The 43,432-nt window shown below is 63.6% G+C and carries 34 protein-coding genes, 1 tRNA gene and 1 pseudogene; 10 read left to right on the top strand and 26 right to left on the bottom strand.

What is annotated here, in order from left to right:
- The first annotated feature begins 144 nt into the window (after positions 1-144).
- The 4 genes from Q0629_RS04995 to Q0629_RS04980 all read left to right on the top strand — a co-directional run bounded on the left by Q0629_RS04995 (position 145) and on the right by Q0629_RS04980 (position 4,242).
- The gene (locus Q0629_RS04995; RefSeq protein WP_276724194.1) at positions 145-633 is read left to right on the top strand and encodes a flagellar protein FlgN; all 489 of its coding nucleotides are present in this window, start codon (positions 145-147) and stop codon (positions 631-633) included.
- A 6-nt stretch (positions 634-639) separates the two neighbouring features.
- Complete coding sequence (locus tag Q0629_RS04990; RefSeq protein ID WP_298779709.1) at positions 640-2,778, top strand: hypothetical protein; 2,139 nt, start codon at positions 640-642, stop codon at positions 2,776-2,778.
- Between the two features lie 36 nt (positions 2,779-2,814).
- Entirely contained in the window at positions 2,815-3,870 is a 1,056-nt protein-coding gene (locus Q0629_RS04985; RefSeq protein WP_298779707.1) for a hypothetical protein, read from the top strand.
- A 171-nt stretch (positions 3,871-4,041) separates the two neighbouring features.
- Entirely contained in the window at positions 4,042-4,242 is a 201-nt protein-coding gene (locus Q0629_RS04980) for a cold-shock protein (RefSeq protein ID WP_015557159.1), read from the top strand.
- Positions 4,243-4,392: 150 nt separating this feature from the next.
- On the opposite strand, the gene rpoC is transcribed toward Q0629_RS04980, so the two are convergent.
- From rpoC to Q0629_RS04935, 9 genes are all read right to left on the bottom strand, one after another.
- Positions 4,393-9,519 (bottom strand): DNA-directed RNA polymerase subunit beta', encoded by a 5,127-nt coding sequence (gene rpoC / locus Q0629_RS04975; RefSeq protein WP_298779699.1) that lies wholly within the window; start codon positions 9,517-9,519, stop codon positions 4,393-4,395.
- A 4-nt stretch (positions 9,520-9,523) separates the two neighbouring features.
- Positions 9,524-13,189: a DNA-directed RNA polymerase subunit beta gene (locus Q0629_RS04970; RefSeq protein ID WP_298779697.1), complete on the bottom strand. Its 3,666-nt coding sequence runs from the start codon at positions 13,187-13,189 to the stop codon at positions 9,524-9,526.
- Between the two features lie 106 nt (positions 13,190-13,295).
- A tRNA-Leu gene (locus Q0629_RS04965) sits at positions 13,296-13,383 on the bottom strand.
- An 89-nt stretch (positions 13,384-13,472) separates the two neighbouring features.
- Positions 13,473-14,480, bottom strand: a complete 1,008-nt coding sequence (gap, locus tag Q0629_RS04960; RefSeq protein WP_298779694.1) for a type I glyceraldehyde-3-phosphate dehydrogenase — start codon at positions 14,478-14,480, stop codon at positions 13,473-13,475.
- 174 nt (positions 14,481-14,654) lie between these two features.
- The gene (locus tag Q0629_RS04955; protein WP_298779691.1) at positions 14,655-16,799 is read right to left on the bottom strand and encodes a glutamine synthetase III; all 2,145 of its coding nucleotides are present in this window, start codon (positions 16,797-16,799) and stop codon (positions 14,655-14,657) included.
- Between the two features lie 98 nt (positions 16,800-16,897).
- A complete protein-coding gene (locus Q0629_RS04950) occupies positions 16,898-18,679 on the bottom strand; it encodes a hypothetical protein (RefSeq protein ID WP_298779688.1) in 1,782 nt (593 codons plus the stop codon).
- 126 nt (positions 18,680-18,805) lie between these two features.
- Complete coding sequence (locus Q0629_RS04945) at positions 18,806-19,381, bottom strand: biotin transporter BioY (RefSeq protein WP_298779685.1); 576 nt, start codon at positions 19,379-19,381, stop codon at positions 18,806-18,808.
- A gap of 15 nt (positions 19,382-19,396) precedes the next feature.
- Positions 19,397-20,395, bottom strand: coding sequence for a biotin--[acetyl-CoA-carboxylase] ligase (locus Q0629_RS04940; protein WP_298779682.1), 999 nt, complete (start codon positions 20,393-20,395; stop codon positions 19,397-19,399).
- A gap of 148 nt (positions 20,396-20,543) precedes the next feature.
- Positions 20,544-20,885, bottom strand: a complete 342-nt coding sequence (locus tag Q0629_RS04935) for a helix-turn-helix domain-containing protein (RefSeq protein ID WP_298779680.1) — start codon at positions 20,883-20,885, stop codon at positions 20,544-20,546.
- A 173-nt stretch (positions 20,886-21,058) separates the two neighbouring features.
- On the opposite strand from Q0629_RS04935, the gene Q0629_RS04930 reads away from it, so the two are divergent.
- Positions 21,059-21,631, top strand: a complete 573-nt coding sequence (locus tag Q0629_RS04930) for a flavin reductase family protein (RefSeq protein WP_298779720.1) — start codon at positions 21,059-21,061, stop codon at positions 21,629-21,631.
- A gap of 600 nt (positions 21,632-22,231) precedes the next feature.
- On the opposite strand, the gene Q0629_RS04925 is transcribed toward Q0629_RS04930, so the two are convergent.
- Positions 22,232-22,564 carry a helix-turn-helix domain-containing protein gene (locus Q0629_RS04925; protein ID WP_298779677.1) on the bottom strand — a complete coding sequence of 111 codons (333 nt, stop codon included), beginning with the start codon at positions 22,562-22,564 and terminating at the stop codon, positions 22,232-22,234.
- 145 nt (positions 22,565-22,709) lie between these two features.
- On the opposite strand from Q0629_RS04925, the gene Q0629_RS04920 reads away from it, so the two are divergent.
- Positions 22,710-23,255: a flavodoxin family protein gene (locus Q0629_RS04920; protein ID WP_298779674.1), complete on the top strand. Its 546-nt coding sequence runs from the start codon at positions 22,710-22,712 to the stop codon at positions 23,253-23,255.
- A 395-nt stretch (positions 23,256-23,650) separates the two neighbouring features.
- Here Q0629_RS04920 and Q0629_RS04915 read toward each other — a convergent pair whose 3' ends face one another.
- Together Q0629_RS04915 and Q0629_RS04910 are read right to left on the bottom strand one after the other, a co-directional pair.
- Entirely contained in the window at positions 23,651-25,147 is a 1,497-nt protein-coding gene (locus tag Q0629_RS04915; protein ID WP_298779671.1) for an ATP-binding protein, read from the bottom strand.
- Positions 25,144-25,848, bottom strand: a complete 705-nt coding sequence (locus Q0629_RS04910) for a response regulator transcription factor (protein WP_298779668.1) — start codon at positions 25,846-25,848, stop codon at positions 25,144-25,146. Before Q0629_RS04910 ends, Q0629_RS04915 begins: the two co-directional genes overlap by 4 nt.
- Positions 25,849-26,246: 398 nt before the next feature.
- Here Q0629_RS04910 and Q0629_RS04905 point away from each other — a divergent pair, with 398 nt between their 5' ends.
- On the top strand, positions 26,247-26,438 hold the full coding sequence (locus tag Q0629_RS04905; protein WP_298779666.1) for a hypothetical protein: 192 nt from the start codon (positions 26,247-26,249) through the stop codon (positions 26,436-26,438).
- Between the two features lie 99 nt (positions 26,439-26,537).
- Here the strand turns inward: Q0629_RS04905 and Q0629_RS04900 are convergent, their stop codons facing one another.
- Positions 26,538-26,951, bottom strand: coding sequence for an EamA family transporter (locus Q0629_RS04900; protein WP_298779664.1), 414 nt, complete (start codon positions 26,949-26,951; stop codon positions 26,538-26,540).
- A gap of 221 nt (positions 26,952-27,172) precedes the next feature.
- On the opposite strand from Q0629_RS04900, the gene Q0629_RS04895 reads away from it, so the two are divergent.
- On the top strand, positions 27,173-27,754 hold the full coding sequence (locus Q0629_RS04895) for a hypothetical protein (protein ID WP_298779661.1): 582 nt from the start codon (positions 27,173-27,175) through the stop codon (positions 27,752-27,754).
- Positions 27,755-27,822: 68 nt separating this feature from the next.
- Here Q0629_RS04895 and Q0629_RS04890 read toward each other — a convergent pair whose 3' ends face one another.
- The 3 genes from Q0629_RS04890 to Q0629_RS04880 form a co-directional block, all read right to left on the bottom strand.
- Positions 27,823-29,040, bottom strand: a complete 1,218-nt coding sequence (locus Q0629_RS04890) for a 6-phosphofructokinase (protein WP_298779659.1) — start codon at positions 29,038-29,040, stop codon at positions 27,823-27,825.
- 90 nt (positions 29,041-29,130) lie between these two features.
- Positions 29,131-29,673, bottom strand: coding sequence for a hypothetical protein (locus Q0629_RS04885; RefSeq protein ID WP_298779656.1), 543 nt, complete (start codon positions 29,671-29,673; stop codon positions 29,131-29,133).
- A gap of 9 nt (positions 29,674-29,682) precedes the next feature.
- Positions 29,683-30,066: a hypothetical protein gene (locus Q0629_RS04880; protein WP_298779653.1), complete on the bottom strand. Its 384-nt coding sequence runs from the start codon at positions 30,064-30,066 to the stop codon at positions 29,683-29,685.
- A 219-nt stretch (positions 30,067-30,285) separates the two neighbouring features.
- On the opposite strand from Q0629_RS04880, the gene speE reads away from it, so the two are divergent.
- Positions 30,286-31,161, top strand: coding sequence for a polyamine aminopropyltransferase (gene speE, locus Q0629_RS04875; protein ID WP_298779651.1), 876 nt, complete (start codon positions 30,286-30,288; stop codon positions 31,159-31,161).
- Positions 31,158-31,667 (top strand): hypothetical protein, encoded by a 510-nt coding sequence (locus Q0629_RS04870; protein ID WP_298779649.1) that lies wholly within the window; start codon positions 31,158-31,160, stop codon positions 31,665-31,667. The genes speE and Q0629_RS04870 overlap by 4 nt, the downstream gene beginning before the upstream one ends.
- Here Q0629_RS04870 and Q0629_RS04865 read toward each other — a convergent pair.
- From Q0629_RS04865 to nhaC, 10 genes and pseudogenes are all read right to left on the bottom strand, one after another.
- A pseudogene (locus Q0629_RS04865) lies at positions 31,660-31,878 on the bottom strand (cell filamentation protein Fic); the annotation flags it as partial. The gene Q0629_RS04870 and the pseudogene Q0629_RS04865 sit on opposite strands and share 8 nt — an antisense overlap.
- Before the next feature lie 91 nt (positions 31,879-31,969).
- On the bottom strand, positions 31,970-32,503 hold the full coding sequence (locus Q0629_RS04860; protein ID WP_298779646.1) for a GNAT family protein: 534 nt from the start codon (positions 32,501-32,503) through the stop codon (positions 31,970-31,972).
- The gene (locus Q0629_RS04855; RefSeq protein WP_298779644.1) at positions 32,500-33,423 is read right to left on the bottom strand and encodes a DMT family transporter; all 924 of its coding nucleotides are present in this window, start codon (positions 33,421-33,423) and stop codon (positions 32,500-32,502) included. The genes Q0629_RS04860 and Q0629_RS04855 overlap by 4 nt, the downstream gene beginning before the upstream one ends.
- 10 nt (positions 33,424-33,433) lie before the next feature.
- The gene (locus tag Q0629_RS04850) at positions 33,434-34,549 is read right to left on the bottom strand and encodes an alanine/ornithine racemase family PLP-dependent enzyme (protein ID WP_298779641.1); all 1,116 of its coding nucleotides are present in this window, start codon (positions 34,547-34,549) and stop codon (positions 33,434-33,436) included.
- Positions 34,550-34,592: 43 nt separating this feature from the next.
- Complete coding sequence (locus Q0629_RS04845; RefSeq protein WP_298779640.1) at positions 34,593-36,008, bottom strand: GlmL-related ornithine degradation protein; 1,416 nt, start codon at positions 36,006-36,008, stop codon at positions 34,593-34,595.
- Positions 35,989-38,259 (bottom strand): D-ornithine 4,5-aminomutase subunit OraE, encoded by a 2,271-nt coding sequence (gene oraE / locus Q0629_RS04840; protein ID WP_298779637.1) that lies wholly within the window; start codon positions 38,257-38,259, stop codon positions 35,989-35,991. The genes Q0629_RS04845 and oraE overlap by 20 nt, the downstream gene beginning before the upstream one ends.
- A 1-nt stretch (position 38,260) precedes the next feature.
- On the bottom strand, positions 38,261-38,623 hold the full coding sequence (locus Q0629_RS04835) for an ornithine aminomutase subunit alpha (RefSeq protein WP_298779635.1): 363 nt from the start codon (positions 38,621-38,623) through the stop codon (positions 38,261-38,263).
- 93 nt (positions 38,624-38,716) lie between these two features.
- Complete coding sequence (ortB, locus tag Q0629_RS04830) at positions 38,717-40,126, bottom strand: 2-amino-4-oxopentanoate thiolase subunit OrtB (RefSeq protein WP_298779634.1); 1,410 nt, start codon at positions 40,124-40,126, stop codon at positions 38,717-38,719.
- A 1-nt stretch (position 40,127) separates the two neighbouring features.
- Complete coding sequence (ord, locus tag Q0629_RS04825) at positions 40,128-41,495, bottom strand: 2,4-diaminopentanoate dehydrogenase (protein WP_298779631.1); 1,368 nt, start codon at positions 41,493-41,495, stop codon at positions 40,128-40,130.
- 180 nt (positions 41,496-41,675) lie between these two features.
- Positions 41,676-43,190, bottom strand: a complete 1,515-nt coding sequence (gene nhaC / locus Q0629_RS04820) for a Na+/H+ antiporter NhaC (protein ID WP_298779629.1) — start codon at positions 43,188-43,190, stop codon at positions 41,676-41,678.
- Between the last annotated feature and the right edge of the window lie 242 nt (positions 43,191-43,432).

Raw genomic sequence — 43,432 nt, 5'->3', positions numbered from 1 at the left:
GGCGACATCCTGCAAAAGCTGCGCGGCATGGACGATGTGCGTGCTGAGCGCGTGGAAGCGCTTTCCGCACGTACGCATGAACCCGCGTCGGCGGACATCGCGGCCAAGATGCTCGCGATGCGCTACTGATACAGGGGCTCTTTTATGTGGAGTACGTTCACGGAAACACTTGCTCAGCTGTATGCGCAGTACGAGAAGATTCGCGCGGTGCAGGAGAGAAAGCGCGGGCTTCTTGTTGCGCTTGACATGGAGGGGCTCGAAAAGCTCGTCGCCGAGGAGGACTTCCTTGCGCGCGCGGTCGAGCAGCTCGAGAAGCAGAGGCTCTCACAGCTGGCGCACATTGCGCAGGCGACGCCGGGCGTAACGGCCGAGACGAATATGGAGGAGCTGGCGCTGCTCGCGCCGACGGACGCCGAACATCGCACGGTGCTTGACGCCAGCCGTCGGCTGAGCCGCATCGTCAAGGAGACGAAGGAGCTCAGCGAGGCGAACGCCCTCCTGATCGAGGGGGCGCTGCTCGCCGTGAACCGACAGCTCGGCAGAATCGGCGGCGCCGTAGTCGATCCCGTGTACGGGAGCGGCGGCGGCGAGCAGGTGCGGCATCTCAAGAAGAATCTGGACTATAAGGCGTGAAGGGCGATGACGAATGAGACTCGCGAGGCGCTCGTGCTCCTAAAGGCGCAGCTTGCGGCCTGTGAGGAGGCAGCGCTTCGCTTTGCTGCGCTGAAAGATACGCTTTGCCGCAGCGCCTCCGGCGGGGGACTTGCGGAAGTCATACCTGATGCGGAGCGAAGCCTCTCGGAGGTGCGTACATTGGGGCGCAAACAGGCAGCGTTCCTTGAGACGGCGCAGAGCGGAGCCCTATCAGAGGTCATTGCGCGTGAACCGAATCTAACGGAACGACTTGCTGTAGAGCGCGTCCTGCGCTCTGTCACGGCACGCCAACAGGAGCTGCGGGAGGACCTGCAGGAAGCCCGCGCCGCCTCCTGCCCCATCATCCCCATCTCCTCAAGGCTTGCGCTCGACGGCTTTTTCCGCCGCACGTCCCCGGAATGGGAGGGCTCGAACTTCGACCCGCTCCTTCGGCAGCTCACCCAGCTCCGCCGCCACCTCATCCGGTGCGGAACGGCCCTGCGCGGCCAGCGCGCCCTCGCCATGCTGGAGCGGACCGCGGACCGCCTCGCTCAGGGGATGGCGAGGAGGTTAGAGAAAGGGCGGCAGGACGCGCGCGGCCGGGAGCTGCGGGACGCTCAGCGCTGGCTCAACGCGGAGCTGTCCACGGTCCGCAACGAGTGGAGCCGGTCGATATCCCATGAGCTGGACGTCGCCCGTTTTGCGTCCGACGTCCGGAACGCCGCCTCCATCGGGGCGCTGCGCGACGCCTGTCTGCGCTGGGAATCGAGGTGGAGCGACGTCGTCCGTCGAATGACGGAGCGCATGGATCGGGCCAGGGAGGCGTGCCGCAAGACGCTCCTGCAGCACGGCGTGTTCTCCGAGACCCTTTCCGGAAGCCCCTCCCCCACCGCGCTCCCCGGCATGGACCGGCACCTGCGCCGCCAGGAGGCGGAGCTTCGCTCTCAAGTCCCCGTGGAGCGCCTCATCGCCACCGCTCCGGGGGAGGACAGGCCCCTGGAGGAGGCCAGGGCTGCCCTGATCCAGGACGGGCTCCCCACCCTCGTCAAGCGGCTGGACCTGTTGCGAGACCACCTGAACTGGTGGGAGAACCACATGCGGGAGGCCTGCTGCGACCCCGTCTACCTGGAACTGGCGCAGGAGGAGAGGGCCGAGGCCGAGGCGGGTGCCCTCTCAGGGGAAACTACCGCCTCAAGGGCTGAGATGGCCGCCCTCCGCCTGCGACTGACGGAGGCGTGCTCCGGAATCCGCGAGCTCCTGAAGGCGGTCCCTTCCGTCCCCAATCTATCCGACCTGCCCCTGCCGGGGAGGGAGGAGCCCACCCAGGACGCGCGGAGGTCGGGACTCTTCGCGTCCCTGCTACAGGCCATGGGGGAACGGAGGCTTCAGGCGAAGTTCTTCGCGCTTCCCGCCCTGGCTGGCGGGCGGCAGCTCGCCCTGCTGGGGCTTCGGCGGCAGGACGGACTCCGTCTGGCGTCCCGCTTGATGCACGACGCCCGCTTCATGGAGGCGCGCTCGCAGGAACTGGACCTGGAGGGACGAAGCTGGCTCCTTCTCGGCGAGGGCGCCCCGCCCTTCCCCTGCCAGTGCGTGCCGGACGCCCCCCTGCCCGGCGGCCTACGGCTCCTGTCCGCGCCCGCCGACGCACTGGCCGCCCTGCCCGACGGCCTCCAATGGGAGGGGCTCCTGGCGGACTGGACGCCCATCGTCCACCTGGACCTGGCGCGCGTGGACTCAGGGCTCTCCGACCTGGCCAGGGCCCCCTATGCGGCGGCCCTGGCATCCGCGCCACGCTGGGTTCTCGCCTTCGCCCACGGCGGGCTCTTCGACCGAAAGCTGGCGGACCTCGTCGCCGACGTGCCGGAGCGCGTGGCGGCCTTCGGGGAGCGCAGGGGCTTTCGGGGCCGGATGGACTGGTTCGTCTACGAGAACTACGACGCCCGGTACACGGACTTCATCGAGTTTGGCGAGCAGCTCTCCACGGCCTCCGACGCGGCGGACTTCGACGCCCTGACCGCGCTGTGGCGCGAGAGCGGACTTGACCTTACCCCACCGTTCGACGAGCCGGGGCTGCGGGCCGCGCTGGCTGCGGGCAGGGACAAGCTGAGGCACGACATCGATCACCCCTCCCCCGCGGGGGCCTGAGGACGACGGCAAGAACAGGATTGGAGGGACTCTTTAATGCAGGTAGTACAGGATCATGACCGGACGACCGGGTTCCCGCAGGCGGACCTTCCGCCGCTGGACCCGACGACCGAGCGGCTCGTTTCCGAGCTTGCGGCCCGGCTCCTTCCCCCGCTGACCCAGGGGCTGGACCGGGAGGACGCGGCGCAGGAGGTCAAGGCGGCGCTGAAGGACGGCCTCGATGGGCTGTCCCGCGCCCTGCAGGAGGGCTTGCGGGGGGAGGCCGAGCGCCGTCAAGCCTTGCTTCAGCCCCTGGCCGCCGCCGTGGACGAGATCGCCTCCCTCAGGGTGTTCTTCGGCGATGCCGCAAGTTCCATCCGCTCCGCCCAGGAGGACGCCCAGACCATCGCCCGGATGCGCGAGGCGCTGACCCGGCTGGAGGGCGCCGTCAAGGACGGGCTGGAAGAGGGACGGTCGTGCCGGCAGGCCCTGATCGCCCCCCTCGGCACGGTCCTCGAAGAGCTGTCCGCGCTCCGCGGGGAGGTCCGTAACGTAGGGGACGCCCTGAGGGGCGTGAGCGCGCAGGGGAAGGGCGTGGAGGAGCTCCATGAAGAGGCCGCCAGGCTCCGGGGCCTCTTGGAACGGAGCGAGGAACGGGACCTTGAGCGACGGGAAGAGCTGAAGGCCGCAGCAGCAGCGGTGGCCCGCGCCGCGGAAGACCTGCGAGGGGGACTTGAGGCTGGGCGAGAGGCCGCACGGGAGTCTACAAGCGAGGTCCCCGGCACAGAGGCCCTGAAACGGCTCATGGACGTCGCCATCCCCAGCTGGGAGGGGATGCTGCGGGCCCACAGGCAGGCCCAGACGCAGGAGCTCGATGCCTTATCGAAAGAGCTCTCCAACCTGGAGAGCCAGACGAGCGCGGCCCTGGGAGAGACGATCCAGGAGGCCCTCCGCCGGGAGCTCGCTGCCCGCGAGGAGGAATGGTCCCGGCGGCTCTCGGCGGAACGCGCCGAAACGGCGGAGAGGACGCGAAGGCTCACCTGGATACTGCTGAGCCTGGCGGGCCTCAGCGGGCTTTCGGTCTTGTGCGCCATCGCGGCGCTGCTCCGCTGAGGCGGGGACGAAGGCGTCCCAGGAGATGCACCCGGCAAACCGTGCCCCAATTCATAAAACAGGCCCGTTTTTCTGCCTCCGCCCCTTGACAGAAGCTGACAAAGACGGTAATCTTAGTACACACCGCCTTTGAGGGTTGGTAATTCTCTTTGTTTTAGGAGGCTCTTTTTAATGGCTCAGGGTACCGTCAAATGGTTTAACGAGAGCAAGGGGTATGGGTTCATCACCGCGGATGAGGGGAAGGATGTGTTCGTCCACTACAGCGCAATTCAGGGCGATGGCTTCAAGACTCTTGCCGAAGGCCAGAAGGTCTCGTTCGAGATCGTGAATGGCGAGAAAGGCCCTCAGGCTGCTAACGTCGAGAAACTGTAGTAAGCCTCCTATATCCTTTCACAAACCGTAAGACCAGAAATGAGGCCCCTTGGAGGCCTCGTTTTTTTGCCTTCTTTATTAAAGGGAGCGCCCCTGCCGGGGCGCTCCCTTGCTTTACAACTCCCTACGGCGTCGCCGATCGCGTTCGGCTCACTCGTCGAACAGGGCGGTGGACACGCCCTCCTCCTGGGGGATCGCCTCCGTCGCCTCCTCCTCCGTCACGGCCTCGATGGGAGCAGGGGTCGATTCCTCCTCCACATCGGCGGCAGAGGCAATGCCGCGGAAGGGCTCCGCCCCTGTCCCTGCGGGGATCAGGTGCCCGATAATGACGTTTTCCTTCAGGCCGTGCAGCGGATCGATCTGACCGCGCACTGCCGCCCCCGCCAGGATCTGGGCCGTCTGCTGGAAGGAGGCGGCGCTCAGGAAGCTGTCCGTGGCCAGCGCAGCCTTCGTGATGCCATGGATAAAGGGCTTGCACTCCGGGCTCTCCCTCAGCTTCCTCACGAAGGTGACCTCGCGGATCAGCGGATACTCGTCCGCCTTGCCCGCCGCCGAACGCACGTAGATATCCGTCGGGCTCGCCGCAGCGAACTCCTTCAATTGGGCCGCGGAAAGCTCCTTTCCAAACTCCGGCGCCTTCGCCCCCTCCTTCGCAAAGGAGGCGTCCAGCAGGACCTTGCCCCTGAGCTTTTCCGCGAGGAACCTCTCGAACAGGGCCTCCCTGGTCTGAACCTCCGAATCGGTCTCAAGCGCCGATATCTCCCCCTGCGCGAGGCCCTGGATCACGCTGGCATCGACGAACTGCGGCACCTTCTCGATCAGCTTGCCGTCAGCATCCGAAGCGCTCAGGAGGTTGCAGCCCCACACCCTGTCGTCCTCCATCAACGAGGTGCGGAACGTATCCGTCACGTTGATGTGGTCCACGTTGTGCCACACCTTGAGTCGATCCACGTTTTTCTCAGCCGCCAGCGCCGCGGCCTCCGGGGTGAGCTGGGTGTCCATCGGAGCCAGGACCTGGCCGTCGCACACCACGTCCTCCGCGAGCCACGCGGAGCCGGCCTTCTGCTCCAGCAGGTCCCTGTTCCGCACCAGGATGACGTGGGGGTCCCGCGCGGTGATCGTGCGGAGCTCAGCCTTGCCGAGCCGGGTTCCCCCCTCCAGCCTCTCCTCGCCGTCCTGAAAGTCCGAGACGAGCTCCAGGCCCTCCATCTGCTTTCGGAAGGCGGCCTCGCCGATGATGACCTCGATGCTGCGCCCCTCGTGGGACAGCGTCAGGGAGGTGAGCATCATGCCCGGCGTCAGGAGCGTGCGGAGCGCGTCCCCGTCCAGGGGCTTGTCCAGGAGCGGCTGCACCTCCTCGCACATCTTCTCGGCGCCGGTCAGCACGTCGCCGGAGAAGATTCGCACGGCCTCCGCGACGTAGCGCTCGTTGTCCTCACGAATCTCCCTCTCCGCCGCCTCGACCTCGTCAAGCCACACCATATCCCCCGCCACGAAGGAGGTGTCCCCCTCCTCGATGACCCGCACCCGGTTGAGGGGCGCCACCTTGCGAAGGATCACCTCAATGTGCTTGTTGTTGATGGAAACGCCCTGAGAGTGGTAGACGTACTGAATCTCATCCACCAGCATACGCTGCACCGCAGAGATGCCGCTGACGTCCAGCAGCTGCTGCGGGTCGATGCTCCCCTCCGTCAGGGGGGTCGTTCGGGTCACCGTCTTTCCCTCCGCGATGTCGTCGCGAAGGTCCTGGGAGGACGGGATCGCGTGCGTGATCTTCTCCGAACCGTCGAGCGTCGAAACGATCACCCGACGCTTGCCGTCGGCGTTTCGTATCTCCTCGACAAAACCATCCAGGCCCGCAAGCAGGGAAACCTTGCGCGGACGGCGCACCTCAAAGAGCTGCTCGATGCGCGGCAGACCCTGGGTGATGTCCTCAGCCTGGCGAACGCCGCCCGTGTGGAACGTGCGCATCGTGAGCTGCGTCCCCGGCTCGCCGATGGACTGGGCCGCCACGACGCCCACCGCCTCCCCGATCGGGATGAGGTAGCGCGAGGAGAGGTCCAGCCCGTAGCACTTCTGGCAGATTCCGCGCTTCAGCCCGCAGGCCAGCGGGCTGCGGACCCAGACCTCCTCAAGGCCCGCGGCGTCGATCGCGCTGGCCTTCTCGTAAGAGATGATCTCCCCCTTGTGGACTAGGACCTCCTGGGTTTCCGGCGCGAGGATGTCGTTCAGCGCGGTCCGCCCGGCGATGCGCTCGCTGATGGGGATCATCACCTTCCCCTCGCTCATCAGGGGCCGGATGCAGATCCCCTTGTCCGTGCCGCAGTCGTGTTCCGTGATGATCAGGTCCTGGGCCACGTCCACAAGGCGCCGCGTGAGGTAGCCGGACTTCGCCGTCCTCAGGGCGGTGTCCGCCAGGCCCTTTCTCGCGCCATGGGTGGAGATGAAGTACTCCAGCATGTTCATCCCCTCGCGGAAGTTGGCCGTGATGGGGTAGTCGATCGTCTTGCCGGTCGGGTCCGACATCAGCCCGCGAATGCCGGCCATCTGCCCCATCTGCCCCAGGCTTCCGCGGGCGCCGCTCTCCACCATCATGAGGACGGAGTTCCCCGGAACCATGTGCTCGGTGATCTTATTGGCGATGTCCTTCGTGGCCCTGGCCCAAAGCTCGCCCTTCTGGTCCAGGTACTCGTCGTGGGTCAGAAGCCCCATCTCGTAATTGTCCTTGGCGGCATCGTCCTCGATCTGGGTCGCCCTCGTGATCTCGGCCTTCTCCGGAGGGATGATGATCGACTTGACGCCGAAGCTGATGCCGCTCTTCGCCGCCCAATGGTAGCCCAGCGACTTGATGGCGTCCAGCATCTCGACGACCCCCGCCCGGTCGATCTTGTCGTAGGCCTCGTCCAGCAGGCTGCCGATCTTCTTCTTGCCCAACTGGTAGTTCACGTAGCACAGGTCGTGGGCGATGATGCTGTTGAACAGCGCCCGCCCCGGCGACGTTTCGAAGAAGACGCTGGCCCCCTCCGGAGCCGCGACGTCCTCGGCCCGGTCCACGACGACCGCCTCCCCGTTCGGGTCGCCGTACTGGTGGCGCCCCATGGGCTGGCGTTTCCACGTCGGGTCCTTCCTCAGCCAGACGCGGGCGTTGATGTGAACCATGCCGTGATCGTGGGCGGACAGCACGTCCTCGATGCTGGCGAAGTGCATCCCCTCGCCCTTCAATCCGGGCTTCATGTCCGTCAGGTAGTAGACGCCGAGGACGATATCCTGCGTCGGCGTCACGACGGGCCGCCCGCTGGCCGGTGAAAGCAGGTTGTTGGCGGAGAGCATCAAGAGCCGTGCCTCCGCCTGAGCCTCCAGGGAGAGGGGGACGTGTACGGCCATCTGGTCGCCGTCGAAGTCCGCGTTGAAAGCCGTGCAGACCATCGGGTGCAGCCGAATGGCCTTTCCCTCCATCAAAACGGGCTCAAAAGCCTGGATGCCCAGGCGGTGAAGGGTCGGCGCGCGGTTCAGCATCACGGGATGGTCCTTGATGATCTCCTCCAGGATGCCCCAGATCTCCTCGCGTCCGCGTTCGATGACGCGCTTTGCGCTTTTCACGTTCGGCGCGATGCCCCGGTCCACCAGCTGACGCACGACGAAGGGCTTGAACAGCTCAAGCGCCATCTGCTTGGGCAGGCCGCACTGATAGATCTTGAGCTGTGGGCCGATGACGATGACGGACCTTCCGGAGTAGTCCACGCGCTTGCCCAGGAGGTTCTGACGGAAGCGTCCCTTCTTGCCCCTCAGGAGGTCCGTCAGGCTCTTCAGGGGACGGTTGCTGGCCCCCGTCACCGCCTTGCCGATACGGCCGTTGTCGATCAGGGCGTCCACGCACTCCTGGAGCATCCGCTTCTCGTTGCGGATGATGATCTCCGGCGCGTGGAGCTCCTGCAGCTTCCGAAGGCGGTTGTTGCGGTTGATGACGCGTCGGTAGAGGTCGTTCAGGTCCGACGTCGCGAAGCGTCCTCCGTCGAGCTGCACCAGCGGACGCAGGTCCGGCGGGATAACGGGCAGGACGTTCAGGATCATGGACTGCGGCTGCGAGGCGCTCTTGCGAAAGTCCTCCGCAACCTGAAGGCGCTTCACCAGCTTGCGCTTCTTCTGCCCGCTACTCTCGGCGATCTCCTCGCGAAGGGAGGCCGTGAGCAGGTCCAGGTCCAGCCGATTGACCAGCGTCTGCACGCCGTCCGCGCCGATCCCCGCCTCGAACTTCTTGTCGTATTCGGCGCAGAGCAGCTCCTGGCGCTCATAGATGACGTCCGCCTGAGTGAAGGGCGAGTTTCCCGCCTCGACGACCAGGTAGCAGGGGTCGTCAACCGTCACGCCAAGGCGCACGGCGTTGAAGCGCCTGGGATACCTCTGCTCGAACATGTCCTTCTCGGACTTCGAGAGGATGCTGCCCCTGGAGAAGGGCAGCTTCAAGGCCGCCGTGACGATGAAGGCGTCGCTCCCGCCGACCTTCGCCCTGACGAAGTGGGACTCGGTCCCCGCCTGCGCGGAGCACTCCTCCACTCTGGAGGCGGGGACGATCTCCCCCACGTTCAGGTCCAGCCCCTCGATCGCCTCGATGAGCTCGAAGGCAGGCTCCACCTTGAAGGTGTCGTCGCCGTAGTCCGCCTTGAAGCGCCCCACCTGCTGCGCGGACAGGACGTCGCCCTCGTCGACGGGGACGTCGTCCACGCTCTCGAGGGAGAACGCCTCCTCGGCACGAAACTTGGGGTCGTAGTGCGCGTGGACCTTCAGCTCGCTCTCCGAGATGACGGAATCCTTGTGCACCAGGTCCGGACGGCTGCCGACGGCCGTAACCTTCCAGGCGTTCTCGGTCTTGCGCGTGGGGGCAAAGTAAACCACCTTCTCCAGGTCCTTTGCGCTGGTCCCCAAAAGCAGGCTGAGGCGGCTCGGAATCCCCCGGAGGTACCAGATGTGCACCACGGGAACGGCCAGCTCGATGTGCCCCATGCGCTCCCGGCGCACGCGGTTGTCGGTCACCTCGACGCCGCACCGGTCACAGATCACGCCACGAAACTTCGGGCCGCTGCGCTTGTACTTCCCGCAGGTGCACTCGTAACTGCGCGTGGGGCCGAAGATCCGCTCGCAGAAGAGCCCGTCCTTTTCAGGACGCAGCGTGCGGTAGTTGATCGTTTCGGGCTTCTTCACCTCTCCGCTCGATATCTCGCGGATGCGCTCCGGCGTCGCCAGCTTGATCCTGACCCCGACAATTTCCTTTCTGGCCATCCCGTCAGTCCCCTTCTTCCTCATCCGAGATCAGAGATATATCCTTGGCGAGCGAATCGTCCGGATCATCCTTTGCCATATCCGCATCCTCCTCGAAGATGTCCGCCTTAAAGAGCTCCCCCTCATCCGGCTCCTCGTCCTCAAGGAACCCGCCCTCCTGCTCCTGTGCCTCCTGTCCGTCGGCTCCCGCCGGGGACTCGTCCTCGAAGGCGTCGGGCAGTATCTCCGGGAGGCCCGGCTCAGGCAGCTTCTCCTCGTCCTCGTCGAGGGGTATGCCGCCGATGGTGCCGTCGTCGTACTCCACCTCCACGTCCAGCCCCAGCCCCTGAAGCTCCTTGACCAGGACGCGGAAGCTCTCTGGCATCCCCGGCTTCACCAGGCTCTGCCCCTTGACGATGCGCTCGTAGGTCTTGTCGCGCCCGCGGATATCGTCGGACTTCACGGTCAGCATCTCCTGAAGGACGTTCGCGGCGCCGTACCCCTCAAGGGCCCAGACCTCCATCTCGCCGAAGCGCTGGCCGCCGAACTGCGCCTTGCCGCCCAGCGGCTGCTGCGTGATCAGGCTGTAGGGGCCGGTGGAACGCGCGTGTATCTTGTCGTCCACCAGGTGGTTGAGCTTCAGCATGTACATGCAGCCGATCGTGACCTTCTTCTCCATCGGCTCCCCCGTGCGCCCGTCGCGCAGGACGATCATGCCGTCCTCCGTGAGGTCCGGGTACTTTTCATCGGCCAGCGTCTTCATGCACTCGAAGATCTCGTTCTCCTGGGCCCCCTCGAAGACCGGCGTGGCGACGTGCCATCCGTTGTTCACCGCCACAAAGCCCATGATGGTTTCAAGCACCTGGCCGAGGTTCATGCGGCTCGGCACGCCCAGAGGGTTCAGCACGACGTCCACCGGGGTCCCGTCGGGGAGGTAGGGCATGTCCTCGACCGGCAGGATGCGGCTGACCACTCCCTTGTTGCCGTGCCGGCCGGCCATCTTGTCCCCCACGGTGATCTTTCGCCACTGCGCCACGTACACCTTTACGGTGCGTATGACGCCGGCGCCCATGCCCTCCGGGTTGTCCTTGCGCTCCATGTGTTTTATGGCGACCACCTTGCCGCGGGAGCCGTGGGGAAGCTTCAGGGAGTTGTCGCGCACCTCGCGGGCCTTCTCGCCGAAGATGGCCCGCAGGAGCTTCTCCTCCGGCGTCTGGTCGGACTCCCCCTTGGGCGTCACCTTCCCCACCAGGATGTCCCCCGCATTGACCTCCGCGCCGATGCGGATGATCCCCGAGTCGTCCAGGTTGCGGAGCATGTCCTCGCCCACGTTGGGGATGTCCCGAGTGATCTCCTCCGGCCCCAGCTTCGTTTCGCGGGCGTCGATCTCGTACTCCTCGATGTGAATGGAAGAGAACTTGTCCTCCTTCACCAGGTTCTCGCTCAGCAGGATCGCGTCCTCGAAGTTGTAGCCCTCCCAGGGGACGAAGGCAACGAGGACGTTCTGCCCCAGAGCCAACTCCCCGTTCTCGATGGACTGCCCGTCGGCGATGATCTCCCCCTTGTTCACCCGGTCGCCCTTGGCGACGGTCGGGCGCTGGTGGATCACCGTGCCCTGGTTGGAACGGCGAAACTTGATCAGGGGATACTTTCTCTCGCCCCTCTTGGATCGGACGCGTATCTCGCGCGAATCGACGTACACCACCTCGCCCGAGTCGGCAGCGACCACGCAGGAGCCGGAGTCCCTGGCGACGCGATGCTCGATCCCCGTCCCCACCATGGGGGCCTCGGGCATGATCAGAGGCACGGCCTGTCGCTGCATGTTGGACCCCATCAGCGCCCGGTTGGCGTCGTCGTGCTCCAGGAAGGGGATCAGGGCCGTCGAGGGGGAAACGATCTGCTTCGGGGAGACGTCCATGTAGTTCACCTTCTCCACCGGGATCGTGTCGATGTCGTCCTGGTGCCTCGTCGGGCAGGAGTCCCCCGCAATGGTCACCCCATCCTCATTCAGGGGGGTGTTCGCCATCGCCACGTAGTACTGGTCCTCCTCGTCGGCGGAGAGGAATTCGATCTTGTCGGTCAGCTTGCCGTTCGTCACCTTGCGCCGCGGGGTGATGAGGAACCCGTGCTCGTTGAGCCGCGCATAGGTCGTCAGAGAGGAAACCAGGCCGATGTTGGGGCCCTCCGGCGTTTCGATGGGACACACGCGCCCGTAGTGCGTGTAGTGCACGTCGCGCGCCTCGAAGCCGGCCCGCTCGCGGCTCAGGCCGCCCGGTCCCAGCGCGGAGAGGCGGCGGCGATGCGTCACCTCCGCCAGGGGGTTCGTCTGGTCCATGAACTGGGAGAGCTGACCCGATCCGTAGAACTCGCGCAGGGCGGCCGCGATGGGACGGACGTTGATCAGGTCGGGCGGCGTCACCTTGTTGAGGTCGGCGGTCGTCGTCATTCGCTCGCGCACGATGCGCTCCATGCGGAGGAGGCCGATGCGGATCTGGTTCTGCAGCAACTCCCCGATGGAGCGGATGCGCCGATTGCCGAGGTGGTCGATATCGTCGCTCTTCTTTCCCTCGGCCCTCATGGCGAACATCTCGCGGATGATCGCCACGATATCGTCCAGCGTGAGGAGCCGAACCTCCTCCGAGGTGTTCATTCCAAGGCGGCGGTTCAGTTTGTAGCGTCCGACCCGGCCCAGGGTGTAGCGCCTCGAGTCGAAGAAGAGGCTTCGGATGTAGTCGCGGGCGTTCTCAACGCGCGCCGGCTCGTTGGGACGCAGGCGGCGAAAGATCTCCTGCATCGCCTCATCGGGGCTGCGCGTGCCGTCCCTCTCAAGCGTCAGGGCCAGGGACGAGTCCAGACCGATGACCTCGATCCCGCCGCGTCCGCCCGGATTCTTGCGATAGAGCTCGTCCAGCAGCTCGCGGGTGATGGGACGGCCACGGTGGACGATGACGGCGCCGTCCGGTCCCGTCACGTCCTCCGCCGCCAGCTTGCCGCGCATCTCATCGCTGTATTCCATGAAGTAGGGGTCGGCGGCGAACATCGAGAGGATCTCATCGTTGTTGGCGACGCCGAAGGCCTTCAGCAGGAGCGTCACGGGGAGCTTCCGGCGGTTGTCGATGTTGACGGAAACGATATCCCCCGAGGCCATGGAGAAATCCAGCCACGCGCCGCGGTCCGGAATCAGTTTTGCGGAGCAGCTGTCGCTGCCCGGGGCGCCGCTGTAGGTGAAGTAGACCCCGGCGGAACGTGCCAGCTGATTGATGACGACGCGCTCCGTCCCGTTGACGATGAACGTGCCCCGATCCGTCATCACGGGGAACTCGCCAAGATAGATATCTCCCTGCTTGCTCTCCCGCGTCTTCGTGTTGGTCAGGCCGATCGTGGCTCGAATGGAACGCGACCAGGTCATGTCCTTCTGCCGGGCTTCCTCCTCGCTGAGGGTGGGGGGATCGATAGAATAGCACACGAACTCCAGCGAGAACTGCCCATCGTAGCTCTCAATGGGGAATATCTCCTGAAGAAGCTCCTGCAAGCCCTGCGCCCTGCGCGCATCCGGTTCCACGTCGTCCTGATAGAACCACTGATAAGAATCCCTCTGCACCTCTATCATGTCGGGCATATCGATCAGGTCGTGCGCCCGGCCAAAAGTGTAGCGCTGCCGCGTCCTGCTTACCGGAACAAATTCAGGCATCTATTGAAAGACCTCCCTTGACAGGCTGAAAAACACGCCGAATCTCAATGATAACAAAAGGATATAGTCCTGTCAATAGACAAGACCATATCCTTTTAATTTTCTATGGTGCCCGAGAGAGGACTCGAACCTCCACAGCCTTAGCGACTACTAGAACCTGAATCTAGCGCGTCTACCAATTCCGCCACCCGGGCTTGACAACGGAAAGTATTCTAGCAGGGGTTTCCGCGTTTTGCAAGAGGGAAATTCGCCCTCCCCGCCCGCGTCCCCGACCCGAAACGGGTTACTTCAGCTCGGAGAAGTACTTGATGGTGCGCACCATCTGGCTCGTGTAGGAGTTCTCGTTGTCGTACCAGGAGACGACCTGCACCAGCGTGTTGCCGTCCTCCATCGCGATGACCCTCGTCTGGGTGGCGTCGAAGATGGAGCCCGCCGTGCTGTCGATGATGTCGGAGGAAACGATCTCGTCCGTGTTGTACTCGAAGGACTCCGAGGCTTCCTTCTTCATCTGGGCGTTGACCTGGTCGGCCGTGAAGGACCCCTTGATGACCGCGTCCAGGATCGTGGTGGAACCCGTGGCGACGGGAACGCGCTGGGCGGCGCCGTTCAGCTTGCCGCTCAGCTCAGGGATCACCAGGCCGATGGCCTTTGCGGCGCCGGAGGACGCGGGGACGATGTTCTCTGCTGCGGCCCGGGAGCGGCGCAGGTCGTCCTTGCGGTGCGGGCCGTCCAGGACCATCTGATCTCCGGTGTAGGCGTGGACGGTGGTCATGAAGCCGGAAACGATGGGCGAAAGGTCGTTCAGCGCCTTGGCCATGGGGGCCAGGCAGTTCGTGGTGCAGGAGGCTGCGGAGATGATCGTGTCCGACGGCTTGAGCGTCTTGTGGTTGACGTTGAAGACGATCGTAGGCAGGTCGTTGCCCGCGGGGGCAGAGATGACCACCTTGCGCGCGCCGGCCTTGACGTGAGCGCTCGCCTTGTCCTTCGAGGTGTAGAAGCCCGTGCACTCGAGGACCACGTCGATCTTCAGGTCCTTCCAGGGCAGGTTCGCGGCGTCCTTCTCCGCATAGATCGTGATCTTCTTGCCGTTGACGGTGATCGAGTTCTCGTCCGCCTCGACGACCCCATGATAGCGGCCGTGCGTCGTGTCGTACTTCAGAAGGTGCGCCAGCATCTTGGGGCTCGTCAGGTCGTTGATCGCGACCACCTCATACCCCTCGGCCTGAAACATCTGACGGAACGCAAGACGCCCGATACGGCCAAAACCATTGATTGCAACTCTCACTGCCATTTTTATTCCTCCCTCGGCTCTCGGCCCAATAAATTTCAAGCCACAACGCATCGTGACCGACGCAATTTTGCTTGCGCAATCGCGCAATTTTGAAAAAAGGGAACCGCTCGCGCATCCATTATATAACAAAGGACGGCGAAAAGGGCATCAAACTGGACGCCCCTGCGGCTCCTCCTACGCCGACAGGGAGAGCAGGTTGCGGTAGATCGGATAGGGCCAGATGTCCGCGGCGATGGTCAGCTCCGCCGCGTCGCTCTGCGCGCGGATGGACTCCATCAGCGGCACGACGGTGCCCGCTAGGAAGTCCGCCCGGTCGCGCAGCGCCATGCCCGCGAGGCGCCCCTTCAGCTCGTGCAGGCGCGTTGCATCCGATATCAGGGCGGCCTTCGCGCGCCCCAAATCGCCAATGTACGCCAGCCACGGAGCGCCCTCCTCGAAGTCCATACCGTCCAGGGCCGCGAGGGAACTCCGTTCCAGTACCAGCTGCTTCGAGATCGCCGGCAGGACTCCCTCCCACAACATGTCGTACAGCACCGCCGCCTCGATCTCCAGCCCCTTGGCAAACTCCTCCATACGTATGTCGTGCAGGACCTCCAGCTCGCGCGCGCGGTAGACGCCAAGGTCCTCCAGCATCCGCTTGTTCTCCGGGAGCAACAGGAGGTCGATCTTCTCCGGCATGGTTTCCGCCTGGAGGAGGCCCCGACGCTTCGCCTCCGCGCGCCACTCCGGCGAGTAGGCATCCCCCTCGAAGAGGACGTTCTGCCCCTCTCGGACAGCCTCCTTGACCGCATCCAGGGCCACGTCCATCGGGTCCTTCCCATCGACGCTCCTGGCCTCGATCATCCCCGTCAGCTGCTCGACGCCCCAGGCCCAGATGGAGGCGAACATCGTGATGGGCAACGCGATGGACTGCGACGCTCCCGGAGAGCGGAACTCGAACTTGTTCCCCGTAAAGGCCACGGGAGAGGTCCTGTTCCTGTCGTTGTCGAAGGGGATGATGGAGGGCAGCTTCATCAGCCCAAGGTCCATCAAGCCCCTCTCCGGCAGCGAGATGTCCGCCTGGTTCAGGCGCTTCAGGAGGTCCGTCAAGGCGGAGCCGAGGTAGACGCTCGTGATGGACGGAGGTGCCTCGTGCCCCCCAAGGCGGAAGAGGTTACCCGCCGTGGCCGCGGTCGCCTGAAGCAGGCTGTGAAACTTCGAGATGCCCAGCACGGCCGCGGCCAGGAACGAGAGGAAGACGACGTTGCGGCGGTGTCCGCTCGACGGCGTCAGGAGGTTGCGCCCCTCGCTGTCCATCAGGGAGAGGTTGACGTGTTTTCCGCTTCCGTTCATCCCGTGGAAGGGCTTCTCGTGAAAGATCAGCCTCAGCTCGTGCTGGCGCGCCAGCTTCCTCATCGTCTCCATCAGGATCTGGTTCTGGTCGCAGGCCGTGTTCGCATCGGAGAAGAGGTGGGCAAACTCGAACTGACACCGGGCCGCCTCGTTGTGCCGCGTTATGATGGAAACGCCGATGCGCGCCAGATCGCGCTCCACGTCCTCCATGTAGCTCAGGACGCGCGGGGGGATCGCCCCCATGTAGTGATGGTCCAGCTTCTGATCCTTGGCCGGCTGGGCACCGAGCAGGGTACGCCCGCAGAAGCGGATGTCCGGCCGCATCTGGGCGCGCGGACGGTCCAGGAGGAAGAACTCCTGCTCCGCGCCCGCCGTCACCCTCACGCTGCGCACCCCCCGCTGCCCAAAGAGCTTGAGCAGCTTCAGCGACCGCGTTTCCAGGGCGTCCAGCGCGCGAAGGAGGGGGGTCTTGAAGTCCAGGGGCGTCCCGTCGAAGGAGAGGAAGACGCAGGGGATGCAGAGCGTCCCCCCCTTGGGGGACTTCACGATAAAGGCGGGGCTGCTGATGTCCCACGCGCTGTATCCGCGCGCCTCGAACGTCGAGCGCGTCCCCGCCGAAGGAAAGGAGGAGGCGTCCGGCTCCCCTTGAATCAGGTCGTGCCCGCAAAACACGTCAACGGGCATCCCATCGGCGCCCCCCAGGGTGAAGGCCATGTGCTTCTCCGCCGTCATCTCCGTCTGGGGCTGGAACCAGTGGGTCCAATGAGTTGCCCCCTGCGCGATGGCCCAGTCGCGCATCGCCATCGCCACCACGTCCGCGGCCGCGGCATCCAGTCGCTGCCGCCCCTCCATCGCGGCGACCACCTGCTCATAGACCCCCGGAGTCAACTTCTCCTTCATCACCCTGCGATCGAAGACCATGGACCCATAGATCTCCCGAACCGTCGGATACTCGCGCGCCTTCTCCACCACACGCACCCCCAACATGAATTCTTAATCAGTCAAAAAGCGTTTTTCTACTGCTTAAGATTGAGAGAGTATAGGCCTAAATTTGAAAAAGGTCAACGCTAAGCAATGATCCGGTTTCACCTTCCGACCGAAAAATCGAAGGACGCGCTCTTTCCGAAGCGGTTCACGAGGTACACGGGACCGGAACCCGCCCCCCTCGGAATCGACACCTCAAAAAAATTGGCGGCCCCATTGGAGTTGTCCACCGCCGCGACGTCCCCCGTGAACACGACCTGCAGGGCGTCGTCCAGGTTCTCTCCCAACACGCGCAGTCCATCCGTCCCGACGCGCTCGATGGCGTGCAGGATCGGCACGCGGGAGCGAAGCCCCTGGAGCTCCACACCGTAGAGCCTGCGCCCTCCGATCGCCAGGGAAACGACCCAGGCGCCCTCGGAAACCTCGTTTGGGCACAGGAAGACAGCCCGGTCGCCGTCCAGAAGGTGCGGCCTCACGTTCAGAGGATCGGAGCGCTCCTTCAGCGATTCGCGCAGTACGATCCACGTATCCCCCGCGTTTGCCCCGTTCAGAGCCTTGCACCGCACCTCGATCTCCTCCCCCGGAGCGATGACGTCCGGGACTTCCCGAGCCCGGTTGAAGAACGACATGCGCGACATTCGGCGTTCGTCCCACAGTTCCATCGGCTCCAGGCGGTCGGGGTCGTTCACATCCAGAAGGCCGTCCTGGTCGTCGTCCCTGTCCTTGTAATCAAAAATCCCATCCCCGTCCGTGTCCACGGGCACTCTACCCCTGAAAACCCCCTCCACCCTGTCCGGTATCCCGTTCCCGTCGCTGTCCGTATCCAGGAAGTTGGGGATGCCGTCGCCGTCCGTGTCGTTGCGGGGAAAGAATTGTTCGAAGGGCAGGTTGAACGTTTCGATCCTGTCGAAGGGGTAGTATTCGATGTAATCCGGGATACCGTCGCCGTCTGCATCGGAGTTTCGGTCCAGCCACACGGCGCCCTTTTTAGAGTTGCCGGGGTTGACCGCCTTCTGCCAGACGGAGTCGGAAAAGGTTCCGGCCTCGCGGTACGGCTCAAGGCGGCGCAGGACGGTCAGCAGCTCCAGGAGGTCCGGCAGGCTATCGCAGTCCGTGTCCTCCTCGCCCCTGACCATGCCCAGGACGTCGTGCAGCTCGTCCGGAATGCCGTCGGCGTACTCGTCCTCGAAGATCAGCGCACGGTAATGCCACGCTCGGGGGAACTCCGCCAGAGTCGTTATGCTGAACCAGTAGACCCCAGGGCGGGGGATGCTGCACTGGGCCCAGGTGTAGTCGTCGGCCAGGAGGGTCGGGAGGTTGAACACGGACCGGGGCTCCTCGTTCTTTCCCGTTTCGACGCTCATGATGGGATTCATGAGCGGAGTGTGAGAGAGCAGGATCGAATAGGCTCCGGCCTTGTCGAAGCGAACCGCGAAACAGTCGCTGTCCCAGCCGCTGCGGTTGTCCAGCACCCCTGAGAGCGCAGAGGGCATCACGACGGGGGCGTCCTTGAACTCTGCGGTGTCGATCCCGTTGTTTGACGCACAGCCCGTTTCACGCTCGGCGTACTCCGGGTAGGCCCCCTGCGCCGGGTCGAGCGGAGAGGCGTCCCAGACGTCGGGAACTCCATCGCCGTCCGTGTCGCTCTTCAGGGCTTTCGGCGGGGTCGGGTCGGGAAGCAAAGGGGTTGAAGGGTCAGAACTTGAGCCGTTGTCCTGCAGATCAGGCACCGGCATCGGGGACTGAAGCGCAGGAGCGGGAGAGGGTGCCGGAGGCGTTCGATGCGCGAACTTGTCGAAAGTCCTTCCGCAGCCCCCCAGGGAGAAGCGCAACCAGAAGAAGACTACGCACAAAAAGACCGCGAAGAGAACACGCCTTTTCATCAACCTCGTCCTCCAATCAGTCGGGCGTCCTTCGCCCCCGCTGAAGGGGGCGCTCCGTTGTTACCCCACCTCCCGATTATACCGGACGAGGGGTTGTCGAAGCAGCCCCTCGTCCGTCGTGCCAATCTACCGATCGCAGACAAACCACCCCGGCATCAGAGCCCTAAGCCGCTGTGACAGGAGGGCCGCCGCAAAACAGGAAAGGAGATCGCCCGGCAGGGGCAACACGAGAAAGGACCAGAAGAGCGCAGGGACTGTGAGTTCCCGCCCGATGTAATAGCGGGCGACGAGATAGTACCACGTGGCGCCGACAATATAGATCAGCGCTATCGCCACGGCGCCGGCCAGCGTCTCGCGCCAGAGCCCCCTCCCCCAGAGTCGGACGGCGCGCCCCGCCACCCAGGCCCCGGCAATGAAGCTCAGGATGTAGCCAAACGTCGGGTTCAGGAGGTACCCGATGCCGCCTCCGGCGGCGAAGATGGGGATCCCCATCAGGCCCGCTGCGGCGTATATCCCCGCGGCGACGGCGCCGAGCCTCTCCCCCAGGACCAGCCCGGCCAGGACGACGAACAGCGTTTGAAGCGTCAGCGGCAGGAGCGGCGTCGGTATCTTGACGAACGTTCCCACAGCGATCAGAGCCGCAAAGAGCGCGCAGAACACCAGGTCCCGGACGCTCACCCTTTTCTTTACTTCCTGAGACAAAGGACTTTTCCCCCTTCAGCACGACGGCTGCGCCCCGTCAAACGGGCGCACCTCATAGACCTCCCCGGAGCGCAGGGACCTGCGCGCTCCGTCCTCGTCCTCCACCACCAATCCCCCAAGCTCATCCACGTCCACTGCGTGGCCGAGGCAACACCTTCCATCCTGCATCCACCGCACCCTCCGCCCCAGAAGCAGGGAGCGCTCGCGGTAGGCCCGAAGCAGCGCCGGGTCCTCAAGCCTCGCCGAAAAGTCCATAAGGCGCTCCGCGATCCTCGCGGCGAGCTGGTTGCGACTTACCCCCTCCGGGAAGATGGAGCCCGCTCGATCGTTGAGATCTGGACCAAAGTCCTGAGTGGTCACGTTGAGCCCGATGCCAACCGCCACGTTCTCGACGGTCCCGCTCTCGACGTCGCTCACCGCCTCGCTCAGGATGCCGCAGACCTTGCGCTCCACGCCGTCCCGGCCCCGCAGGTACACGTCGTTCACCCACTTGACCATGGGGCGAAGGGGCGTCAGCTCCTCGACGGCAAGGCAGACCGCCGCCCCCGCCGCGACGGTGATCATCTGAAAGCGCTCCATGGAGCTCGATGGACGCAGGAGGAGCGTCATGTACAACCCCGTCCCCGCCGGAGAGAGGAAGGAACGCCCCCTGCGTCCCCTGCCCGCCGTCTGCTGGTTCGCTGCGATCAACGTCCCGCTCTCCGCACCCGCAAGGGCCAGGCGCTTCGCATGGGTGTTTGTGGAGTCCACCGTGTCGAGGCAGACGACCCGTCGGACCCCACCTACCTCGGAAAGGTGCGAGCGAATCCCCTCCTCCGTCAGCACGTCGCTTTCACACTCAAGCAGGTAGCCCCTGCGGGGGGCGGAGCCCACGAGGTGTCCCTCCGCCCGAAGCGAAGCCACCGCCTTGCAGACCGCAGCGCGGGAGACGCCCAGAGCCTGAGCCATCGCCTCCCCCGATATTGCCGTGCCGCGACGCTCCTCCAGCATCCTCAGCACGTTGCTCTTGATCATCCCGCTCACCTCCCTACGGCTTATAGATATACCACAGGGCCACAAAAATGTAAACTTATACAAATTAAAAGGTTTACATAATAGGCCGCCGCCCTGCGGCTTCAGAAGGCCAAGCCCTTACGCCCGCGCAGCGGGACCGTCGGCCTCCTCAACTTTTTTCAGGTCCGTTTTCACTGGCCCAGCTGCACATCATGTCCAGAATGGGGATCAGCGTCCTGCCCCGTTCCGTGAGGCTGTATTCCACCTTTGGGGGTATTTGAGGGTACTCCTTGCGCCGCACGAGGCCATCGGCCTCCAGCGCCTTCAACGTCAAGCTGAGCGTTTTGTAGGATATCTTCCCGATGTACTTCTTCATTTCGTTGAATCGCACGAGGCCGAAGTTCGCCAGGGTATAGAGGATGATCATCTTGTACCTTCCGTCAATCAGCGACAGGGTATAACAAAAACCGCATCCGTCAAAGGATTCCTGAGAAATGTTCCGTTTTGTCATGGCACTCTCCGTCAATAAAGTATAAGACATAACCGTAAGTATCGCACTTCAATGTAAGTACTTTTTTTCCGTTATTACCTTGAATATAATGATAGGGGCGGGGCAGGAAAGAAAAAGAGACAAATTGCGGAAGGATTCAGTACGTTTGAAAACCATGGGAAAGGGTGATCGTGATGAGAAAGAGTTTGAGCGTTCAGCCGGCGCTGTTCCCGATGCCGGTGTTGATGGTGGCGGCATACGACAGCGAGGGCAAGGTCAACGTCATGAACGCCGCCTGGGGGCAGATCAGCGCGATGGACAAGGTCGCGCTCTTCATTGATGAGGAGCACAAGACGACGAAGAACATCCGGGCGACAAAAGCCTTCACGGTCAGCATCGCCGACCTGGACCACATGACCGAGGCCGATTTCTTCGGCATCGCCACGGGCAACGAGATGGAGGATAAGTTTGAACGCACCGGGTTCCACCAGGTCAAGAGCGCTCACGTCAACGCCCCCATTATTGAGGAATTCCCCGTCGCGATGGAGTGCGAGCTGCTGGAGATCGTGGACACCGAGAACCTTCACTGCGTCATCGGGAAGATCGTCGGCGTCAGCGCGGACGAGAAGGTCCTGGATTCCAAGGGAAAGGTCGATCCGGCGAAGCTGAACGCCTTTGCCTTCGATCAGTTTCAGAACGGCTATTACAAAATTGGAGAAAAGGTCGGGCAGGCCTGGAAGGCCGGCGCGGGGTTGATGAAGAAGTAAAGAGGAAATAAATTATGAAGTACACGGGACCGGTCTATCGCCCGCCGTTCGAGGAAGGGTCCCCGCTGCTGCAGGCCACGGTCGGATGCAGTCATAATCGGTGCGCTTTCTGCTCCATGTACCGGGACGTTTCCTTTCAAGTCGAGGACATGGAGCAGATCGAGCGGGACCTTCGCAAGACACGCGTGGACCTTAGTCAAGCAAGCGGACAGAGGAAGCGAAAGGGAAGTTAACTTAAGGTGGTCCTGATTTTAAAGGTTTCCTTCTTTTGGTCAGGCGACAGGTTATTATTGGCGGCGCAAGGTCACTTGGGATGAAAACCGCCCACGAACCGTGTCGAAAATCATATGTGCCACAAATGAAAGAGAAGCGCGAAGCAAATTTCTTACGTCTATTCCTATAGCGGAAAGAGAAGATGCAAAACCTCTTGAGAACGATTAATATATTCAATATAGATTCTGCACTTTGAAACAACAGATTATAAATTCTCACCAAGGCGGACAACGATTCCCCTCTCTTCGCCTTACTATCCCAAAGTTCTGAGTAAAAACAGTCATCAACTATGCCAGTCGATAGTTTTCCTTGCTGTGCTTTCAGCGATTAAATCCTGTTTTTATCCCCCCACTCACACATCCGATCCAGAATGGGAATGAGAGATTTCCCTCTTTCTGTCAAACTGTACTCTACTTTCGGCGGAATCTGCGGATATTCTTCTCTATGCACAAGCTGATCAGCCTCAAGTTCTTTTAATGTAGAACTCAGTGTTTTGTAGGAAATCTCGCCAATATATTTTTTCATCTCATTGAAACGAACAACACCAAACGACATTAAGGTATAGAGGATAGTCATTTTATATTTTCCGTTAATTAACGACAATGTATAACTGAATCCTGTGGAACTCAGACATTCATTAAAAATACATTTCTCTTGCATTTCATACTCCCCAATAGATAAGTATTTAACGTTATCGTAAGTATCACACCTCAATGTGCGTACTTGTTTCAAACATCGTTCTAAGTATAATTATAATATAAGCATTTAAGAAAAGTCAATTTCAGCTAAACAGGAGGAATTGTTTATGAGCAAAAAAATCGTAGTCATTACCGGAAGTCCCCGAAAAAACGGGAACAGCCTTGCCATGACGAACTCCTTTATCGAAGCGGCGGAGAGGAAAGGGTATGCTGTCACTCGGTTTGACGCCACCTCTTTGAATGTGGGGGGATGCCATGCTTGTGAAACCTGTTTCAAGAGCGGGAAAGCTTGTTCCTTTGACGATGATTTCAATTTCATAGCCCCGGTTATTTTGGAAGCGGATACCATCGTCTATACGATGCCAGTGTATTGGTACTCTATCCCGGCAAAAATCAAAGCGGTTATCGACAAGATGTTCCCCTTCTGTATGGAAGGTGAAAATATAACCGGGAAAGGCTGTGGTCTGATCTGTTGCTGTGCAGAAGATGATACGTCCGTGATGGATGGCGTGCGGATTCCCATCGAGCGTACTGCCACCCTACTGAAATGGCACATGGTAGGCGAAGTACTGATCCCCGGCGTACAAAACGCAGGAGATATTGAGAGGACCGACGGTTGTAAACAAGCCGCCGCCCTTGCGGAAAAAATCTGATTTATCTTCTATAACTCGCCTAACGCTCTATTGTCCTGGGGTTACAATCCAAAGGAGAGCTCAAGGGCTGAGTATCCCTTCAAGATACCCGTAAACACAATCTACCGAGCCAGGCTGCGGATGGCCGGGCCAGCGTCCGGACGCCCGCTGGGGCAGGCAGGACAGGCCTTGCTTCGGCGTTGCGACAGACAGATAGTGCAGGCGTCCTGCTCGTGGGGACAGGAACGGCGGTTGGGGTGCCCGAAGGGGATGGGTACTAGACTTGCCCCAGGAGCTTCAGGAGAAGTCCAGGACGCTCGAAAAGCTGCGCATCGACGACGAAATCCAGACGACATCGCCAATCGGGACCGTCTTAAGTTCACTATCCCTTCACTATTCTTTGCCATCTTCCTTGATTAAGGTCCAACTTGATCCTCGATTGCCGGCAGCGTCACGGTGAAGCAACTGCCGACGCCGCTCTCGCTCTCAACGCCTATCGTCCCGCCGTGGGCCTCCGTCACCGCCCGCGCGATGGACAGCCCGACGCCCCGTCCCCCCGTCACGCGGGCGCGGGACTCGTCCGTCCGGTAGAAGCGGTCGAAGACGTGGGGAAGGTCCTGAGGGGATATTCCGCTCCCCGAATCCTGCACCTCGATCACGGCCTCGCCCTCCCGACGCAGGAGCCGGACTTCGACCCATCCTCCCTTCGGGGTGTAGCGCAGGGCGTTGGACAACAGGTTGTCCATGACGTGACGGAAGCGGTCCTCGTCCACCTCAGCGCACAGGCTTGGGGCGAGGCACCGGCGAAGCGCCACGCCGGTCCTCTCAAAAAGCGGACGGAAAGCATCCAGCACGGAGGAAAGAAACGTGGACAGGTCGACCGGCTCAGGCTTGATGGTGACGGCGTCCTCCTCCATGCGCGTCACGGATTCCACGTCCCGGATCAGGCCACTCAGGCGCTCCATTTCCGACACACAAAGCGCCAACCGCTCCGGACTGGCCTCCCACACCCCGTCCGCGATGGCCTCGATCTGCGTGCGAACCACCGTCAGGGGCGTCCGAAGCTCGTGGACCACGTCCGTCATCAACCGTTGGCGAAGCCTTTCCTGCTCCGCCAGCGAGCGCCCCAATTCCTCCACGCCGCGGGTGAGGTCATCCATCTCCCGAATGCCGGAAGGCTTTGCGGGCTTGAGGTCGTACTCCCTGCGGCAGATGCGCTTCGTGCGCTCCACCGCCCTGGCAACGGGACGGCTCAATCGCCCCGCCACGATATACCCCAGACCACAGGCCACCAGGATCATCACCAAGGTCCCGGCAAGCGTGTAGGAGGCCAGGTGAGAAACGAACGCCCGTTCAAACCGTCCCTGGGGAACGCGCATATCGGCGTCCAGGACGCCAATCACCCGCTCCTCCGCGGTGAGCTGAAGGACCATCCGTCCCTTCGATCCAGCGCTCTCGCCAAGAGGCGACATCGCCGCAGCGGGCTGACAGCACGCTTGCGCCAGGTCCTCCACCACCTCCCCTGAGCGGCCGGCGTCCCGCGCTCCCCGCCGTGCCCGCCCCTTCGCCCCGTGGCCTTCCCCCTTGACGGGCATGGCGCCCGGCCCCGCAGCGCAGACCACCCGTCCCTCCCCGTCCCGAAGCGCGATGTTGACAGCGCCCCATCGCGCCGGCAGGCGCAGAACGTCCATGACGCGCGCCCGGTCCCAGGCGCCAGCTTCCTGATACAGGTCTTCGAGGGAACGCGCCAGCGAGTCCAGCGCCACCTGACGCCCCTGCCTCTGGTACTCCTGAAAGCTCGCATGGCTGAGGAGCATCCCAAGGAGCGGCACCACGACCCCGCTGAAGATCGCCAGGAGCACGTACAGCCACATCAGGTGAGAGCGGAGGGAACGGCCTCGCGCGGACGTCATGGGCGGTCCGCCTCCGCATCATCCAGGCGGTATCCGAAGCCGTACACCGTGCGAATCCAGCCGTTCTCATGGCCCGGCTCGGCCAGCTTCTTCCTGATGTTCTTGACGTAGGTGTCCACCGTCCGATCAAAGCCGTCGTAGTCGTCGCCCAACGCCACACGGATGATGTCATCCCGGGACCAGGTGCGAACGGGACGCGAGGCCAGCGTCTGGAAGATGAGAAATTCGCTGCGGGTCATGGGGACGGGCACGCCGTCCTTTCGGACCTCCACCCTGTCCGCATCGACCTCGATGCGCTCGCCCACGCAACGGACCGGCGCCGAGGGCCCCGTCGTCCCGACCGCCGCGGGGCGAAGCTGGGCGCGAAGTCGGGCCATCAGGACCCTTGGGCTGAAGGGTTTCGATACGTAATCGTTCGCTCCCCCATCCAGCCCCGCGACGACGTCGGACTCCGAACTCTTCGCCGTCAGCATGATGATGGGGACGGAGGCCGAACGCGCCCGGATGCGCCGGCACACCTCCTCGCCGCTCACTCGCGGCAGCATGAGGTCCAGCACCACCAGGTCGGCCCCCTCGCTGCCCCAGAGCTTCAGCGCGGCTTCTCCGTCGGGGGCGCAGCGCGTCTCATATCCCTCGCGCTCTGCGTAGGCAGCGACCACCTCCGCGATCATCGGTTCATCCTCCACGATCAACAGCCTCAACGCACACACCTCCGTCAATTTCCGCTTAAAATCACTGACGATCAATGGTAAAACATAAAGGCGAAGAAAATATGAACGTTCCAGGAACAGGCAGCAAGCCTGGAGGGGCCGCAGAGGCGCCCTTGCGAAGCGTAGAGAGGAGGTTTTTCAGGTGACGACATGTTGGACGCACTCAGGTTCAGAGGGCAGGACGCACTTACGGAGGGCCGGAAGGATTGCCGTTGCGATCCTGTCCATGGGCGTTATCAGCGTCGGCGGAACGGCGGCGGCCTGGGAGGCGTCGCGTTCATCGGAGGCCGGAGTCCACCAAGTCCGCACCTCCCGATGGTCCGATGAGGAAGCATGGCGCAGGCGACAGGAGGAACTTGACCGGCGCCACAGGGAGGAGCGGGAACGCCTTGAACGCCGCCAAGAGGAGGAGCGCCGGCGCGAAGAGGAACGCAGGCGCGAGGAAGAACGCAGGCGTGACGAAGAACGCAGGCGTGAGGAAGAACGCAGACGCGAGGAAGACCGTAGGCGTGAGGAAGACCGCAGACGCGACCGGGAGCGCCGACGCACTCCCTGGGGCAATGACAAGCTCCCCTTCCTGAGGAGGATGCCCGAGAGCGAGCGCGATACGAAGTAGTCGCAGGGCGTCCCGATCGCTTCGTCCAGCCGATCGGGACGCTGATCTCTTGGCCGCTGCACCGCTACAGGATCATCACGAAGGTCCCCGCTGCGATCAGGGCCGCTCCGACGAGCGTCTTGACCGCGACCTCCTCGTGCAGCAGGAAGAAGGCCATCGCGATCGTGATCACGATGCTGAATTTGTCCACCGGTGCAACCTGCGATACCCTGCCCAACTGCAGGGCGCGGTAGTAGAACAGCCAGGACGCCCCCGTGGCCAGGCCGGACAGGATCAGGAAGACCCAACCCCGACGGTTGATCCCAGTCAGGCCGCTCTGCGCGCCGGTGAGCCAGACGATCCCCCAGGACATCGCCAGCACGACGGTCGTCCGGATCGCCGTCGCCAGGTTGGAGTTCACCCCCCTGATTCCGACCTTGGCCAGGATGGACGTCGCCGCGGCGAACGCGGCGGAGAGCATTGCGTACATGAACCACATCGCAAAGATTCCTCCAAATTTCACAGGCTGTGCTCACCGAGGCCGGCCCCTTGCAGCTCCTACCGGCCCTCGGCTCAAATTTCACATTTTCTTCGCAAACTGCTCATATTCTTTCCATATTGTAGCCGTATCCTTAAACCGTTCAAGCCCCTGCAGTCCGCACGGGTACCGCGAAGGCTCAAGGGACGCAAAAGCAAACCATCTTTAAGGAGGACGTTGTCATGAAGGCAAAGAAAGCGATCGTCACTCTGTTGCTCCTGGGGTCCGTCGGCCTGGCCGGCGCGGCGCTCGCCAGAGGACACTGCGGGCAGGGGCGGGCTACCGCGCCCTATTGCCCACCGGCACAGGAAGGCTGTTGGGGACAGAACCTCGCTGCCGGGCCGGGCTGCGAGTGGCAGGGCCAGCGTCCGGACGCCTGCTGGGGCAGGCAGGACAGGCCATGCTTCGGCGCGGCGACAGACGGATGGTGCGGACGTCCTGCCCGTGGGGACAGGAACGGCGGCTGGGGTGCCCGAAGGGGATGGATCCTAGACTTGCCCCAGGAGCTTCAGGAGAAGGCCAAGACGCTCGAAAAGCTGCGCATCGACCTCGATTACGCCCTTGCGTCAACCCCCATCGACCGGCCGAAGGCCCTTGAGCTCTACGGCCAGATTCAGAAGCTGAGAGACGAAATCCAGACGGCAGCCTTCACCAGGCGGTTGGACTGGATCGAAGAAGCCGCAGCTCAGCGCAGGCTGAACGGCACGGTCAAGCCCGGAGCCCCTAACCAGGGGACGAGCGGCGAGGCCGCGCCCGCAAAGTAATTCGGGAAAGCACAGAAAGCGAACGACAGGCCCCAGTTTGGGGCCTGTCGTCGTCCGTTCCGGAGGCGCTACAAAAAGCGTTCCACCTCGCCCTGTTGCTCCTCGATCATCGGCTCGTAGTGCTGCGGGGTCCGGCCGAAGCAGATGTCCATCTGCTCGTAGAAGGTGACGTCCTCGAGGCTGACGGGGCGCGGCACGATGGCGTCAGCGGTCGGCATGTAGCGGATGCGCCCCTTGTAGACCTCCACCACCGTCACGCCGCTGATCCCCTCGTCCAGCAGGATGACCGCCGACGCGCCGATCTGCTTGCCGAAGTTGACGTCGTAGGACGACGTGGAGCCGCTGCGCACGATGTGGCCGGGGATGACCTCGCGAATCTCCGGTATCTCGAAGACTCCGGGGACGTACATTCCGGAAACCTTCATGAACTGGCGGATCTGGGGGTCCTCCCGCATCATCGCCTCGAGGCGCGTGCGGATGTAGCGCCCCGCACCGGCCAGACGCACGTGGCCGAAGGAGTCCGTGCTGTCCCCGCTGTCGGAGAAGTACTTCCCGTCCTCGCCCTTGACCCCCTCGGCGACCACCATGACGTAGGTGCCCGAATGGACGTCGGAGTTCAGGATGCGTCGGATGTAGTAGTGCTTCAGGTGCTTGTAGATCGCGTCGAAGTCCGCCACAATCTCAGGGATCAGGATGCAGTCCGCATCGGCCGCGATGCCGCCGCGAAACGCCGTGTGTCCGGCGTAGCGCCCGAAGACCTCCACGATCATGATGCGGTTGTGGGTCTTGCCCGTCGTCTTCAGGTCCTCCACGATGCGCGCGATCTTGTTGATGGCGGAGTCGCCGCCCACGGAGTAGGTCTGCAGGTCCAGGTCCATGGTCTTCGGCGCGTGAACGCAGGGAATCCCGTGCTCCGCCAGGTCCACCACGACGCTACCCGTGTCGTCGCCGCCCGATATCAGCAGGCCGTCCAGGTTGAACTTGCGCAGTCCCAGCAGGATGCGGTTGTACTTGTCCGGGTCCGGTATCTTCGATATCTTCACCCGGCTGTGCCCGGCGTCGCTGCCAGCAAAGGAGGAGTTGACGTGGTCCGTGCGCTCCTCGTCCAGGAACACCAGCCGGTCGAAGTCCACCAGGTTGTAGAGCCCCGCGTAGCCGTTGGGGACAATGTACGCCCCGATGCCCCGCTGCATCGCCGTCTTGGCCGCGCCACGCACGACGGCGTTCAGCCCTCCGCAGTCGCCGCCCGACGTGATGATGCCGATGTTCTTCATTTTCTTTCCCATTGATAAAGCCCCCAAACGCGCCCCTTCAGGGCACAAATTTCAGGTTTTCTCATGCAGGACACTATTTTATCCTATCTTCGGCGGAAAGAATCAATCCCATCGGGAATATCGGTACTCCAGGTGAATGGGGCGGTCCTTGATCGACGGCCCCGGAAAGCGCGCCGCCGTTTCCGGGTTGTAGGTCAGCGCAACGGAGGTCCAACGGTCTGGCGTCCAGATGCAGCGCAGCATGATCTTCCCCTCCGCCCAAGCGTTGGGCAGGGGCCGCTCCTCCGTCCTGCCGAACCGGCTGTTGTACGCCTGCATCAGCGCCGTGTAGAGCCGCTCATCCTCCTCCCCGCCCGCAGTCTGCAGGTACACGGCCTTGGACTTCAGCCCCTTCTTGCCGTGGAAGGAAAAGACGAACAGGGCCGGACGCCCCTCAAACAGCCCCTCCATGGAGAGGTAGTCCCCGTCCTGGGTCTTCGCGGCCGCCCCGCTCCGCTCCATGCGCAGCTTCGTCCGATTGAAGGGGTGGCCGAAGGGCAGGGACATGAAGGCGTCCGCGCTGTTCGAGAGCGCCTCGGCAGCCACCGTGGCCAGCACCGCAAGGCACGCCGCGGCAAAGAGCACCAGGGTCCTCGTCCTTTTCATGTCTGCCTCCTACCGAGTCCTCTGCCGGAACTCCCACACCAGAAGCCACGCCGCGGAGGCGTCTTCTCCGCTGCCCTCCGTGAAGACGGCTCGGAGGCGCCGCGTGGAACGTCGCTTGATCCGTTCCGGCAGGATCTCCGCCCGCGCCACGACGCGCTTCCTGCGGTCCAGGAAGAGCATCGTGCCACCGAAGAGCACGTTCTCCTTCGTCCCGTTGGTGATGTTCACGTCCAGGTGGCCCCAGAAGTAGGCCATCCCGTGAAAGGAGAGCCCCGGCCGGCCGGCAACGCCGCCCTCGCGGATGAAGGCCCGCGCGGTCCCGCAGGACAGGGCCAGCAAGAGCAGCACAGCGAACAACGCGGCCCCGCGCCAACCGAGCGTTTGTCGTCTCAAGAGCAAAACCTCCCCTCCAAGTGAGGAACCCCACGCCCGCCAGAGCGGGCTCGAACCGATCGAACGCCTCTATTGTAACTCAAATTTCGTGTGCAAAGTGAACTCGATCGGGAAGGCGGCTCCGGTCGGCGGCGCTTGCGCGGCGCAGGCGGTTCATGGTACGCTATGTTCAAACGCTCAAGAAGGGGGCTGCGCCCCCGAACGATTCTACTATTAAGGATGGAGGGGATGGACATGGGCGACGCGCCCGTGACGAGGGCCAAGCGGACGAACGATCTGTGGCTGACGGAGGAGAGCAGCGAGGGCCTGCGCCTATCGCTGAAGGTGACGGACGTCCTACACCGCGAGAGGACGAAGTGGCAGGACATCCTGGTGGTGGACACGCCGGAGTACGGTCGCACCCTAATGCTGGACGGGGCGTTTCAGTTGACGGAGCGGGACGAGTTCACCTACTCGGAGATGATGGCCCACGTGCCCCTTTGCTCCCACCCGGATCCGAAGCGCGTCCTGATCGTCGGCGGCGGCGATGGGGCCATCCTGAAGGAGGTGCTGAAGCACCCCGGCGTCGAGCGGTGTACGCTCATCGACATCGACGAGCGCGTCATCGCTGCGTCGAAGGAGTGGCTGCCCACCGTCGGCTGTGCGCTCTCGGACCCCAGGGCGGACGTGCGCTGCATGGACGCGATGGAGTACCTCCGCACGACCTCCGACCGGTTCGACGTCGCCATCGTAGACGGCACGGACCCCGTGGACTTCGCCGCGGGACTCTTTCAGTCGCCCTTCTACCGGGACCTGAAGGCCGTCCTGAACGAGCGGGGCATGATGACGGAGCTGACGGAGTCCCCCTTCACGGACACGGCGCTGATGTGCCAGTCCATCCGCGAGATGCGCGCCGTCTTCCCCGTCGTTCGGATGTACTGGGGCGTCGTGCCCACCTACCCGTCCGGCATGTGGACCTACGGCGCAGCCTCCCTCTCCGCCGACCCGGCCACGCCCCTGCGGGAGGTGGCCGGCACGCGCTGGTACACGAACGCCATCCATCGCGCCGCCTTCATCCTGCCGCCGTTCCTCGAGGAGTTGATCCGCGAAAATTGAAAGAGCCGTTGAAAAAACTCGCCCTGTTCCTCGCGCTGGCTGCGGCGCTCACCGCCTGCCGGGGCGTGGCAGCGGCGCAGGATGGGGAGCGATACCTGCCGGCGTTCCAGGACGACCGAATGGGCCTCTACTTCCTGGACACGGAAACGATCCAGCGCCAGGAGGGCGGGGACGTCTTCCTGTTTCGCTACAAGAGCGTCATCAGTTGGCGCTATCGGGACAAGCTGCTGCAGAGGACGCGGGACAAGAGGGAGCGCGAAAAGATCAAGCGATGGGCCTACAGCATCGTGAGCCTGTTCTACCGGCCGGAGGACCGCACGGCCCGCTTTGCCATCACTGCGACCTTCACCAGGACGGACAAGCTCCTGACCCGAACGCCCTACGACCAGCCCTTTACGCCCGTTTCCCGCTCTCCCGCCGTGGAGGCCCTGTGCGACGCGCTGATGCGGTTCGTCACCGCCCATCCCGAAGCCGTGCAGGTCCTGCCCCGGTCGGACGGGAGGTAATCGCCGCCCGCGCTTCGACGTCCCTGACGGGACTGTGTTCCATTACGGCGAGGTAGTCCTCCTTGTCGACGAGGTTCCAGTCCACGACTACTCCGAATCCCTTCCTGAACATGGCGTCCAGCCAGATGCGCATACTCCTTCCGTTGCCCTCGCGGAACGGGTGTGCGACGTTCATCTCGACGATCTCATTGAAGATGCTCTGCGGCATCCGCCGATCGCCAAGAGCACTACATCGTATAGGACCGCCTTAAAGTGACTAACCCGTCACTTCCTCTGTCCTCCTGCTTGACTAATATCCAGTTTCACCGCCTCTCTTCCGGCGAAGTCCTCTCGGAAACGGAATGAAAGTACTCCTCCTTCAGCATCGAATAGATGATCTGGTCCAGGTAGCCCCGTTCGGATTTGAAGTTCTGTCGCAGCACTCCGTCTCTGTGAAGCCCCAGGCTTTCATAAAGTTTTATGCCCACCGCGTTGTCGGGATAGACGTCCAGCCAGAACCGGTTGAACTTCAGCGTTTCGAAGGCATACTTCATCAGAGCCTCCATGGACTCCCTCCCGTATCTCCTGCCCTTTTGAGCGATGACGATCCTCCGAAGCTCGAAGCGTTCGGACTTGAAGTCAAGATGGACCAGGGCGTAACCGACCCTCTCAACGCCGTCTTTCCTCCGGATGACCAGCAACCGGTGTCCGGGGTCGGCGATCTCCGCCAGGTGCTCTTCGTAGGTACCGACCCAGACAAACTTCCTGTTCTCCTCGTCGTTCTCCTGCGCAATAATCCAGCCGATATCCGACTCCGCGGCCTCGACGATCGCAAGGCGCTCCGTTTCCAGCATCATGCCGATCTCCTCCTCACGTCCGTGGGGCGCGTTCCCCCGCGCAGGCCATGCCACTGTGCGAGGATCATCCCCGAAAACATCAGGGCACAACCCGTGTAGCCTCGCAGGCCAAGGTTCTCGCCCAGGACGACCGCCCCTCCCAGGGTCGCGAAGACCGTTTCCATGCTCAGGATCAAGGCCGTATGGGAGGGAATGACGTCCTTCTGAGCCACCACCTGGAGCGTGTAGGCGAGCCCCACGGAAACCACTCCGCAGTAGAGGATCGGGATCAGGGCGTCCTCAATGCGCATAAAGCCGCCCCGCTCCAGGAACAGAGCCGTCCCAACGCTGAACAGCGCACAGAACGCGAACTGCCAGAACGAGAGCTCCAAGGGGTCCGTTCTCTTTACGTAGGCGTCGATGCACAGGATGTGCAGGGCCCAGAACACCGCGCCCGCGATCTCGAAGGCATCGCCCCGCGAAATGGAAAGGTCCTCCCGAACGCTCAGTAGGTAGAGGCCCACGAGGGCCAACATCCCAGCGCACCAAGTTGTCAACGGAACCCTGTGATGCATGAAGAGCCCCAACAGGGGCACGAAGAGGATGTAGAGCCCTGTCAGAAAGGCGGCCTGCCCCGCCGTCGTTTCCGCAATGCCCGCCTGCTGAAGCCACGCCGCCAGGAACATGACGCCTCCGTTCAAAAGCCCGCCTCGGATCGAGAGCCTGCGGGACGCAGCCCTCGCACGCCTCATCGCCGGATCGTTCCATCCGGAGAGGACGATCAGGGGGAGCAGCGACGTGCTCCCCAGGGCAAAACGACAGGCGTTGAAGGAAAGGGGAGGCAGGGCCTGGGCACCGAACTGCTGTGCGATGAACCCAAAGCCCCAAATGGCCGCGGTGACGAGGAGCTGGAGGTTGCCCCTCAGCGTCCTGGAATCCATGGCTCGTCCCTCACGACGGCTTCCTCATTCGCACCGCCGTCATAAAGTCCTGTCCTGACCATACCGGCACCTTATCGACGTACTTTGACATGAAGATCATCAGGAGCGCCTTGTAGTCCACGTCGAAGTCCAGAGTGCCGCCGACGTACACGTCGCCCTTCGCGTGGGTCACGTCGAAGATCGTGTGGTCGGAGGAGTAGTGCCCCAGATAGCGCAGGCCCTCCATGCGGGGCGTTAGACTGAAGGGGAACGTGTCCTGTCCACCGACGGCGATGATCGCGCGTTGGATCATCCCGCGATCCTCCATCTCCGCCGGCGGCTCCCCGAAGGCGTTGAGTCCCCGCTCTCCGGACGGCACGGAGTGCTTCAGCTTCTTCTCGATGACCTCGCACCGCAGCGTGAACACGTCGTGCAGCATCCCCGGGATGGAGCTGCCATAGGACGTTTCGTGTCCCAGGAGGAACGCCTCTCCGATACGAAGGTGGTTGATGCCGTCCGGCATCCGGTCGTCAAGCACCAGCGGCAGGCTGCCGGAGTTGCCGCCCGACACGTACTCGAACTCGTAGCCGCAGCGGTTCTGCGCCTCCTTCGCCAGGTCCGCCAGCTCCTTCAGCTTCTCAGGCGTAGGGATGACGCCGCCGTAGCAGTTGAAGTTCACGCCCAGTCCGTTGAGCTTCACGCCGCGCATCGTCAGGACCTGCTCCACCATCGGCATGACGTCCTCCGGCAGCACTCCCTCGCGCAGGTCCCCCAGCTCCACCATCAGGATGACCTCGTGCGTCCGCCCCAGCGTCAGCGCGGCGTCCGACAGCGCCTTGATGGCGGCGAGCTCCGAGTTCAGGCTGACGTCGCAGAGGCAGACGACGTCGTCCGCCTCGGAGATCATGGGCACGCGCAGGAGCATTGCGCTCCGCGCCCAGCGCTTCAACACCTCGATGTTCTCAAGGCGCGCGTCCGCGAAGTTGCGAATCCCGGCGTCCGCGAGGGCGTCCACCATCGGCTCCCACGCGCAGAAGCACTTGGTGACGTAATGAAAGTTCAGCTTGTGTGCGCGCAGGAGCGCGGAAAGAACCCTCGCGTTCTCAACCAGCTTATCCAGGTCGACCCCTATCTGCGGATACCTCATGCGTTACCTCCTTCCCAGGCCGGTGTAGCCCGGTACACGCACCCTACGCCTCTCCCTCCACGCCGAGGCTCTTCATCAGGAGCCTGCGCGCTGCCGTCGGGTGGCGTCGGTGCAGGGCGCCGAGGGAGGCCATGATGTAGTCCCCGTCCAGCAGGACATTAGCGTCCTTTGGCGGAAAGAGCTTGCGCCGCCCGCCCGCGCCAAGCGCCCTGGCCAGGATATCCCGCCCGCCCGGCAGGCGCGTCAGGGCGCCGCCCGTGCCGATGACGGTGCGCACCAGGGAGAGGTCCTTCCCCTTCGCCAGGGTGGTCCTGCCCGTCGGGCCGTAGAGGTCGATGAACTGTCCCGCGTGTCGGTCCAGCGCCACGTCGCAGGCCTTCTGGGTCAGGCGCTCGACGAACTCGACCTCCTCCGGGGTCGTCGGGATCTTCGAGGCGTGCTCCAGGAAGTAGGCGGCCTGGGGGATGAGGCGCGCGGCCTCCTCCTCGCTGAACTTCTCGACGAGGTGTACGCGGTTCACGAACACGCCGAGGTCGCCCTCCACGGTGCGCTTTGCGAAGGGCTCTGCCTCCATCATGATGTCCGCGACGGCCGGGCTGTCCTCGCAGACGGAGTGGACGTCCGTCGTCGCTCCGCCGACGTCGATGACGATGAGGGGCCCCAGAAGCTCCTGCGCCATGATGGCGCACTGCATGACGGCTCCCGGCGTCGGCAGGATCGCGCCGTTGACCCTCTCCCGGATGCGAGCCATGCCGGGGGAGTGGGTGATGTGCTCCTCAAAGACCTGGTGGATGAGGGTGCGCGTGGGCTCGATGTTCAACTGGTCCAGCTTCGGGTAGACGTTCTCGGTGAAGTAGACCCGGACGCCCGCCTCCTCCGCCATGAGCGCGATCTCGTCGTGGTTCTCGACGTTCCCCGCGTAGATGACGGGGATCGAGGGGACGGTGCGGGACAGCGCCTCGAAGTTCGCCAGGGCCGTGTCCCGCTCGCCGTAGTCCGTGCCGCCCGCGACGAGGATGATGTTGGGGTTGATCTCCCGGACCTTTGCCAGGTCCGTTCGGCGCAGCCGTCCGGCCGTCACCGCCTTGATGACGCCGCCGGACCCCAGGGCCGCCTCCCGCGCCGCGCGCACGGTCATGTCGTACACCAGGCCGTGGACGGTCATACGGAGCCCCCCCGCCGCGGAGCTCGTGGCCAGCATGTCGTGCCACTCGAGGTCCGCGCAGCCGAGCCGTTCCTTGAGGTCCGTCAGCGCCAGGTCCAGCCCGACGCCCACGTCCCCCTCCTCGACGGTGGTGCGAGCCTGACCCTGTCCGAGGAAGACGGGGTCGGAGCCCTCCACGCCGTCGAACGCATTGATCACCGTCGTCGTGCTGCCGATCTCGGCCACCAGGACGTCGATGGATTTTCTCCGGGACATGACGGCCTCCTTCACGATCTCACCGGGCGCTTCCGCCACAGTTTTCCGAGTCCTTTTCCCTGCAGCGTTTGACGAGGAAGCTGGCGACGTCGATGCCCTTCGACCCGCGGCCGAAGCCGGCGTCCAGCCCCGCGGCCACGGCCATCTCGTCCGTGACCTGCGTGCCGCCCCCCGCCAGGATCAGCCGGTCGCGCACCCCCCGCTCCACGCAGATCTGGTTCAGGCGCCGCATGTTCTGGATGTGGATGTCGTCGTGCGAGATGATGGTGGACTGGAGGATCGCGTCCGACTTCGTCTCGATGGCCGCGTCCACCAGCTTCTCCACAGGGCACGACGTGCCCAGGTAGTGGTACTTCACTCCGAAGCCCTCGATCCCCCCGTGCTTGATGTCCAGGATCTCCTTCAATCCCACCGAGTGCTCGTCCTCGCCCACCGTCGCCGCCACCACCGTGATGGGACGCTCGTGGATGTAGTCCCGAATCTCCTTCGCGCTCAAAACCTCAGGAAGCTTCGGGATGACCAGCTCGTCGGTGTCGATGTCGAACCCAACGACGCCCTTCAGCTCGATCAGCGCCCCCTCGCAGGGGTGCATCGCCTGCTTGTGGATCGCCACGCAGTCGGTGAGCCCCATCTTCTCGCCAATCTTGAGTGCTGCAAACTCCGCCGTGCGGACGTCCGTCGGCAGCAGGAGCGTCACCACCACCACGCCGTCCGCCATCCACTCCACCTCGGGGCGGATGAGGTTCGGGTGCTCGTAGTACTTCCGCTTCTCCGCAATCCGCGCGTTCACGTTGTCGAACTCGTCCAGCTCGTCCACCCAGACGATCTTCGACGGGTCCTCGAACGTGTCCCCCCCGATGGCGTCCGACGGGCGCTTGAACTGCGGCGGGACGTGGTTGTTTCCATAGTGGACGGAGACCGGCGCGAAGTAGTCCGGCTCCCGAAGGAAGATCATGTCGTTGCCGATGCCACCCGCCTTCTCGCGGGCGATGCCGTCCCCCTTGCGCTCGGGGTACTTCCCGCTGTCCACGAAGAACCCGCGCTCCACCGCCTCGAAGTAGCCACCGACCTCCAGAATCTCCTCCAGGAAGAGCACGGCCCGCTCCTTCAGCTCGCGCACCGTGCGCCCCAGCTCGCCGTCGCGGTCCAGCTTCACCTGGTCGCGGATCCCGTCCAGGCCGTCCAGCGCCTGCCGTGCGGTGTTGACACCCTGGATGTTGTAGTAGTGCCACGGCACGTTGCGCCCCTCGTCCGGCGTGATGGTGGACTGGATGTCCGCGCTCGTCAGACGAGAGATGACGATGTTCAGCGTGTGCGTCACCGTCGCCTCGCGCGTCTCCGACTCCATGAACTTCGTGTTCTGCTGCGCGCGCATCTTGTAGTCGCGGAACAGGTCCCGGAGCGCCACCGCGTAGGGGAGGTCCAGCCTCATGCACGGCGCGGGCGGCGCGGTGGGCGGCACGGTGGAGAGCGCGATGTTCTCCGGACGGATGCCGACCTTGCGGGAGAAGATCGAGTTGATGGCGTGCTGCACCATGAGCTCCGGCATCACCTTCCACGCCTCCATCGCCGTCGCGTTGGCGTTGTGGGCCCCGTCGATCTGAAGCATCCCGCCGTAGGCCAGCACCTTCTTGCTCTCGCAGGCGTCGATGAAGCTGCGCAGGCCGTTGATGTTCCGGTAGAGGATGTTGTACTGCGGGTCCTGGTGCACGCCCGACACCCCCTCCTCCACGAACATCACCGCGATGTCCGGCCCCGCGACGCCCGACACGTAGGAGTGGAAGTTCAGAGGACGCCCCACCTCCTCCTCGATCAGGTCCAGCGCGCGGCGCGTCGCACGGCACTGCTTCCGGGTGACGGGGATCCCCCCGATGCCCTGCGTCGTCCCCTCAATGAGCGAATCGATGTGCGACTGGCCCGCCGTCCGGATGACCATCAGGTGGTCCGCACCGTTCCAGGCCGCCATCCTCATGCGGCGGATGTCGTCCTCGAAGCGCCCAGAGGCGATCTCCGTCGTGATGACGCAGTCCGGCTGCGGGTCGATGGACCCGAAGCCACGGCTCCCCGGCAGGGGCACGGACTGCTTCAGGGGCTCCGACGTCTCACGGTAGACGAAGTCCCCCACCTGGCGCTCGACGCCGCGGCCCTCGCGCCAGTGCCACGGGTGACGCCGCGGCCGGTAGTCCTCGAGGCCGTTCAATATCTGGCGGACGTCGATCTTCCTGTCCTTGTCCAGGTGCTCCGGGGGGTTGCCCGCCTCCGGGAACGGAACCTTCCTGTCCTCGCCCACGTCACTTCCCTCCCTCGTACAGGCCCGGAACCAGGTCCCAGTGCTCGCCGGACGCCAGCGCAACGCCCGCCTGCCGCACGGAAACCCCCAGCTTCTCCGACAGACGCCACACCGTGTTGCCCGCTCCGTGCCCCAGCAGGCTGCGCTCCACCAGGCCGTCCACGATGGGTTTGGCCTCGATGCTGGAGAACCCCATGCGCAGCAGCACGCTGCGCTCCACGGCAGGCGTCGTGTAGACCTTCCCCGCGTCCAGCATGGGCTGGACCACCCTGCCCGCCAGCTCCCAGAAGTAATCGAACAGCTCCTCGTCGCTCTTGTCCGCCAGGTGCGCGCGCCGCTGTTCAAAGTCGTCCGCTCTCGCCATGCTCTCCCCTCTCTCCCACTCGCGCGTTTCACGGCGCCCTCGTGAACCCGCGGGGGGACGAACACCGCTCCCCCCGCGGAATGAGCGCAACCCTCAGCAGGAAACGCCCAGCGCCTCGAGCTCCTTTCGGACGAACGCCGCGTCCGCGTTCAGCTCCGCCTTGAAGTACTCCAGGTCCTCGGCGGTCACGGACTTCCGGTCCTGCGCCAGGCGCTTCAGCGCGCTGCGGCGCATGGCCTCCAGGCTGTGCTCCCGGACCTTGAAGCGGGACGGGTGGTCGGGGAGCACGATGTTCTTCCCAGGGACCTCCGTCTCCGGGTCGCCGACGAGGACCTCCACCCCGTTCCGGCGCGCGAAGCTCAGCTGCGCCATGGGGTGCTTGCCCGCGCCCGTGTACTCCGTCTCCTGCACGACGATGACCTTGTCCTCCGGCAGCGTCATGGAGAGGGCGAACGCCGCGGCCAGGGAGGTGTTGCCCGCAGGCCCGCGCTCCATGCCCTCCAGCGCGGCCAGGGCCTCCGTCATGTAGAACACCTCGCCCTCCTTCACCAGAAGGTAGCGGTCCATGTACCGCAGGGGACGCGCGGCGTTGCGGGGCACGTCCGTCCGGTCCGGCTGCACCGTGAAGGGCACGCCGAACCCCGTGTGACCCGTCGTGAAGGACTTGCGGTTGAAGTCACGGTCCGAGGCCATGTGCAGCCCCGACAGGTCCACGCTCGCCGCGTAGACCTGGGACTTCGCCCCAGCCTTCCGGAGCCCGCGGGCCGTGCCGGTGATGTTGCCGCCCCCCGCGTTGGTGGCCACGACGACGTCCGGGTCCCGACCAAGCTGGCTGCGGCACTGCTGGGCGATCTCCCACCCCAGCGTCTCGATGCCCGCGATGGCCGACGGCGTGTAGAGCGATGCGTTGTAGAAGCCCGTGTCCTCCAGCAGCATCAGCGTCTCGTAGAAGAGCTCAGGCCCCACGGTCAGTTGCACCACCTCGGCACCCATCGCCTCGCAGGCCCGCTGCTTCTCCAGTATCTCCGGCTGCCCCACGCGGCGGCTGTCGTAGCACTCCTGGACGACGATGCACTTCAGGCCGAGGCGCGCTGCCATGCAGGCCACCGCCGCCCCGTAGTTGCCCGACGTGGCCGCGACGACGCCCTTGTAACCCATCCGGTGGGCCTCGTAGACGGACAGGGCCGCGCGGCGGGCCTTGAAGCTCCCGGAGAGGTTCTGCGCCTCGTCCTTCACCAGGATCTGCGCCCCCTTCCCGCCTCCGGCCGTCTTGCGGGCCAGCGCCGTCACGTTGTTGAGGCTCAGGAGCTTCGTGTTGCCGACGCTCATCTCACCCTGAATCCTGACGATCTCCTCGAGGGTGTGGGGGACCGCCTCCCGCATCATCCTCTCGTAGTCGAAGCGCCCTCCCGCCTCCTCGAACTTCGAGTAGTCGATTCCGACCGCCGCCTTGACGATCTCGTTCTTGCGCGCCATTACGGCCTCATAGCTCCTGCCGCCCATCTCAGCAGGCCCCCTTTCCGTTCAGGATATCCACAACCTGCCGATGCACCTGCGCCAGCTCCGGGACGTAGCTTCCGAAGTCGTGCTGATAGCCCGGGTCGCAGTTGGTGAGCGTGCCCTCCACCTCGCGCCCGATCGCCGTCCGGACCCGCACTGCCTCCCCCGTGTGGGCGCTCTCCGCCAGGAGCTCCCCCTTGACCCACATCTCAAGCGGCAGCCCGGCGGTGTCCTCCGGGACGCTCGCGGCCCGCTCTCCGGCAGGGAGCAGCTCGATGTGCAGGACGACGCAGTCCCCCTTGTGGTAGACCCGGCGTTCCTCGTTCAGCTCGTGGACGAACCGGTTCATGCCGCCCAGGATCGCGTGGGGGATCGGGAGCTCCAGAAGGTCCGTGAGCCCCGCGGGCGCGTTCAGCACCTGCGGGATCATGTTCACGACCATCGCGATCGTGCCGATGCCGCCCGGCATCTCCGGCTTGCCGGAGAACTTCAGCGTGTAGCCGCCCGCGTCGATGGTGATGTAGTCCCCCGTGTCGATGCCCTCGGCCTCCGGACGGACCTGCTGCGGGTGGTCCAGGTGGATGAACGCCCGGCCGTCGGCCGTCCTCCCCCAGCCCTGCTGACGGATGCCCGCCAGGTTCCCCGGCTCGACCTTCGCGTAGGGCGTTTCGCGGTGCACCTTCGAGATGATGGGGTCCTTCGTCTGCTCGATCTTGGTAATCTCGACGCCGAGGCCGGCCGCGATGGCCGAGATGGACTCCGGGAAGCCCACGTGACCCGCCAGGTCGTTGGCCGCAAGGCGCCTCTTGAACTCCTCCGGCGTGATGCCCACGCCCTGCTCGTGCATCACCGCCCCGCCGAAGGGCGAGAGGTCGTTGATGCGCGCGGCCTCGATGGACTTCACGTCCTCGCAGGTCCCCGTGATGGCCAGGATCAGCAGGTCCAGCACGAACCCAGGGTTGATCCCCGTCCCGAAGACCGTCACCCCGTGCTGGCGCGCCAGACGGTCGATCTCGAGAGAGAGCTCCGGCTCCTGCGCCCAGGGCCAGGCCATCTCCTCCGCTGTCGTGATGACGTTCAGGCCGTGCTCCACGCAGAGCTTGACCTTCTCGAATGCGCTCCTGGTGAAGGAATCCGTCCCCAACAGCACCACGTCGCACGCGCCGTTGCGGATGAGCTCCGTGCCGCCGAACAGAAGCTCCCGCCGGCTCCCTCGCTCCTCTCCCAGGTACTGGTAGACGTCCGTTCCGTGGAGGTGCTTGCGTCCCACCACCACACTAACGATCTCAACACCCGTCTTCTTCAGAAGCATTCGCGCGATCCCGCTCCCCATCGCGCCAAATCCCCATATCATCACACGGATATCCCTCATGAAAACGCCTCCTCACTACAAAATTAACTGCAAAATTATAAGACCATCAAAATACACAAAGAAAAACCAAAAAACCTATCCGCACAGGGGCCAAGCCGAACGAGGCCGGGCTTCACGCGCAGAAAAATACAGAGCTCTGAACCTCAGCCCCTATCCCGCAGGATGGGGGAAAACGTGCCCTCAGCAGCGCCCCGTTTCAGCCAGCTGAGCCTTCTCCTCCTCCGTCATGTAGCGGACGTTTAACTTCAAGAAGGCGAACACGGCCACGACGAGGGGCATGAACAGGTTGAAGAAGCAGTACTTGAAATAAAGGGCCGTCGGCACGCCCAGGGCATTGCTCATAAAGGCACCGCAGGTGTTCCACGGGATCAGGGCGCCCGAAACGGTGCCCATCCCCTCCAGAGCGTTGGAGAGCTGCGACGGGTGCAGCCCTCGTTCCCGGTAGGACTGGGCGTACATGCGACCCGGTATCACGATGGAGATGTACTGCTCCGGCATGGTGATGTTGCTGAACAGGCAGGTTGCCTCCGTGGAGATGATGAGGCCGGCATAGCTCCTCAGCCGGGACAGGACCGCGTTCACTATCGTTTCCAGCTGGCCCGTTTCCTCCATGATCCCGCCAAACATCATGGCGATGATCGTCAGGGAGATCGAGAAGAGCATCCCCTCCAAACCGCCCTTGGTGAAGAGCGTGTCAATGACCTCAACGCCGGTTTCACTGACGTAGCCATAATGCGCGCACTTCAGGATATCTCCAAGGGAAGCTCCTTGATAGATGGGGGCCAGGGCCGCTGCAGTGAGAAGCCCGATGACGATGCCCGGTATGGCAGGCATCTTCATCGCCACCAACACGATGACCAGCGCCGGCGGGATCAGGAGGACGGGGCTGACCTTGAACTGGGACAGGATACCGTCCTGGATGAGCTTGATGCTCTCCAGGCTGGTATCGGAGCCCCCATAGCCCATGCCCATATAGGCAAACAGCCCCAGAGCGGCAAGGTAAGCCACCACCGTGGAGGGGATCATCGCCTTCACGTGGGTGAAGACGTCCGTTCCTGCCATCGCAGGAGCCAAGTTTGTGGTGTCGGAGAGCGGGGACATCTTGTCACCGAAGTACGCTCCGGAAATCACTGCGCCCGCCGCCAGAGGAAGCGGGATTTCAAGCCCCACGGCGATCCCCATGAGCGCGACCCCCATGGTCCCAGCAGTCCCCCACGAGGTCCCCGTCGCCAAAGACGTAATGGAGCAAATCAGGACCGCAGCGGGCAAGAAGAGTTGGGGAGACAGCAGCTTCAGCCCGTAAAGGATCATCGAGGGAACGACGCCCGACACGATCCACACACCAATGAGCATACCGATGATGGCCAAGATGATGATCGACTGCATGGCCTGGGATATCCCTTTGATCATCGCGTTTTCGAGGGACTCCCACTTGTAGCCCAACCACAACCCCATGATCGCGGCCACGATGACGCCGACGAACATCGGGATATGCGGGTCCAGCTTGAACTTGATAATGCTCACCGACATCACGACGATGAGGAAGCCAAAGGTAAACAGCGCCTCCATAAGGTTGGCCTTCCGCGGGGTCCGGCCTCCGGGTTCCTTTTTTCCGCCTGCAGACTCCTCCAAAAATTCTTCCTCAACGGTCTGGATGTTGTCGAACTTCCCGGCGGCATCAATATTTTTGTCCATAGTCTTCCCTCTTTCCATCTCCAAACTCAATCGCTCTTACGGGTCCTCTGCCTCAACCGCGACGCACTTGATCTTTTGGATGCGTTATGCCTCCTCGTAGAATAAGATATGAAAGAGCTGCCATTATGGTAAGCTACTTTCAGGTTTGTCGGGAAAGCTCGTCGCCTCCTTGGGATGCCAAGCCCGTAACAAAGAGTGAGCCCCCGGCTTTCTCAGAGCAGCACGATTGAGCAGGTTGAGGT

It is taken from the genome of uncultured Fretibacterium sp. (assembly GCF_938030725.1).
Taxonomy (GTDB): Bacteria; Synergistota; Synergistia; order Synergistales; family Aminobacteriaceae; genus Fretibacterium.
The sequence above is the reverse complement of the archived record's forward strand: the minus strand, read 5'-3'. Positions and strand labels throughout refer to the sequence as shown.

Excerpts from the sequence above, each read along its gene's own strand:
- Q0629_RS04995 (WP_276724194.1), top strand. The coding sequence starts at position 145 with ATGTGGAGTACGTTCACGGAAACACTTGCTCAGCTGTATGCGCAGTAC.
- Q0629_RS04990 (WP_298779709.1), top strand. The coding sequence starts at position 640 with ATGACGAATGAGACTCGCGAGGCGCTCGTGCTCCTAAAGGCGCAGCTT.
- Q0629_RS04985 (WP_298779707.1), top strand. The coding sequence starts at position 2,815 with ATGCAGGTAGTACAGGATCATGACCGGACGACCGGGTTCCCGCAGGCG.
- Q0629_RS04980 (WP_015557159.1), top strand. The coding sequence starts at position 4,042 with ATGGCTCAGGGTACCGTCAAATGGTTTAACGAGAGCAAGGGGTATGGG.
- rpoC (WP_298779699.1), bottom strand. The coding sequence starts at position 9,519 with ATGGCCAGAAAGGAAATTGTCGGGGTCAGGATCAAGCTGGCGACGCCG.
- Q0629_RS04970 (WP_298779697.1), bottom strand. The coding sequence starts at position 13,189 with ATGCCTGAATTTGTTCCGGTAAGCAGGACGCGGCAGCGCTACACTTTT.
- gap (WP_298779694.1), bottom strand. The coding sequence starts at position 14,480 with ATGGCAGTGAGAGTTGCAATCAATGGTTTTGGCCGTATCGGGCGTCTT.
- Q0629_RS04955 (WP_298779691.1), bottom strand. The coding sequence starts at position 16,799 with ATGTTGGGGGTGCGTGTGGTGGAGAAGGCGCGCGAGTATCCGACGGTT.
- Q0629_RS04950 (WP_298779688.1), bottom strand. The coding sequence starts at position 18,679 with ATGAAAAGGCGTGTTCTCTTCGCGGTCTTTTTGTGCGTAGTCTTCTTC.
- Q0629_RS04940 (WP_298779682.1), bottom strand. The coding sequence starts at position 20,395 with ATGATCAAGAGCAACGTGCTGAGGATGCTGGAGGAGCGTCGCGGCACG.
- Q0629_RS04935 (WP_298779680.1), bottom strand. The coding sequence starts at position 20,885 with ATGACAAAACGGAACATTTCTCAGGAATCCTTTGACGGATGCGGTTTT.
- Q0629_RS04930 (WP_298779720.1), top strand. The coding sequence starts at position 21,059 with ATGAGAAAGAGTTTGAGCGTTCAGCCGGCGCTGTTCCCGATGCCGGTG.
- Q0629_RS04925 (WP_298779677.1), bottom strand. The coding sequence starts at position 22,564 with ATGCAAGAGAAATGTATTTTTAATGAATGTCTGAGTTCCACAGGATTC.
- Q0629_RS04920 (WP_298779674.1), top strand. The coding sequence starts at position 22,710 with ATGAGCAAAAAAATCGTAGTCATTACCGGAAGTCCCCGAAAAAACGGG.
- Q0629_RS04915 (WP_298779671.1), bottom strand. The coding sequence starts at position 25,147 with ATGACGTCCGCGCGAGGCCGTTCCCTCCGCTCTCACCTGATGTGGCTG.
- Q0629_RS04900 (WP_298779664.1), bottom strand. The coding sequence starts at position 26,951 with ATGTGGTTCATGTACGCAATGCTCTCCGCCGCGTTCGCCGCGGCGACG.
- Q0629_RS04895 (WP_298779661.1), top strand. The coding sequence starts at position 27,173 with ATGAAGGCAAAGAAAGCGATCGTCACTCTGTTGCTCCTGGGGTCCGTC.
- Q0629_RS04890 (WP_298779659.1), bottom strand. The coding sequence starts at position 29,040 with ATGGGAAAGAAAATGAAGAACATCGGCATCATCACGTCGGGCGGCGAC.
- Q0629_RS04885 (WP_298779656.1), bottom strand. The coding sequence starts at position 29,673 with ATGAAAAGGACGAGGACCCTGGTGCTCTTTGCCGCGGCGTGCCTTGCG.
- speE (WP_298779651.1), top strand. The coding sequence starts at position 30,286 with ATGGAGGGGATGGACATGGGCGACGCGCCCGTGACGAGGGCCAAGCGG.
- Q0629_RS04860 (WP_298779646.1), bottom strand. The coding sequence starts at position 32,503 with ATGATGCTGGAAACGGAGCGCCTTGCGATCGTCGAGGCCGCGGAGTCG.
- Q0629_RS04855 (WP_298779644.1), bottom strand. The coding sequence starts at position 33,423 with ATGGATTCCAGGACGCTGAGGGGCAACCTCCAGCTCCTCGTCACCGCG.
- Q0629_RS04850 (WP_298779641.1), bottom strand. The coding sequence starts at position 34,549 with ATGAGGTATCCGCAGATAGGGGTCGACCTGGATAAGCTGGTTGAGAAC.
- Q0629_RS04835 (WP_298779635.1), bottom strand. The coding sequence starts at position 38,623 with ATGGCGAGAGCGGACGACTTTGAACAGCGGCGCGCGCACCTGGCGGAC.
- ortB (WP_298779634.1), bottom strand. The coding sequence starts at position 40,126 with ATGGGCGGCAGGAGCTATGAGGCCGTAATGGCGCGCAAGAACGAGATC.
- ord (WP_298779631.1), bottom strand. The coding sequence starts at position 41,495 with ATGAGGGATATCCGTGTGATGATATGGGGATTTGGCGCGATGGGGAGC.
- nhaC (WP_298779629.1), bottom strand. The coding sequence starts at position 43,190 with ATGGACAAAAATATTGATGCCGCCGGGAAGTTCGACAACATCCAGACC.